Annotated in this window: 53 protein-coding genes and 3 pseudogenes (2 of these 56 running past the window's edge); 26 read left to right on the top strand and 30 right to left on the bottom strand. The window is 56.0% G+C overall.

What is annotated here, in order from left to right; all coding sequences use genetic code 11:
• The 16 genes from HNO52_RS11600 to HNO52_RS11525 form a co-directional block, all read left to right on the top strand.
• Nucleotides 1–1,016, top strand: partial view of a UDP-glucose dehydrogenase family protein gene (locus HNO52_RS11600; RefSeq protein WP_197565471.1) — the 3' portion only. It extends 307 nt beyond the left edge of the window; only the last 1,016 of its 1,323 coding nucleotides appear in the window; its start codon lies off the left edge, out of view; its stop codon occupies nt 1,014–1,016.
• 862 nt (nt 1,017–1,878) lie between these two features.
• Nucleotides 1,879–3,018, top strand: a complete 1,140-nt coding sequence (locus HNO52_RS11595; protein WP_197565470.1) for a lipopolysaccharide biosynthesis protein — start codon at nt 1,879–1,881, stop codon at nt 3,016–3,018.
• 20 nt (nt 3,019–3,038) lie between these two features.
• Entirely contained in the window at nt 3,039–4,037 is a 999-nt protein-coding gene (pseB, locus tag HNO52_RS11590; RefSeq protein ID WP_197565469.1) for a UDP-N-acetylglucosamine 4,6-dehydratase (inverting), read from the top strand.
• Entirely contained in the window at nt 4,037–5,200 is a 1,164-nt protein-coding gene (gene pseC / locus HNO52_RS11585; protein ID WP_197565468.1) for a UDP-4-amino-4,6-dideoxy-N-acetyl-beta-L-altrosamine transaminase, read from the top strand. Before pseB ends, pseC begins: the two co-directional genes overlap by 1 nt.
• Entirely contained in the window at nt 5,197–5,928 is a 732-nt protein-coding gene (gene pseF / locus HNO52_RS11580; protein WP_197565467.1) for a pseudaminic acid cytidylyltransferase, read from the top strand. Before pseC ends, pseF begins: the two co-directional genes overlap by 4 nt.
• Nucleotides 5,925–7,115 (top strand): UDP-2,4-diacetamido-2,4,6-trideoxy-beta-L-altropyranose hydrolase, encoded by a 1,191-nt coding sequence (pseG, locus tag HNO52_RS11575; protein WP_197565466.1) that lies wholly within the window; start codon nt 5,925–5,927, stop codon nt 7,113–7,115. Before pseF ends, pseG begins: the two co-directional genes overlap by 4 nt.
• A gap of 3 nt (nt 7,116–7,118) precedes the next feature.
• Nucleotides 7,119–7,778 carry a formyltransferase family protein gene (locus tag HNO52_RS11570; RefSeq protein WP_197565465.1) on the top strand — a complete coding sequence of 220 codons (660 nt, stop codon included), beginning with the start codon at nt 7,119–7,121 and terminating at the stop codon, nt 7,776–7,778.
• Nucleotides 7,765–8,817: a pseudaminic acid synthase gene (gene pseI / locus HNO52_RS11565; protein WP_197565464.1), complete on the top strand. Its 1,053-nt coding sequence runs from the start codon at nt 7,765–7,767 to the stop codon at nt 8,815–8,817. Before HNO52_RS11570 ends, pseI begins: the two co-directional genes overlap by 14 nt.
• Nucleotides 8,807–9,724: a hypothetical protein gene (locus tag HNO52_RS11560; RefSeq protein WP_197565463.1), complete on the top strand. Its 918-nt coding sequence runs from the start codon at nt 8,807–8,809 to the stop codon at nt 9,722–9,724. Before pseI ends, HNO52_RS11560 begins: the two co-directional genes overlap by 11 nt.
• Nucleotides 9,696–10,250 carry a hypothetical protein gene (locus HNO52_RS11555; RefSeq protein ID WP_197565462.1) on the top strand — a complete coding sequence of 185 codons (555 nt, stop codon included), beginning with the start codon at nt 9,696–9,698 and terminating at the stop codon, nt 10,248–10,250. Before HNO52_RS11560 ends, HNO52_RS11555 begins: the two co-directional genes overlap by 29 nt.
• Before the next feature lie 555 nt (nt 10,251–10,805).
• A complete protein-coding gene (gene gmd / locus HNO52_RS11550; RefSeq protein WP_197565461.1) occupies nt 10,806–11,933 on the top strand; it encodes a GDP-mannose 4,6-dehydratase in 1,128 nt (375 codons plus the stop codon).
• A gap of 2 nt (nt 11,934–11,935) precedes the next feature.
• Entirely contained in the window at nt 11,936–12,910 is a 975-nt protein-coding gene (gene fcl, locus HNO52_RS11545; protein WP_197565460.1) for a GDP-L-fucose synthase, read from the top strand.
• Between the two features lie 5 nt (nt 12,911–12,915).
• Nucleotides 12,916–13,443, top strand: coding sequence for a GDP-mannose mannosyl hydrolase (locus HNO52_RS11540; protein WP_197565459.1), 528 nt, complete (start codon nt 12,916–12,918; stop codon nt 13,441–13,443).
• Nucleotides 13,444–13,456: 13 nt separating this feature from the next.
• Nucleotides 13,457–14,863 carry a mannose-1-phosphate guanylyltransferase/mannose-6-phosphate isomerase gene (locus HNO52_RS11535; RefSeq protein ID WP_197565458.1) on the top strand — a complete coding sequence of 469 codons (1,407 nt, stop codon included), beginning with the start codon at nt 13,457–13,459 and terminating at the stop codon, nt 14,861–14,863.
• On the top strand, nt 14,863–15,630 hold the full coding sequence (locus HNO52_RS11530; RefSeq protein ID WP_197565457.1) for a glycosyltransferase family 2 protein: 768 nt from the start codon (nt 14,863–14,865) through the stop codon (nt 15,628–15,630). The genes HNO52_RS11535 and HNO52_RS11530 overlap by 1 nt, the downstream gene beginning before the upstream one ends.
• A 368-nt stretch (nt 15,631–15,998) precedes the next feature.
• Nucleotides 15,999–16,991, top strand: a complete 993-nt coding sequence (locus tag HNO52_RS11525) for an exopolysaccharide biosynthesis polyprenyl glycosylphosphotransferase (RefSeq protein ID WP_232090237.1) — start codon at nt 15,999–16,001, stop codon at nt 16,989–16,991.
• 92 nt (nt 16,992–17,083) lie between these two features.
• On the opposite strand, the gene HNO52_RS11520 is transcribed toward HNO52_RS11525, so the two are convergent.
• The 13 genes and pseudogenes from HNO52_RS11520 to HNO52_RS11465 form a co-directional block, all read right to left on the bottom strand.
• Entirely contained in the window at nt 17,084–18,094 is a 1,011-nt protein-coding gene (locus tag HNO52_RS11520) for a LacI family DNA-binding transcriptional regulator (protein WP_197565455.1), read from the bottom strand.
• A gap of 37 nt (nt 18,095–18,131) precedes the next feature.
• Entirely contained in the window at nt 18,132–18,665 is a 534-nt protein-coding gene (locus HNO52_RS11515; protein ID WP_197565454.1) for a gamma carbonic anhydrase family protein, read from the bottom strand.
• Between the two features lie 11 nt (nt 18,666–18,676).
• On the bottom strand, nt 18,677–19,609 hold the full coding sequence (gene kce / locus HNO52_RS11510) for a 3,5-dioxohexanoate:acetyl-CoA acetone transferase (RefSeq protein ID WP_197565453.1): 933 nt from the start codon (nt 19,607–19,609) through the stop codon (nt 18,677–18,679).
• 28 nt (nt 19,610–19,637) lie between these two features.
• Nucleotides 19,638–20,573 (bottom strand): 3-hydroxyacyl-CoA dehydrogenase, encoded by a 936-nt coding sequence (locus HNO52_RS11505; RefSeq protein WP_197565452.1) that lies wholly within the window; start codon nt 20,571–20,573, stop codon nt 19,638–19,640.
• Between the two features lie 20 nt (nt 20,574–20,593).
• A complete protein-coding gene (locus HNO52_RS11500; protein WP_197565451.1) occupies nt 20,594–21,367 on the bottom strand; it encodes an SDR family oxidoreductase in 774 nt (257 codons plus the stop codon).
• A gap of 72 nt (nt 21,368–21,439) precedes the next feature.
• On the bottom strand, nt 21,440–22,708 hold the full coding sequence (locus HNO52_RS11495) for a TRAP transporter large permease (protein ID WP_197565450.1): 1,269 nt from the start codon (nt 22,706–22,708) through the stop codon (nt 21,440–21,442).
• Nucleotides 22,709–22,710: 2 nt separating this feature from the next.
• Nucleotides 22,711–23,223 carry a TRAP transporter small permease gene (locus HNO52_RS11490; RefSeq protein ID WP_197565449.1) on the bottom strand — a complete coding sequence of 171 codons (513 nt, stop codon included), beginning with the start codon at nt 23,221–23,223 and terminating at the stop codon, nt 22,711–22,713.
• 62 nt (nt 23,224–23,285) lie between these two features.
• Nucleotides 23,286–24,284 carry a TRAP transporter substrate-binding protein gene (locus HNO52_RS11485; protein ID WP_197565448.1) on the bottom strand — a complete coding sequence of 333 codons (999 nt, stop codon included), beginning with the start codon at nt 24,282–24,284 and terminating at the stop codon, nt 23,286–23,288.
• 554 nt (nt 24,285–24,838) lie between these two features.
• Nucleotides 24,839–27,163: a site-specific integrase gene (locus HNO52_RS11480; protein WP_197565447.1), complete on the bottom strand. Its 2,325-nt coding sequence runs from the start codon at nt 27,161–27,163 to the stop codon at nt 24,839–24,841.
• Complete coding sequence (locus HNO52_RS11475; protein WP_197565446.1) at nt 27,151–29,493, bottom strand: hypothetical protein; 2,343 nt, start codon at nt 29,491–29,493, stop codon at nt 27,151–27,153. Before HNO52_RS11475 ends, HNO52_RS11480 begins: the two co-directional genes overlap by 13 nt.
• A 2-nt stretch (nt 29,494–29,495) precedes the next feature.
• A complete protein-coding gene (locus HNO52_RS11470) occupies nt 29,496–30,293 on the bottom strand; it encodes a hypothetical protein (RefSeq protein ID WP_197565445.1) in 798 nt (265 codons plus the stop codon).
• Between the two features lie 1,002 nt (nt 30,294–31,295).
• Nucleotides 31,296–31,415 (bottom strand): annotated as a pseudogene (locus HNO52_RS21345) (IS30 family transposase); the annotation flags it as partial.
• Nucleotides 31,416–31,542: 127 nt separating this feature from the next.
• On the bottom strand, nt 31,543–32,310 hold the full coding sequence (locus tag HNO52_RS11465) for a GIY-YIG nuclease family protein (protein WP_197565444.1): 768 nt from the start codon (nt 32,308–32,310) through the stop codon (nt 31,543–31,545).
• Nucleotides 32,311–34,021: 1,711 nt separating this feature from the next.
• Between HNO52_RS11465 and HNO52_RS11460 the strand changes: the two genes are divergently transcribed.
• Nucleotides 34,022–34,180, top strand: coding sequence for a hypothetical protein (locus HNO52_RS11460; RefSeq protein WP_197569334.1), 159 nt, complete (start codon nt 34,022–34,024; stop codon nt 34,178–34,180).
• Between the two features lie 191 nt (nt 34,181–34,371).
• Here HNO52_RS11460 and HNO52_RS11455 read toward each other — a convergent pair whose 3' ends face one another.
• The 4 genes from HNO52_RS11455 to HNO52_RS11440 all read right to left on the bottom strand — a co-directional run bounded on the left by HNO52_RS11455 (nt 34,372) and on the right by HNO52_RS11440 (nt 37,893).
• Nucleotides 34,372–35,388 carry a site-specific integrase gene (locus tag HNO52_RS11455; protein WP_232090230.1) on the bottom strand — a complete coding sequence of 339 codons (1,017 nt, stop codon included), beginning with the start codon at nt 35,386–35,388 and terminating at the stop codon, nt 34,372–34,374.
• Nucleotides 35,389–35,522: 134 nt separating this feature from the next.
• Nucleotides 35,523–37,076 carry a DEAD/DEAH box helicase gene (locus HNO52_RS11450; protein ID WP_197565443.1) on the bottom strand — a complete coding sequence of 518 codons (1,554 nt, stop codon included), beginning with the start codon at nt 37,074–37,076 and terminating at the stop codon, nt 35,523–35,525.
• Entirely contained in the window at nt 37,073–37,693 is a 621-nt protein-coding gene (locus HNO52_RS11445; protein WP_197565442.1) for a VspR family transcription factor, read from the bottom strand. Before HNO52_RS11445 ends, HNO52_RS11450 begins: the two co-directional genes overlap by 4 nt.
• On the bottom strand, nt 37,690–37,893 hold the full coding sequence (locus HNO52_RS11440) for a hypothetical protein (RefSeq protein ID WP_197565441.1): 204 nt from the start codon (nt 37,891–37,893) through the stop codon (nt 37,690–37,692). Before HNO52_RS11440 ends, HNO52_RS11445 begins: the two co-directional genes overlap by 4 nt.
• A gap of 987 nt (nt 37,894–38,880) precedes the next feature.
• Here HNO52_RS11440 and HNO52_RS11435 point away from each other — a divergent pair.
• Both HNO52_RS11435 and HNO52_RS11430 read left to right on the top strand, forming a co-directional pair.
• The gene (locus tag HNO52_RS11435; protein ID WP_197565440.1) at nt 38,881–39,018 is read left to right on the top strand and encodes a hypothetical protein; all 138 of its coding nucleotides are present in this window, start codon (nt 38,881–38,883) and stop codon (nt 39,016–39,018) included.
• A gap of 778 nt (nt 39,019–39,796) precedes the next feature.
• Nucleotides 39,797–40,786: pseudogene (locus HNO52_RS11430) on the top strand (IS481 family transposase).
• Between the two features lie 203 nt (nt 40,787–40,989).
• Here the strand turns inward: HNO52_RS11430 and HNO52_RS11425 are convergent.
• The 4 genes from HNO52_RS11425 to HNO52_RS11410 all read right to left on the bottom strand — a co-directional run bounded on the left by HNO52_RS11425 (nt 40,990) and on the right by HNO52_RS11410 (nt 45,142).
• Complete coding sequence (locus HNO52_RS11425; protein WP_197565439.1) at nt 40,990–41,880, bottom strand: urea carboxylase-associated family protein; 891 nt, start codon at nt 41,878–41,880, stop codon at nt 40,990–40,992.
• 50 nt (nt 41,881–41,930) lie between these two features.
• Nucleotides 41,931–42,590 carry a GntR family transcriptional regulator gene (locus HNO52_RS11420; RefSeq protein ID WP_197565438.1) on the bottom strand — a complete coding sequence of 220 codons (660 nt, stop codon included), beginning with the start codon at nt 42,588–42,590 and terminating at the stop codon, nt 41,931–41,933.
• 45 nt (nt 42,591–42,635) lie between these two features.
• Nucleotides 42,636–44,186: an amino acid ABC transporter permease/ATP-binding protein gene (locus tag HNO52_RS21250; RefSeq protein WP_197565437.1), complete on the bottom strand. Its 1,551-nt coding sequence runs from the start codon at nt 44,184–44,186 to the stop codon at nt 42,636–42,638.
• Nucleotides 44,187–44,251: 65 nt separating this feature from the next.
• On the bottom strand, nt 44,252–45,142 hold the full coding sequence (locus tag HNO52_RS11410; protein WP_232090227.1) for an ABC transporter substrate-binding protein: 891 nt from the start codon (nt 45,140–45,142) through the stop codon (nt 44,252–44,254).
• A 129-nt stretch (nt 45,143–45,271) separates the two neighbouring features.
• Between HNO52_RS11410 and HNO52_RS11405 the strand changes: the two genes are divergently transcribed.
• Nucleotides 45,272–46,663 (top strand): amidase, encoded by a 1,392-nt coding sequence (locus HNO52_RS11405; RefSeq protein WP_232090225.1) that lies wholly within the window; start codon nt 45,272–45,274, stop codon nt 46,661–46,663.
• Between the two features lie 61 nt (nt 46,664–46,724).
• Here HNO52_RS11405 and HNO52_RS11400 read toward each other — a convergent pair.
• Nucleotides 46,725–47,799, bottom strand: a pseudogene (locus HNO52_RS11400) (IS3 family transposase).
• A 237-nt stretch (nt 47,800–48,036) separates the two neighbouring features.
• On the opposite strand from HNO52_RS11400, the gene HNO52_RS11395 reads away from it, so the two are divergent.
• Nucleotides 48,037–48,243, top strand: coding sequence for an MbcA/ParS/Xre antitoxin family protein (locus tag HNO52_RS11395; RefSeq protein WP_197565436.1), 207 nt, complete (start codon nt 48,037–48,039; stop codon nt 48,241–48,243).
• A gap of 197 nt (nt 48,244–48,440) precedes the next feature.
• On the opposite strand, the gene HNO52_RS21065 is transcribed toward HNO52_RS11395, so the two are convergent.
• Both HNO52_RS21065 and HNO52_RS11385 read right to left on the bottom strand, forming a co-directional pair.
• The gene (locus HNO52_RS21065) at nt 48,441–48,995 is read right to left on the bottom strand and encodes a hypothetical protein (RefSeq protein WP_232090224.1); all 555 of its coding nucleotides are present in this window, start codon (nt 48,993–48,995) and stop codon (nt 48,441–48,443) included.
• Nucleotides 48,996–49,016: 21 nt separating this feature from the next.
• Nucleotides 49,017–49,229, bottom strand: coding sequence for a hypothetical protein (locus HNO52_RS11385; RefSeq protein ID WP_197565435.1), 213 nt, complete (start codon nt 49,227–49,229; stop codon nt 49,017–49,019).
• A 113-nt stretch (nt 49,230–49,342) separates the two neighbouring features.
• Between HNO52_RS11385 and HNO52_RS11380 the strand changes: the two genes are divergently transcribed.
• On the top strand, nt 49,343–49,942 hold the full coding sequence (locus tag HNO52_RS11380) for a hypothetical protein (RefSeq protein ID WP_197565434.1): 600 nt from the start codon (nt 49,343–49,345) through the stop codon (nt 49,940–49,942).
• Between the two features lie 20 nt (nt 49,943–49,962).
• A complete protein-coding gene (locus HNO52_RS11375; protein WP_197565433.1) occupies nt 49,963–50,619 on the top strand; it encodes an SOS response-associated peptidase in 657 nt (218 codons plus the stop codon).
• 372 nt (nt 50,620–50,991) lie between these two features.
• Here the strand turns inward: HNO52_RS11375 and HNO52_RS21340 are convergent, their stop codons facing one another.
• From HNO52_RS21340 to HNO52_RS11365, 5 genes are all read right to left on the bottom strand, one after another.
• Complete coding sequence (locus tag HNO52_RS21340) at nt 50,992–51,102, bottom strand: DUF4113 domain-containing protein (RefSeq protein WP_332107635.1); 111 nt, start codon at nt 51,100–51,102, stop codon at nt 50,992–50,994.
• Nucleotides 51,099–51,734 (bottom strand): DinB/UmuC family translesion DNA polymerase, encoded by a 636-nt coding sequence (locus HNO52_RS21335; protein ID WP_332107634.1) that lies wholly within the window; start codon nt 51,732–51,734, stop codon nt 51,099–51,101. Before HNO52_RS21335 ends, HNO52_RS21340 begins: the two co-directional genes overlap by 4 nt.
• 101 nt (nt 51,735–51,835) lie before the next feature.
• A complete protein-coding gene (locus tag HNO52_RS21330) occupies nt 51,836–52,267 on the bottom strand; it encodes a Y-family DNA polymerase (protein WP_332107633.1) in 432 nt (143 codons plus the stop codon).
• Nucleotides 52,264–52,398 (bottom strand): hypothetical protein, encoded by a 135-nt coding sequence (locus HNO52_RS21245; protein ID WP_269476058.1) that lies wholly within the window; start codon nt 52,396–52,398, stop codon nt 52,264–52,266. Before HNO52_RS21245 ends, HNO52_RS21330 begins: the two co-directional genes overlap by 4 nt.
• Nucleotides 52,399–52,411: 13 nt before the next feature.
• A complete protein-coding gene (locus HNO52_RS11365; protein WP_232090222.1) occupies nt 52,412–52,699 on the bottom strand; it encodes a S24 family peptidase in 288 nt (95 codons plus the stop codon).
• Between HNO52_RS11365 and HNO52_RS11360 the strand changes: the two genes are divergently transcribed.
• From HNO52_RS11360 to HNO52_RS11350, 3 genes are read left to right on the top strand one after another with little or no spacing between them, the layout of a single operon-like run.
• Entirely contained in the window at nt 52,680–53,192 is a 513-nt protein-coding gene (locus HNO52_RS11360; RefSeq protein WP_197565432.1) for an acyl-CoA dehydrogenase family protein, read from the top strand. The two genes, HNO52_RS11365 and HNO52_RS11360, sit on opposite strands and share 20 nt — an antisense overlap.
• A complete protein-coding gene (locus HNO52_RS11355; RefSeq protein WP_197565431.1) occupies nt 53,189–53,656 on the top strand; it encodes an acyl-CoA dehydrogenase family protein in 468 nt (155 codons plus the stop codon). Before HNO52_RS11360 ends, HNO52_RS11355 begins: the two co-directional genes overlap by 4 nt.
• Nucleotides 53,653–55,434, top strand: a complete 1,782-nt coding sequence (locus HNO52_RS11350) for an acetate--CoA ligase family protein (RefSeq protein ID WP_197565430.1) — start codon at nt 53,653–53,655, stop codon at nt 55,432–55,434. Before HNO52_RS11355 ends, HNO52_RS11350 begins: the two co-directional genes overlap by 4 nt.
• Here the strand turns inward: HNO52_RS11350 and tnpC are convergent, their stop codons facing one another.
• Nucleotides 55,435–56,597, bottom strand: the 3' portion of a protein-coding gene (gene tnpC / locus HNO52_RS11345; RefSeq protein ID WP_197565429.1) for an IS66 family transposase. The gene runs 388 nt beyond the window's last position; 1,163 of the gene's 1,551 nt are visible here — the last part of the coding sequence; its start codon lies off the right edge, out of view; it ends in the stop codon at nt 55,435–55,437.

Raw genomic sequence — 56,597 nt, 5'->3', positions numbered from 1 at the left:
CCGAGACCATCGCCCAGCACATGGAGCGCGACCAGGTCATCATCAACAAATCCACCGTGCCGGTGGGCACCGCCGACAAGGTATTCTCTAAGGTAGACAGCGTACTGGAAGCCCGCGGCCGCAAGGACCTGCGTTTTGATGTGGTCTCCAACCCTGAGTTCTTGAAAGAGGGCAGTGCGGTAGGCGATTGTCAGCGGCCGGACCGCATCATTATCGGTACCTCTAGCCGCGTGGCGGAAGACATGCTGCGTGAACTCTACGCGCCGTTCAGCCGCCAGCAGGACAAGATGATCGTGATGGACGTACGCAGCGCCGAGCTGACCAAGTACGCCGCCAACTGCATGCTGGCCACCAAAATCAGCTTCATGAACGAAATGGCCAACCTGGCCGAACGGCTGGGCGCAGATATCGAGAAGGTACGCCAGGGCATTGGTTCCGACCCGCGCATTGGCTATCACTTCATTTACCCCGGCGTGGGCTATGGCGGCTCCTGCTTTCCCAAAGATGTGCAGGCGCTGATACGCGCCGCCGACGGTATCGACTTCGATGCCAAGGTACTCAAGGCGGTGGAAGCTCGAAACGACGAACAGAAAACCACTCTGTTCCAAAAGATCAGCAAGCACTACCAGGGTAACTTGGCCGGCAAGACCTTTGCCATCTGGGGCCTGGCCTTTAAGCCCAATACTGACGACATGCGCGAAGCCCCCAGCCGCGTGCTGATTGAAGCGCTGTGGGATGCCGGCGCGAAGGTGCAGGCCTACGATCCGGAAGCCATGGAAGAAGCCCAGCGAATCTACGGCAACCGCGACGATTTCTCCCTGTGCGGCACTAAGGAAGCCACCCTGCGGGGCGCCGACGCACTGGTGATCGTTACCGAATGGCAAAGCTTCCGCGCCCCGGACTTCGAACAGATTAAACAGCAGCTTGACGAACCAATAATCTTCGACGGGCGCAATATGTTCGAGCCGAAGCGAATGGCGGTTAAGGGCTTCACATATTACTCGGTAGGGCGTTAGTTTTTGGTATTATGCTGCTGTAAAGCAGCTTTTCATAGGTTTTGAAAGCAAATATGCAGAAAATGTCATTCCGCTAAAGTCGCTGTAAACTTGCAAAGTCTGTATGCAATTTTTCTAAACTTGTGGCTGCTGAAAAATATAGATTTTGAATTTGTGATAACCCCCCCCCTTATCGGAAGAGTGCTTTAATATCAACGGGTTAACTGATGCAGGTTTGTAAAGTTGCAGAACGATTCTGCAATACTGCAGGGCAATCGGCGAAACGACATTTTCTGCAAAAAAGCAGAATGGAGGCCCAGCAAGTGCTCAGGAAGAGGACCAGTAACAGGCATCTATGCAGCCTAGTTCTGCAAAATTGCAACTAATTTTGTGTATGTCATACCTGCATTGTTGCAAGGAGTCCTCACAGTTGGGGCACAGCCGCAGAGGTAATGGTAGGAAAAAAACATGTCCAATCTGAAAATTTGCATTGCTATCGAACAGATCAAGCAACAGCTCGCCGAGCCGTTGATCTTCGACGGACGCAATATGTTCGAACCCAAGCGATGGTGATCAAGGGGATCACCTATCTTTCTGTTGGGCGTTAGCGAGCCGTTCTGACAGCCTCTGCTTATATGCGATTATTTTCATGAGCTGGTTATTTTCACTTCGGTTTATTTATTTCGATAAATTTGTATTCTCCGCTAGTAAATATTAATATAAATTAACTTGGTCTAAAGTATTAATGCTGCTACGTTCTGAATTTTTGACTAGGTTTTTTAATTTAGGGTTACGTGGGGCTACTCTATTATCTAAGTTTTTCTTGATCTTTCTTCTGGCAAGGTATCTCGATCCGTCGGAGGTGGGGCTGTATGGATTGGTCGTGGCTACTGTGGCTTATTCTTTATATGCGTTAGGTATTGATTTCTACAGCTACAGTACCCGCGAGCTTTTGGGGAGTGATAAAAAATTCTGGGCCAAATTATTAAGAGATCAGGGCGTACTCTTTGTCTTGGTGTATTGCTTGGTCATTCCTTTTTTGTGCTTGGTTTTTTTTTACGAGCTCTTGCCATGGTCGGTGGCGCCTTGGTTTTTTATTATTTTGGTATTTGAGCATTTGGCTCAGGAGTTAAATAGGCTGCTTGTTGCGATGTCCAGGCAGTTGCTTGCTAGTATGGTTCTTTTCCTTCGCTCAGGGCTTTGGGCTCTTTTTGTAGTCTTTGTTTTTTGGCTATCGGAAGATGTTCGTACTATTGATGTAGTATTCACTGCTTGGGCATTAGGGGCTGCCTCAGCATGTTTGCTGGGTGCGAGTGCAATGATGCAGCTAGATCGCGACTCATTGAGAAGCCGAATCGACTGGACTTGGATACGACGCGGTATTTCTATAGCTTTACCCTTGCTAATTGCTACGTTAGCAATTAGAGGGGTTTTTACTATTGACCGTTATTGGGTTCAAGCAATTGCAGGTGACGATGTTCTTGCCTCTTATGTACTATACTTTGGTGTGGCAAGTGTAATTATGTCGTTTCTGGATTCTGGCGTGTTTGTTTTTATATATCCTAAGATGATCTCTGCTTTTAAGAGCAGCAATCGTGAAGCCTTTGATAAAGGTATGCGTCAATTAATGGCTCAGACACTGATCGTTGTTATTGTATTGTCGGTACTTGCTGCTTTACTGATTCACCCATTGCTAGCTTGGCTCGATAAGCCGATATATACTGAGAATATTTCATTGCTTTACGTGCTTTTGATGGCTATGAGTGTTTACTCAATTAGCATGATCCCCCATTATGGCATGTATGCAATGTCTTTTGATCGCCATATAATAATTAGCCATGTATTGGCCTTGCCATGTTTTGGTATGTTGGCCTATTTATTCTCAGCTTGGACAATCAATTATGCGATTCCGTTGGCGCTATGCGGTTCTTTTGGATTTATTTTCGCATATAAAACAGTGGCTTATCTAAGCTATAAAAAGAAAATAGATTGGGCCTTGGCAGGCAAGGCTGTTTCTGCTTAACGTAATAAATAGGAAATCTTATGTTTGATGATGCATCCATACTTGTTACTGGTGGTACAGGTTCCTTCGGGCATACCTTCATACCCATGCTGCTGGAGCGCTACAATCCCAAGCGAGTTATTATTTTTTCTCGTGACGAAATGAAGCAATGGGAGATGGCTAAGAAATTCGAGGGTGATCCACGCGTGCGCTTCTTCATTGGCGACGTGCGAGACCGTGAGCGGGTCTACCGGGCTCTGGATGGCGTCGACTATGTGGTGCATGCGGCGGCCACCAAAATTGTACCGACTGCCGAATACAACCCCTTCGAATGCATCAAGACCAACGTCATTGGTGCCATGAATCTGATCGATGCCTGTATCGATAAAGGTGTGAAGAAGGTGGTGGCGCTATCGACCGACAAGGCTAGTAGTCCTATCAACCTGTATGGTGCCACTAAGTTAACATCCGATAAGCTGTTCGTGTCAGGTAACTCGTACGCGGGTGGCCACAATACCCGTTTCGCTGTGGTGCGATACGGCAACGTAATGGGGTCGCGTGGTTCGGTAATACCTTTCTTCATGTCGATTCGTGACAAAGGTGTGTTGCCGATAACCGATGACCGGATGACCCGCTTCATGATTAGCCTGGAGCAGGGCGTAGAGCTGGTATGGCACGCATTCGAGGATATGGAGGGGGGCGAGATATATGTAAAGAAAATTCCTTCCATGAAGGTCACCGACCTGGCTCGCGTAATTGCCCCAGAGGCGAGGCAGGAGGTGGTTGGCATTCGTCCCGGCGAGAAGCTGCATGAGCAGATGATAGGTGCCGAGGATGCCTACTATACCTATGAATATCCGGAACACTTTAAAATTCTGCCGGCCATTAATAGTTGGGACAAGGATGCCAATCGTATCAAGGATGGCAAGAAGGTGACGGAAGGTTTCGTCTATGCCAGCGATAACAATGCGGAGTGGATGACCGAAGCCGAGCTAAAAACGTGGATTGACGCCAACTGGAACAAGATCGGGGCCATCTAATGATTCCTTATGGTCGTCAGGACATTCAGCAAGCTGATATCGATGCCGTACTAGAGGTGTTGCAGTCGGATTTCCTGACTCAAGGCCCGGTGGTGCCTCGCTTCGAGCAGGCAGTGGCGGCCAAGGTTGGCGCCCGTCATGCATTGGCAGTGAATAGCGCCACATCCGGACTGCATATCGCCTGTTTAGCACTGGGGCTAGGAGAGGACGATTGGCTATGGACCTCGCCAATTACGTTTGTAGCCTCGGCTAACTGTGGCCTCTACTGCGGTGCCAAGGTCGACTTCGTCGATATCGACCCCAGAACGTACAATCTATGCCCTAAAGCTCTGGAGGCCAAGCTGAAACAGGCCGAGCGAGAAGGCCGCTTGCCCAAAGTCCTAGTGGCGGTTCACCTCTGCGGTCAGCCATGTGACATGCAGACGATCCATGCCCTTGGCCAGCATTATGGCTTCCGCATCATAGAGGATGCTTCGCACGCAATCGGCGGCAAGTACAAGGGCAAGTACATTGGGAGTTGCCGATACAGCGATATCGCGATCTTCAGCTTTCATCCAGTGAAGATTATCACCACGGCAGAAGGTGGGATGGCGCTGACGAATAATGACCAGTTGGCGCAGAGCATGGACCTGCTGCGTAGCCATGGTGTGACCAGGGACCCCAAGTTGATGACGCATGAAGCGGACGGCCCCTGGTATTACCAACAAGTCGACCTTGGTTTCAACTACCGAATCACCGAGTTGCAGGCCGCGCTGGGTGTCTCGCAACTGGAGCGGCTCGACGACTACGTCGCGCGCCGCAACGATCTCGCCGAGCGCTACGATAATCAGCTGGCTAAGCTGCCCGTAGTCACCCCTTGGCAGCACCCCGACAGTTACTCCGGTCGTCATCTGTATGTTATTCGCCTCAAGCTGAATGAGATCGGCGTCAGTCATCGCCAGGCTTTCGAGTCTTTACGTGCGCAAGGCATAGGTGTAAACCTGCACTATATTCCGGTGCATAATCAGCCCTACTATCAGGCGATGGGATTCCAGCGGAATGACTTTCCTGAGGCCCAGCGTTACTACGCCGAGGCCATCAGCCTACCACTATACCCCACCATGACCAACGCCCAGCAGGACGAAGTCGTAAGTGCTTTGCAGCAGGCATTGGAGGTCGCATGAGCGATGATGCTCGCTCGGGTAGCGTAGCAGTGATCCCCGCACGAGGCGGCAGCAAACGTATCCCACGCAAGAACATCAAGTCTTTTGCCGGCAAGCCGATGATCGCCTGGTCGATCGAGGCGGCCAGGACCAGCGGTTGCTTCGATCGCGTCATCGTTTCAACCGATGACGAAGAGATCGCTGCAGTCGCCAGCGAATGGGGTGCTGATGTGCCGTTCCGTCGGCCGGCCGAGCTATCCGATGACCATACCGGCACCATTCCCGTCATTGCCCATGCTATCGAGTGGCTTCGAGATCATGGCGAAGCTACGGATGCAGTCTGCTGCCTCTACGCCACGGCACCCTTCGTGCAGCCGAAGGACCTCAGGAGCGGTTACCAGAGCCTTCTGAGTGGTGAAGAGATTGAATATGCCTTCTCGGTGACCAGTTACGCCTTCCCCATACAGCGTGCACTGCGGATGACCCCGCAAGGGCGAGTAGCCATGTTCCAGCCGGAGCACTTCCATACCCGCTCCCAGGACCTGGAAGAAGCCTGGCACGATGCCGGCCAGTTTTACTGGGGGCGAGCAGAGGCTTGGCGAGAAGGCTTGCCGATTTTTTCGGAGCGTGCCGTGCCGGTGATCTTACCGCGTCACCGTGTGCAGGATATCGATACTCTTGAGGATTGGCAGCGCGCGGAATGGTTGTTCAGAGCCTGGCGGGCAGAACAAGGGAACGAGAAACAGTGAGCAATCGCCCTGATGCAAGCCGGGGAAAGATCGTTGCCATTCGCGCCGATGCCTCGCTCGAGATCGGTACTGGCCACATCATGCGCTGCCTCACTTTAGCCCGCGCACTACGTGATGCAGGGGCCGAGTGCCACTTCCTTTGCCGTGAGCACCCCGGCAATCTGATCGACATGATTCAGGCCGATGGCTTCGTCGTTCATCGGCTTCCGAGGGGGCAGCGCGAGGATCCGTCCCAGTCATCTCCGGATAGAGAGAACAACTGGGAGGTCGATCATGAGATTCAACCGAGCGGATCGAGAGGCCTATCGGAGCATGCCGATTGGCTCGGGGTACACTGGCAAGCCGATGCAAGAGCATGCAGGACGATCCTCGAGGGCCTAGCCCCGGACTGGCTGATAGTCGACCACTATGCGCTGGACGCCTGCTGGGAAGCAGCTGTGCTTCCGCAGGGTACTCGTCTACTGGTCATCGATGACCTTGCAGATAGGCCGCATATCGCGAATATACTCCTTGACCAGAACCTGGGGCGCCGTGCAGCCGATTATGAAGGCTTGGTTCCCGAGAACTGCCAACTCTTGATTGGGCCGCGTTATGCGCTGCTACGCCCTGAGTTCGCCGCTTGGCGTGAGCCTAGCCTGAAGCGTCGACACACTCCACAGATCCGGCACTTGCTGATCACTTTGGGTGGGGTTGATCAAGACAACATCACCGGCCGAGTGCTTGAGGTGTTAAGCCAGTGTTCCTTGCCTGATAATGTTCAGACCACCGTTGTGATGGGCGCAACCGCGCCTTGGCTCGACAATGTCCGAGCCAAAGCTGGATGGATGCCATGGCCCACTGAAGTCGCGGTCAACATCGATGACATGGCGAGACGTATGGCTGAGGCCGACCTGGCCATTGGCGCTGCCGGCAGCACCTCTTGGGAGCGCTGCTGTCTGGGTCTTCCGACCGTTATGGTGGCTTTAGCCGAGAACCAAGTAGCGATTGCTCACCATCTAGACGAGGCCCGGGCGGCGATCTGTGTCGGAACCACTGCCATGCCGACCTGGGCTCACCAGTTAGGGCAGGTCATGGAAATGATCCTCAAGGATCCGACTCGCCTCGAAGTCATGACGAACCACGCTGCTGGCCTCACAGAAGGGCTAGGCGCGTGCACGCTCGTCCAACATTTGCTGAATGATGACTGACCTATGCAGATCACGCTTCTTTGCACAAATCCTGAGCATCCCGTCAACGCCTGGTTGGCCCGTTGGCAGGCGCAGCATCAGCAGGATCATGATGTTACCTTTTGCCGAGATAAAGGCGAACTCCCCGGCGGGGATGTATTATTCCTCGTCTCTTGCAGCCAGATCATTGATGCCGCCACCCGGGCACGCTATCGGCACACTCTGGTACTGCATGCCAGCGACCTGCCGCATGGCCGTGGCTGGAGCCCACACATCTGGGCCCTGCTCGAGGGGGCCGAGGCCATCACGGTGAGCCTGCTTGATGCCGAAGATGGCGTAGACACGGGGGCCATCTGGGCCAAGCGGACTTTCCCAGTGCCGGCTCACGCACTGCATGACGAGATTCACGGTTTGCTGTTCGACACGGAACTGGAGCTGATGGACGAGGCGTTGACGATGATCTCGGCGGGAGGCGAGCCTGCGCCCCAACCCTTACACATTACACCGACGTATTATCGCAAGCGCACGCCAGCAGATAGCGAGGTCGACCCATCTCGACCTCTACGTGACCTGTTCCCAACGATCCGGGTCATGGACTCGCAGCGATATCCGGCGTTCTTTCGCTTGCACGGCCACACATATACCATCGTACTCAAGAAGGTGACAGAACATGACGACGATTAATATTGACGGCCGAGTGATCGGTTCCGAACAGCCTCCATATATCATTGCCGAGTTATCGGCCAACCATAATGGCAGTATCGATACAGCATTCAAGATAATTGAGGAAGCCAAGCGAGCTGGCGCCGATGCCATCAAGCTGCAGACGTACCGGCCAGATACCATCACCCTGAATAGTGACCTGCCAGACTTCCAGATCACAGAAGGGTTGTGGAAAGGGCGTACGCTTTATGAGCTTTATCAATGGGCACACACACCTTGGGAATGGCACAAACCACTTTTCGAGCATGCCCGCAAGCTCGGCATTACGGTCTTCAGCTCCCCGTTTGATACTACCGCTGTGGATCTGCTGGAAGAGCTTGGCGCCCCAGCCTATAAGATTGCTTCATTCGAGGCGGTCGATCTTCCATTAATTGAGTACGTTGCCCAGACCGGTAAGCCGATGATCATCTCTACTGGTATGGCCGACGCCGAGGAGATACAGGAAGCTATTGACGCTGCCCGAGGAGCCGGCTGTAAGCAGCTAGCCATCTTGCACTGTGTCAGCGGCTACCCGGCACCACCAGAAGACTATAATTTGCGTACCATCCCCGATATGATTGAGCGCTTCGGGTTGGTGACTGGGCTTTCCGACCACACCATCGACAATACAACGGCTATTTCAAGTGTGGCATTAGGCGCTAGTCTGATCGAAAAGCACTTTACACTAAATCGTAATGGTGGCGGACCTGATGATAGTTTCTCTCTAGAGCCGACAGAACTTGCCGCGCTCTGTCGCGATGCAAATACCGCCTGGCAAGCGGTGGGCCAGATTGATTATGGAAGAAAGTCAAGCGAGCAAAGCAATATCCAGTTTCGTCGCTCACTGTATTACGTCAAGAATCTGGATGTGGGGGAAGTAATAACGGCTGATTCTATCCGTAGTGTTAGGCCGGGGTTTGGTATGTCACCAAAGGAGTTTAAAAACATAATAGGTGTAAAGGTGTTGAAGAAAATCAATAAGTACGAGCCTGTTAAAAGAGAAGATTTTGATGCCCATTAAGCTTTCCATTAAAGAACTACTGTTTAAACTTCCTTTTTTTTATCAGCGCTGTTTTATTATTTCTGTGTTGCTTTTTGAATCGCTAATACAATATTTAAGATGTTGCTATCTGCGTTTTTCTGGGATGCATGAATTCAATATTTCTTCGCTTAGAAATGACCGGCTTCCACGCCGATGTCATATTCTAGGGTCGGGCTGGAGTCTCAATCATTCGTTTTGCACTATAAATACTGAAAAGGAGTTCGTTATTGGTTTTAATTTTTCATACTTAAAGTTTAATTCTCCTGACCTGCACTTTGTAGAGAATGCATCATATAAAAATCATGTATTCTCAGATAACACTGCTCTTATTTATTATGGGCTTAGGCGGCACTCGGTTTTCGAAAATTCCATAGTTGTTTTTAAAAACCTATCCGAGATAAAAAACAATGTTAAGCTTATATCAAGTCTTTATTCTAAAAAAAGTCTCTTTATTAAGGATAAGCACTACAGAATTCTAAGTAATGAAAGTTTGGAGTATTGTGTTGATAAAATGATGGAAGATCACGGTTATGTGCCTCAAGCTTATAGTAGTGCTATTGGTCTGATATTTTTTGCATACCATATGGGCTTCGAAGAAATAATTATACATGGTTTAGATTTTGGGGGGGCTCATTTTTATGGAGAGGACTTGGTGAGTGCGATTGCCCTAGGATGTAGTGATAGGACTGAAAACCAACATGGAGAAGAAAAATATAAGCCTCATAAAACAAGCCTACGATTTGGTGAGGTCGGTATACAGGAGATGCTGGCTTTAATAAAGGAAAAATTCGAAAAGAAAAGTGTTAAACTTTATTCTACTCCTTTTTCACCTTCTGCAGAAATATTGGGATACGTGGATGATGCAAAATTTTCCGCAGATTCGTAAAACAGTGGGGGCAAGAAATTTTTTTGACATTATAATATTTGCAAGTCTTGTTGTTTTTGTCTTGCATCCCATTTTATACTACTTTTATCCCGAGTTACATTATTCTGGAGAGGTTTCTTGGTTGGTTGTATTGCGCTCGCTCTTTGCTTGCTTGATTGTCATTGGCTCTATTTTTTCTTTAAGGCAATTTAACTACTTAGCATTAATAATGCTTTCTATTTTGATCATGAATATTGTTCTTTTTTCATTGCCGCGGCTTTTGATGGGTGAATATAAAGTCTTTATGACTGTTTTTCTTCCTTCTTTGTTTTTATTTGTAGGGTATCGGTACGATTGGGTAATTTTTAGGCGATTTTTTTATTTTTTTTCTGTAGTTAATTGCTTTTTTGTTTTTGTTGATTTTTTTGTGCTGGGTGGTCTCTTTTTTCCAAATTTGACTATAATCAATATTATCGTCCCTTTGGGATTTTCGTCAATCCAAACATATCAGGTATTGCTGCTTCTTTGTTTCTCTTGGCTTCGCTGAATGACCGCAAATATTATTATGCGGCCATTGCATTGCTTTGTATTTTTTTAACTGGCTCGAAGACGGCTTATGTTATATCTTCAATAGTTGTCGCTGCTCACTTGGTATTTCAGTTTCGTTTGGACAAAAGATCTGCATTTTATATTATTTTATTTTCTTTCACCCTTGCTTCGTTCATCTGCTATTTGTTTTTGTTTGAACCGTCAGAAGAATGGCTTGGTAAAATCAGAGCGTTTGATCTAGAAAGTTTGTTTATAAGGTTTAATATGTATCATGAATTTTTCCGTGACATTAATGTTTTTAATTACGACACATCCCCATTCTCGATAGATAATGGCTTTTTTTCCAAAATCTTATATGGTGGCTTATTTTTTTCTGTTGTTTGGTATGGTTTGTTTTTTATATGTGTTTTGTCTGCGCGAGGTGAGGCTAGAACATTTTTAAGTGTTTTGCTTTTGGCTTCCCTTACTACAAATATTTACTATACATGGCCTCTGGGATATTTAATGTATTTCCTGATGGGTAATTCTTTGGCAAGGATGAGAGTGATTAGTAATGAAAAAGCATAAGGTAGCTTTAATAACGGGTGTGACAGGCCAAGATGGATCATATTTGGCTGAGTTGTTACTTGCGAAAGGCTATGAAGTCCATGGTATCAAGCGCCGTGCTTCACTGTTCAATACCCAACGGGTTGACCATATCTACCAAGATCCACACGTGGAAAACCAGAATTTCGTACTGCACTATGGCGATCTTTCGGATTCCTCGAACCTGACACGGATCATTCAGCAGGTGCAGCCGGATGAGGTTTACAATCTGGCGGCACAGTCGCACGTCGCGGTGAGCTTCGAATCCCCCGAGTACACCGCTGATGTAGATGCCCTGGGTACTCTGCGAATCCTTGAAGCGATTCGTCTATTAGGTCTGGAGAAGAAGACTCGCTTTTATCAGGCGTCTACTTCAGAGCTGTTCGGCCAAGTGCAGGAAACCCCGCAGCGCGAAACTACACCATTCTATCCTCGTTCACCTTACGCTGCTGCTAAGCTATACGCCTACTGGATCACAGTGAATTATCGTGAATCCTACGGCATGTATGCATGCAATGGCATCTTGTTTAACCATGAGTCTCCGCGCAGGGGTGAAACCTTTGTTACCCGCAAGATCACCCGCGGGTTAGCTAACATTGCGCAAGGTCTCGAAGCATGCCTCTATATGGGTAACATGGATGCGCTGCGCGACTGGGGGCATGCCAAGGACTACGTTCGCATGCAGTGGATGATGCTGCAGCAGGACGAGGCTGAGGACTTCGTGATTGCTACCGGTAAACAGATCGCGGTGCGTGACTTCATTCGCATGAGTGCAGAAGAGTTGGGCATCACACTGCGTTTTGAAGGGCAGGGTGTTGATGAAGTCGCCATTGTAGAGAACATCCAAGGCGAGCAGGTGCCAGCACTTCAAGTGGGTGATGTGATCGTACGGGTCGACCCTCGCTATTTTCGTCCCGCGGAGGTAGAGACGCTGCTCGGCGATCCCAGCAAGGCTAAGGCTAAATTAGGCTGGGTGCCTGAAATCACCGTTGAAGAGATGTGTGCCGAGATGGTGGCCGAAGACCTCAAGGTGGCCAAGCGGCATGCCTTGCTCAAGCAACATGGATACGAGATACCGGTCACCGTGGAGGGCTGAGCATGGAAGATAAGCTGCACCAGAGAATATTCGTTGCCGGCCATCGTGGTATGGTGGGTTCTGCTATTGTGCGCCGCTTGCAGGCGCTGGGCTATTCCAACATCCTAACCGCCTCGCGCGACGAGCTTGATCTGACCGCTCAGCCACAGGTGCAGGCTTTCTTTGCACGTCACGCAATCGATCAGGTCTATCTGGCTGCGGCCAAGGTGGGGGGCATCCATGCCAATAACACCTTTCCTGCCGAGTTTCTTTATCAGAACCTTATGATCGAGGCCAACGTCATCCATGCTGCCCACCAAACGGGCGTGCACCGTCTGCTGTTTCTGGGTTCGTCATGCATCTACCCCAAGCATGCCGAACAACCTATGCGCGAAGATGCTCTGCTGACTGGAATGCTCGAGCCTACCAACGAGCCCTATGCCATAGCCAAGATCGCTGGCATCAAACTCTGCGAGAGCTACAATCGGCAGCACGGCCACGATTACCGTAGTGTCATGCCCACTAACCTCTATGGCCCCAACGACAACTTTCACCCTGAAAACTCCCATGTCATTCCTGCGCTGTTGCGTCGTTTCCATGAAGCGAAGGTCAACGAAGACCCAGAAGTCGTGGTGTGGGGAAGCGGGACGCCGATGCGTGAATTCCTGCATGTGGATGATATGGCCGCGGCCAGCGTGCATGTGATGGAACTGGATGCAGATACCTATGCGGCACATACCGAACCGATGCTTTCACATATCAATGTTGGTACTGGAGTGGATTGCACCATCCGTGAGTTGGCGGAGACCATCAAGCGGGTCACCGGCTATACAGGCGAGCTGCGCTTTGATGCCAGCAAACCCGATGGCACCCCGCGCAAGCTGTTGGATGTCTCGCGGCTAAACGCGTTGGGATGGCAAGCAGGTATTACGCTAGAGGCGGGCCTTCAGGATGCCTACCAGTGGTTCCTTGAAAACCAGAACCGTTTCCGCGGTTAAAACCGATGGATGAAAAGCAGATTTCGCCTCGAGGTTGGTTGAGCGACGATGCCTTTGGCCAGGTTGTGGCCCACACTCCGCTGATCTCTTTGGACTTTGTAGTGACCAATTCTGAAGGTGAGTGGTTGCTTGGCCAACGGCAGAATCGTCCAGCTCAGGGTTATTGGTTCGTGCCGGGCGGGCGAGTGCGCAAGAATGAGCCGCTAGCAGCCGCTGCTTGGCGTCTTACTACCGAGGAACTCGGTTGTCCCAAGGTACTGGTCGACATGCGTTTTCTGGGCATTTATGAGCATTTTTACGCAGATAGCGTGCTTGCCCAAGATCTGTCGACTCACTATGTAGTGCTGGCATACCAGTGTGCGCTATCGCTGGAGCTCGAATCTTTGCCGCGCCAGCAACACGATCGATACCGGTGGTGGACCCCCAGTGATATCGGCCGGGATGCATCCGTACACCCCTACACGCAAGCCTACTTACCAGCTGTCTCGGCTCTGCCGCCACTTAACTCTCACCAGCCCAAACCCTTTGAATAAGGAGATTCCCCCAATGCTGACGCCCGTGATCATGGCCGGGGGAAGCGGTTCGCGCCTGTGGCCTCTTTCACGCCAGCTCCACCCCAAACAGTTCCTGCCGCTAACCGGCAAGCTCACCATGCTGCAGGAAACCTTGCAGCGGCTAGCGGCGCTTGAGCACTCAGCCCCGCTGTTGATCGGCAATGAAGAGCACCGCTTCCTGATCGCCGAGCAATTGCGACAGCAGGGCTTTCACGATGCTCGCATCATGCTTGAACCGGAAGGGCGCAATACAGCTCCTGCGATTGCCTTGGCGGCGCTACAGGCAATGGCTGAAGAGCCCGAAGCTCTCCTACTTGTGCTAGCTGCCGATCATCTGATTCAGGATGTTCACGCTTTTCACTCAAGCGTAATTCAGGCCCAAGCATTGGCGAAGCAGGGTCACTTGGTGACCTTTGGTGTAGTACCCACCCACCCTGAGACTGGCTACGGCTATATTCAGCGCGGGGAAACGCAGGGCGATTATGGTTATCGAGTCCACCGCTTTGTTGAGAAACCTGACCGGGACACGGCCGTGAGCTATCTGGCGACTGGCGACTATTACTGGAACAGTGGCATGTTTCTGTTCCAAGCCAAGTCCTATCTAGAAGAGTTGGAGCGTTTTCAACCGGCTATGGTCGAGGCCTGCCGTGCGGCCTTGGCAGGTGCCAACCAGGATCTCGACTTCATTCGGCTCGATGCCGAAGCCTTCAAGGCCTGCCCGGAGGACTCCATCGACTATGCCGTAATGGAGCGGACGGAGCGTGCCAGTGTGGTGCCGTTGGACGCCGGCTGGAGCGATATTGGGTCATGGTCGGCCCTGTGGGAAGTCAGTAAGCGTGACGAGCAGGGTAACGCTTGTCATGGCGATGTGCTGATGGAAGATAGCAGTGACCTGTTTATCCATGCGGATCATCGCCTGGTCGCCACGATTGGCGTCGAGAATCTCGTGGTAGTTGAAACCAAGGATGCTGTGCTGGTGGCCCATAAGGGTCGTGTGCAGGAGGTCAAGCGCATCGTCGAGCGTCTCAAGTCAGAAGGACGGAGCGAGCATCACAACCATCGCGAGGTCTACCGTCCCTGGGGTGTGTATGACAGCATCGAAAATGGCCACCGCTATCAGGTTAAGCGGATCACTGTAAAGCCTGGTGCCAAGCTCTCCGTGCAGATGCACCACCACCGCGCCGAACATTGGGTGGTGGTTTCTGGTACCGCCAAGGTTACCAATGGCGAGAAGAGCTACCTGGTGAAAGAGGACGAATCGACTTATATCCCGCTTGGACAAGTACATGCGTTGGAAAATCCTGGCAAGATCCCGTTGGAGCTTATTGAGGTACAGTCGGGTTCCTATCTGGGCGAAGATGATATAGTTCGCTTTAACGACCGCTACGGACGCTGCTGATGGATAAGCCTCTTACGTTTTCTGTGATTACCGCCTGCTTCAACAGCCAGGCTACTATTGGAGAGGCCATTGTCACTCTGAAACAGCAGACTTGGTCTGATGTCGAGCATGTTGTGATTGATGGAGCTTCAAAAGATGCGACTGTTGTGATAGCTCGTAGTACCCTTGGGGATAGCGATGTTCTTGTTTCAGAGCCTGACTTCGGAATCTATGATGCCTTGAATAAGGGCATTGCCCAGGCTCGTGGTGAAGTGATTGGCTTTTTGCATTCCGATGATCTTTACGCTCATACCGATGTGCTCAGCCGAGTAGCGGCATGCTTCAACGATCCTGGTGTGGGCGCGGTGTATGGTGACTTACAGTACGTCGAAGCGGCGAATACCGAGCGAGTGATACGACACTGGAGTGCTGGTACTTTTAATCGAGATAAATTGAAATTTGGTTGGATGCCGCCGCACCCAACTTTCTTTATGAGACGTGAGCTCTATCAAGAGATGGGGGGGTTCGATTTGGCCTACCGCATCGCTGGTGACTACGATGCCATGCTTCGTTATCTTAAGAACGAGAAATTCAAAGTCGCATACCTCCCCGAAGTGCTGGTCAAGATGCGGGTGGGTGGAGCCAGCAATGGCAGTGTCCGGCAGATTCTTCGGAAGTCACGAGAAGACATCACCGCGATGCGTAACAATGGAATTAACCCTTTGGTGGCATTGCCCTGCAAAAATATCTCAAAGGTTCCTCAGTTTATAAAGGCTCGTTTGAGCTAGCTTGGGATTAATTCTTGAGCAATAGGCAGAAATCTTCGTTAGACTGCATGCACCGAAACCATCTAGAAAAGTAGATAGGAATGAAAGAGCGTATACGCTACGAGCGCCGACACTCTCGTTGGTATGAAGCGCTGCTATTGGGGTGGCCGTTTCAGCTTATCGTTGGCGCGCTTCTGATAGTCGGCCTGCCTGCGTGGGATCGCTGGGGTTGGGGTTTTTGGGAATATCTTCCACCTTATCGCAGTAACACATTGATAGCATGTGTGCTGGCTTTTATAGGTATCCTGTGGACGCTACGCCGCATGCATCGCTTCCCGGGGGCGCGTGTATCAGCCTTTATTGCCCCTACTATAGCAGTGGCTTACTTATTGGTAGTCGCAATTCTCTTCTTTACTCGCGAGGAGTACACCCGTCAGGTTCTGTTCGTCAGTTTCCTGATGAGCCTCGGCTGGTTCTATTTGGCCTTCTTCCTGGGGCGCCGCTACAGGCGCATGAAGCTCGGGGTGGTACCGGTAGGGCGTGTCGGTGAATTGGAGCCCACGCCAGATATCGAACTGCGCAGCCTGACGCATCCCGATTTGGGGGGCGTCCGCTACGATGGTGTCGTGGCGGATCTCCATGCTGAGGAACTTTCACCCGAGTGGGAGAGATTCCTGGCGCGCTGCACGTTGCACCACATTCCCGTTTACCATGTTAGGCAAATTCAGGAATCGATGTCGGGGCGGGTACGCATCGAGCATCTCACCGAGAACGAATACGGTAGTCTGTTGCCCTCGCTGAGTTATCAAGGAGTGAAACGCTTTATCGACCTGGTCGCGGCGCTGTTGCTGCTACCGTTGCTGGCCCCCATCATGCTGGCTACTGCCATCGCCATTCGCCTGGACAGCCCAGGCCCAGCACTGTTCATTCAGCGCCGAATGGGCTTTCGCGCCGTGCCGTTCAGGGTCTACAAGTTCCGCAGCATGTATATGGACCAGAAAGGCCTGGGCTTCACGGCAGGAGACGATGACCCTCGTATCACTCGGGTGGGGCGCTTCATTCGCAAGTACCGCCTCGACGAGCTGCCGCAGCTGTTCAACGTGATCAAGGGAGAGATGAGCTTCATCGGGCCGCGCCCCGAATCCATGGAACTCTCCGATTGGTATGAGCGCGACGTGCCGTTTTTCAGCTATCGCCATGTGGTACGGCCGGGTATTTCCGGCTGGGCCCAGGTGGAGCAGGGCTATGCCGCCGAGGTGGATGGCATGACCACCAAGCTGCAGTACGACTTCTACTACATCAAGCACTTTTCCCTGTGGCTGGATATTCTCATTGCCTTCAAGACGCTCAAGACGATCGTGACGGGTTATGGGTCCAGATAGCCGTTGGCCAGCTAAGTAAGCCCAAGAAAGCCAGATACCAGAAGCCGCCGCCTCGATGACTCGACGCGGCGGCTTTTGGTTTCTGGGCAAGGTTAACGAACTGGCGGACGAGTACTGCCACGCAGCATGGGAGTAACCGGCAAGATGTGGTGCTCGGGTGGCATATCCTCCTGTGCTACCTGCTTCATCAGCAGCTCGGTAGCTTTTTCGATCATCATGTCGACGGGCTGCCTGACGGTGGTCAGCGCGTGGCTGGGCCAGGCCGCCATGGGCACGTCGTCGAAGCCGATGATCGAGACTTCGCCGGGCACTTTGAGCGCGAACTCGTGCCGCAGGATCTCCATGGCGGCGAGTGCCATCAGGTCGTTGGCCGCGAAGAGGGCGTCCGGGGGCGTGGGCGAGCTGAACAGGCGGCGGGTCGCCTGGCAGGCATCCTCATAGCGATAATTGCCGACCTCGCTTGCCGGGCAGGTCTGATCCTTGGAACGCAGCCCTTCGAGGAAACCGGCCTCACGCTGCTGGTGCGTCGATGACTCCGGCAGGCCGCCCAGGAAGGCAATGCGTTGATGCCCCAGGGAGGCCAGGTAGCGACCGGCCCAGTAGCCGCCTTGGTAATTGTCGCTACCCACCTGGCTGATTCCGGCATAGTCAACAGTGCGGTTGATGATCACCACTGGTATGCCGAAGTCGTCCACCAGACCGGCCTGGCGCTGCGTCATGGTGATGGCGAGCAGCAACACGCCCTCGACCTGGCTGCGAATGATGTCGTCGAGCACCGCATCGAAGTCGCCACTCGGTGGGGCGAAGAACATCAACAGGTGATAGCCCTGCGCCTGGAAGAAGCGTGAGGCCTTCTCCAGCATGAAGCTGTAGAAGGGGTTCTCCAGGCTGTAGGTCACCACGGCGATGGTGCGGCTCGAGCGGGTGATGAGCGAGCGGGCGATCGTGTTGGGGCGATAGCCCAGCTCGCGGGAGGCCTCCATTACCTTCCGGCGCGTGCTCTCCGAGACCTTGGCCTCGGGGGAGAAGCTGCGGCTGACGGCGGATTGCGAAACACCGGCTAGCCGGGCGACATCGCGTGAGGTAACGGATTTACGTTTCATCGAGTCTCTTGTTGTCAGATCCTGGTGAAGGCTGGGGCTACGAGGAAGCAGGATCGACGCGCTCCAGGGAGCGGTAGGTGTCGATTTTTTGCACGTAGGTACGGCTGTTTTCCAATGCCGACTGCACCTCGTCGTCGGTCAGTTCCCTGACCACCTTGGCCGGAGCGCCGACGATCAGCGAGCGGGGCGGGAACTTCTTGCCCGATGTGATCAGCGCACCGGCACCGATGATGCAGTGATCGCCGATTTCCGCATCGTTGAGCAGCGTTGCGTTCATGCCGACCAGCACGCCGTCGCCGATGCGGCAGCCGTGCAGCATGGCCAGGTGCCCGACGGTGACCTGACGGCCGATGACCACGGGATGGCCGGGATCGGTATGCACCACACAGCCATCCTGCAGGTTGCTGCCTTCGCCCACGCTAATCGGCTCATTATCGCCGCGCAGCACGGCTCCCGGCCAAACGGTGACTTCACGCTCCAGGTGGACCTTTCCGATCAGGGTGGCTTCATCCATTACCATGGCGGCAGGATCGATCTCGGGCGCATGGCCTTCGAGTCGGTAAAGCGGCATAGCCAATCTCCTTAGAAGCCGACCTTGTCGGCGCCTTTCAGCTGTAACATTTCACGTGCCTCGTCGGGGGTGGCGACCTCGAAGGAGAGCCCTTCGAGTATTTCGCGCACTTTCCGCACTTGGCTGGCATTGCTTTCGGCCAGCTTGCCTGGGGCGAGCCACAGCGAATCCTCGAGACCCACGCGGACGTGGCCACCCATGGCGGCTGCCTGGGCGGCGATGCGCATCTGGCTGCTGCCGGCGCCCAGCACGGACCATTCGTAATCATCGCCAAATAGCCGGTTGGCGGTGCGGCGCATATGCATCACGTCTTCCGGGTGGGGGCCGATGCCGCCGAGGATGCCGAATACGCTCTGCACGAAGATGCGGCCGCCGACGATGCCGCGATCCATGACATTGCGCAGGCTGTAGAGGTGGCCGATATCGTAGCACTCGCACTCGAAGCGCGTGCCGTTCTTGCCGCCAAGCGTCATCGCCGTTTCGATGTCGGCGAAGGTGTTCTTGAACACCAGGTCGCGACTGTTCTCCAGGTGGGCGCGCTCCCATTCGTGCTCGAAGCTGTCATAGCGGTTGAGCATGGGGAACAGGCCGAAGTTGATCGAGCCCATGTTCATCGAGGCGAGCTCCGGCTTGAACTCCATGGCCGGGCGCATGCGCTCCTCCACGGTCATGTGCGGGCTGCCGCCGGTGGTGAGGTTGATGACCGCGTTGGTGGAGCCTTTGATACGCGGCAGGAAGCGCTCGAACACGGCGGGGTCCTGGGTGGGCTTGCCGTTCTCGGGATCTCGTGCATGGAGGTGAAGGATGGAGGCGCCTGCCTCGGCGGCGGCGATGCCCGCCTCGGCGATCTCCTCCGGCGTGACCGGCAGGTGCGGCGACATGGAGGGGGTATGAATGGCGCCGGTCACGGCGCAGGTAATGATGACTTTGCGTTTGTTCGCCATGGAATCTTGCTCCTTGCACTTATGGGGGTCAGGTAGGGGAAACGCTGCGCTGATGGGCCATCAGCGCCATGAGGCGCCGGTCGCGCCAGGCTTGCCGGTCGGCGAGACCATCGCTCGGCAGCTGTGCGCGACGCTCCTCGTCCAGTGCGCCAAGTGTCGCGGCCTCCCACGGGTCGTCGTTACCGCGCTGGCGATCCACATCGCGGTATAGGGGACCGTAGCGCTGGCCGTAGTCGACCACGCCGGAGGGCGCATTGAGATCGATGGTCTCGAAGGGGCCCATGAACGACCAGCGCAGCCCCAGCCCGTGCTTGACGGTCTTGTCGAGGTCTTCGGCGGAGACATAGCCGTCGCGGAACAGACGCAGCGCTTCGTTGAGCAGGGCGCCCTGTAGACGGTTGAGGATGAAGCCCTGGATCTCCTTGCGCACCAGGATGGGGGCCTGGTTGGCCTGCTCCATGAGGCGCATGGTGCGGCTCACCGCGGCTTCCGAAGTGGCCGGGGCGGGGGCGACTTCGACCAGCGGAATCAGGTAGGGCGGGTTCACCGGATGCGCGACCAGGCAGCGTTCGGGGTGGCGCAGGTGGTCGGTGAACTGGGAAGCGGCGATACCCGAGGTGGAACTGGCCAGGACGGTGTCCTCGGCCACCACTGCCTCCAGGTCGGAGTAGATGCGCCGCTTGGCTTCGACGTTCTCGGGGCCGCACTCCTGGATGTATTCGGCGCTTGCCATGGCGCGCGCCAGGTCGCTCTCCGTCTGAATTAGCGCTAAGGGGGCGTCCACTTCATCGATGAGGCCAGCCTGGCGAAGATCGTCGAGGGATTGGCGAATGGCCTCGCGGGCCTTGTCCAGGGCACCGGCATCCACGTCGTAGAGGCACACGGACATACCTGCCCGGGCGAAGACGATGGCCCAGGCGCGACCGATCAGGCCGGCGCCGACGATACCTATCCGAGCTGTCATGAGCTGACTCCTTTTGCCTGTTACAGCGACTCGACGTTGGCGCAGACACTCAGCGCCTGGCCGGAAATGTTGGTGCCGCCCGGCGCCGAGAGGAACAGCGCCATGGCCGCGATGTCGGTAGGCTCGACCATTCGACGCATGGAGATCTTGGAGAGGTTTTCCTGCTCCATTTCGGCATAGCTGAGCCCGCGCTTAGCGGCACGATCCTGAATGACCTTTTCGATGCGTGGCCCGCGCACGATGCCAGGCAGGATGGCATTGACCCGCACCCCCTCGGGGCCGAGCTCGCAGGCCAGGCTCTTGGTCAAGCCGACGACGGCCCACTTGCTCGCGGCGTAGGGCGTGCGATAGGCAAAGCCCAGACGGCCGGCGACCGAGGCCAGGTTGATCAGCAGCCCTTGGCTCGAGCGCAGCAGGGGCGCGGCACGGTGGGCGATCCGGTACTGGCCGTTGAGGTTGATGTCGATGGTGCGGGTCCAGGCGTCCTGATCGATCTCGTCGATCCCGGCAGTGGGCCCGGCAATGCCGGCGTTGTTGACCACCACGTCGAGCCCGCCCAGGGCGGCAGCATCCTCGAACAGCCGGTCGACGTCCGCTTCCTGGCTGACATCGGCCTGGGTGTGGGTTATGCCCTCGGGCAGTTCGGCCAGGGCCTGGGTGTCGATATCGCAGACATGCACGCGGGCGCCCGCTTCCTGGAAGGCCTTGGCAATGGCCAGGCCGATGCCGTTGGCGCCGGCGGTGATCAGGACTCTCAGGCCGTGGCGTGGCGCCAGGCTTTCAACGACGGTCATGGGGTTTCTCCTAGTAAGGGCTTAACACCTAAAGAACTTGTCACCTGAACAGGGCTCGTCAGCTGAAAACGGTTACAGCGAAGGCAGCCAGGTGGACAGGAAGGGCAGCAGGCTGATGATCATCAGATTGATGAGCACGATGCCGACGAAAGGCAAAACGGCCCGGGTGAGACGGGCGATGCCGATATTGGTGATCTGCGAGGCGACGAACAGGTTGAGCCCGACCGGCGGCGTGAACATGCCCATGGCCAGGTTGACCACCATGATCACGCCGAAATGGACCGGATCGAAGCCGAAGCCGATCGCGATGGGCAGCAGGATCGGCACGAAGATCAGGATCGCTGCTGCCGCCTCGATGAACATGCCGGCCACCAGCAGCAGTAGGTTGGCCAGGATGATGAACAGCAGGGGGCTATCGATGGCCGAGACGACGAAATCGGAGATCATGTCCGGCACACGCAGGCGCTGCAGGATGCGCCCGTAGAGCCCCGCGGCACCGATGATGCTGAGCACCACGGCAGTGGTCACGGCCGACTGCTTGAGAATGTCGACCAGGCTGCTCAACTTGATTTCGCGATAGATGACGGAGCCGATCATGAAGGAGTAGGCCACTGCGATCACTGCGGCTTCGGTTGGCGTGAAGATACCGCCGTAGATGCCCCCGAGAATGATGATCGGCATGAGAATCGCCAGGATGGCCTTGCGTCCGGCGCGCAGGACGTCCTTGAGCGAGCTCTTCTCGTTACCCCCCAGGCCGTTGGCCTTGGCGAAGAAGTAGGCGAAGAGCAGCAGGGTCAGGGTGACCAGGATGCCCGGCAGGATCCCGGCGATGAACATGTCGCCCACGGAGACGTTGGCGGCGATTCCATAGAGGATCAGCGGAATGCTCGGCGGGATGATCACGCCCAGCGCCCCGGAGGCGGCCTGGTTGGCGGCGGCGTAGCTGCCGGGGTAGCCCTTGGACAGCATCGCCGGGATCAGGATGGAGCCGATCGCTGCGGTGGTGGCCGCCCCCGAGCCGGAGATGGCGGCGAAGAACAGCGAGGTGACGATGGCCACCATCGCCAGGCCGCCCGTCATGCTGCCGACCAGGGTGTTGGAGAAGTCGACCAGGCGCTGGGAGATGCCACCGCCTTGCATCAGGTAGCCCGCCAGGATGAAGAACGGGATTGCCATGAGCGGGAAGGAATTGACCGAGGCGATGAGCTGCTGGGCGATGACCAGCAGCGGCATCAGGTCGCCATGCCAAACGGTCACGGCGGAAGCCAGGCCAAGCGAGAAGGCGATGGGTACGCCGATGATGAACAGCGAGATCAGCACCAGGAACAGGAGCAATGCCATGGTCAGTTCACCTCCTGCTGGGGTTTGTGTGCGATGCCGAGCGCCTCATCGAGCAGTAGCCCGAGGCTGTTGATCAGGATGACCACGCCGCCCGCGGGTATGGCCATGTAGGGCCACATCATGGAAATACGGGTGCTGGGAGCGGTCTGGCCGGAGACACGATCCATCAGGTCGTAGCCGTACTTGACCATGATGAAAGCGAAGAGGGCGGAGCACAGGACGATGATGACCCGCAGCAAGCAGCCCAGTGTTTTGCCGGCATACTCCAGCACGATGTCCACCGAGATCAGGGCCCCCTTGCGATAGGCATAACCGGCCCCGAGGAAGGTCAGCCAGAGCATGGCGAAGCGGGCGATCTCATCGGAAAAGAACAGCGGACTGCCCACCACGAATCGGGCGAACACCTGCCAGAAGATGAGCACGGTCATTACCAGCAGGAGCCCGGCCAGCACCAAGCCGATCAGACGGTTGAACTGATCGATGGCCCTGTTGGCCAGCAATAGAGTTGTCTTCATGGCTGCCTCATGCGTCAGGAGAGTGCCCGCAGGAGGCCGTGCGACCTGCGGGCTTCGAGGGCTCAGTACTCGTAGTTGATGGCAGCATCGACCAGGTCTTCACCGACGGTGGGGGCCCATTCGGTGATGACGGGTTTGACCGCCTCGCGGAAGGGGGCGAGGTCAGGGTGAGTCACGGTCATGCCCAGCTCCTCGAGTTGCCCGAGATAACGCTGCTCGAGCTCCTGGCTGGCTTCGCGCTGAACGGGAAGGGCAATCTGAGCCGCTTCCATGATGATCGCCTGGTCTTCTTCACTGAACGAGTTGTATAGGTCCAGGCTCATCATTAGTGGTGCCGGCGAGTAGACGTGCTGGGTCATGTTCAGGTAGTCCTGAACTTCATAGAAATTCACGTCATAGATGGTGGGCAGGGGGTTCTCCTGACTGTCCATCACGCCTTGTTGAAGGGCGGTGTAGACCTCTGTCCAGGCCATCGGTGTGGCGTTAGCGCCCAGCGCTTCCCAGGTGTCGACCTGGACGCGGCTTTCCTGGGTGCGGTGGTTGATACCTTCCAGGTCGCTGGGGTGCTCGATGGGGCGCACCGAGTTGGTGTTATGACGAAAGCCGTTCTCCATCCATGCCAGGAACTTGACGTTCATCTGCTCCTCGGCCAGCTGGGCGAGCTGTTCGCCATGCTCGCTGTCGAGAAAGGCATAAGCATGTTCGTGATTCTCGAAGACGTAGGGCAGGTCGAAGAGCAGGAACTCGTCGACGAAGCCACCCATCGGCCCCGTGGAGGAGATGCCGGCATCGATGAGGCCGAAGCCCATGCCCTCGACCACTTCGCGTTCGGCACCCAGCGCATTGTCGTAGTGGGGCTCGATGGCCAAGCGGCCGTCCGATAGGCGCTCCAGCTCCTCGCCGAACTTGAGTACGCCGACGCCTTGCTGGGATTCCGGGCCCAGGGGAAGGCTGACATTGATGACGCGCTCCGGCGCGGCATGTGCCGTGACGGAGGCGGCCAGGGCGATGGCGCCGGCCAGAGCGGAGAGAGTGAAAGTCTGAGTGGAGGGACGCTTCATGCAGAACTCCTGATGTTGTGCCAGCGCATGGGCTGGTGGTTTTGTCGTTGGAGTGCGTATTGGGCACCGCGACTCGAAGGTCACGCCCCTGTTCTAGGCAATAGTGCATACGTATGCAACCAAGCGGAGGCTTGTCACGCTGTGATTGTTGATTAAGTATCTGAATATAAAACAAATATACTTTGGTATTAGTTATGGTTACGTATGCACTAAGTTGACCTGATGCAGCGATGAAGTTCCTTGCTGTTGTTGCCTATAACATGCAGTGGCTGGATCTCCGGGGAGGGGCTAACAAAGGCGCGGCGCCATTCAGAGACGATAGGCGATGCGCTGGCGCTGGAGGGGAAGTGGATGATGCGCCATGCTGACGGTCGGTAGTCAATGAGACTGCCATCCAGACGTGCTCCTGTCCCAGCAGGCCGTAAGTGAAATCCGACAGGCTCGCCAAGAGTCCATGTCGCGTTCTCGTCTTGTCGATAGGGTGAGGATCGTACGCCTGAACACAGGGCGGCGCGCAGCCGACGCAAGCTGCTTCAGCTGCGCTGCCCGAATCATCAACGACCCTTTGGCGCCAGGATATCGCTATGGATGATGCCCAGTGTATGGGCATAGTTCTCAAGCAAGGTTTTCGAATCTCGGTGGCCAATCCACTTAGCCACTTGCAGCAGCAGGGTACCTCGCGCCAAGGTGTCGTGCCCCTCGGCACCGCAGAAGTGCGTCAAAGTCGCTTCCAACGAAGCATCGCAGAACATCCAGTGATGCCGATGTTGCAGTTGCTGGCGAAAAGCCGGCTGCTGAGCGGCATGCAGGCGTAGTAGCGTCCAGGACACCGCCGCATGGCGTAGCCCATGAAAATCAATATCCCCTCCCAGCACATGGCGCATCCACTCGATGACCGGTTTGATGAGTGAGTGCCTCGCATAGGCATCTGGCGAATGGCGAGGCCCGAACAAGGCTGTTTCGGCAAGTGGCCATGCGGCACATTCGCTGGTTCGTGCTCTGACCCAGCCTTGCATCTGCTCAATGACGGATGGCGGCGCCATCACATGCAGTGCCACGCGGCGCCGGGCCGCAGGGGTCTTACCCCCGGGTATTTCGATCCAGCAGCTACTGTTTCCCTGAGCATTGGCCGGTCCCAGCAATACATTGTTCAAGGTCAACGACATGACTTCCGAGGCGCGTAACCCGCCATAGAACCCTAACGCAACGACCAACCCCATCATCTGGCGAGGGTCGCCATCGGGTAGGCGACCCGTCAGCGATTCCCAAACCGTCTGCATGTGGTCCGGCGAAAGGATCCGGGTGCGCAGGACACTGGGAGAGATTGACTTGGCCCCGCTTCGGGGCAGGCTGACCTCCTCCAACTGCCCGTAGTGCTGACAAAACGCCAGAAACTGACGGAATGTTTTGTAAAACGCCGCTCGGGTATTCTCCGACCAACCGGATCCGGCGGTTGCCGCCTCCTGCAGCTCCAGCACTACCTCATCGTCCCAGTCACTCAGGTCAAGCACGGCTTCGTGCAGCATCATCGTGATCGGCGTCAGTCGAGACAATTTCGTCCCTGCCGTGCTGAGCTTGTTTCCCTCAATACGTAGCTGCTGGTAGAGGTAATGCAGCAGCCATTGGGGGTAGCTGCCGGCATGGCCGAATAGCTGGATGATTCGCTCCTCATACTGCTCCAACAGGTGCTGCATCGGCCGCTCGAATCGTACCCCATTGACCTTGGCTTTCCCCAGTTGGCGAACGTCAGTCAAGAATTGCTGAAGTAGGTTTTTTGCTCGACGTGGCCAGTCATCGGGCAAATGATCGGTGATGACCTGAAAAGAACCGGCGGGCCGGGTTTGTTCACCCAGCTCCGGCATTGATGGAGTCTCACCCCGTCCGGTAGGACGATCAGGTAGCCGACCATACTGCTCACCAGGCGAATATCTGTGAGCCGTCCCGCTGTCTGTCAACAGCGGTACCGGGGTGGACGTCGGCAGCGGATACTGCCGCAGCAGTCGAGCCCAGAGGTGAGGAATGCCGCGAAACACCGGTACAAATTGACAGGCACTTACCATCGTTGACCAACTGTCCAAACTGGGTTTCTTGTCGCTGTCCGGATGGGGCCCCAGCTCCTTCAGGCAATGCTTCGCCGCGCACTTGAGGCGCTTGCGCAGATGCTGAACGCGTTCCCGATGAGCCAACGTTTCTGCTTTCTGCCTGGATGCTAGCAGCCAGGCAGAAGGCTCTTTATCTTTTTCTCTTGTCAGCAGCGCTCGCAGCGGTACCCAGACATCATCCGGCAACCGCACGCGGTAATGGGCACCCGCCGGGAGCCGCTCCCCCGGAGCCGAGGGAATCGACAGCCACTGCTTATCTACGTGCTGATGGGAGAGCATCGCCAACGTCCCGAGCATGACTGTCTCGCCCATGCCCAGACGCGTCATCAGGCGGATGGCAAGCAACAGTAGCCAGGCATCAGCACTCCTGGTGTGGCGGCTCCAATCCAGCAAACGTCGATCCAGCTGTAACATCTGTTCGCTGATGATGAGGGCGCGTCCCGTGGTAGGCAGGGCAGTGGGGCGGTGAACCAACACCAGCTCAGGCATCAACACTGCCTGCATGCCGGGGAGCTGGTTCAGACGCTCCAGCACACGGTTGATGCGCTTGCGCGCTTGCTGATAGGTGATTGCACGCCCATTGGTGTGGCGCCACTCGAACAGCCACGTGATCAATCCATCGACTGCCTCGCGGTCCAACGACACTTCGGCTTTTGGAATTTCGCCCAAGGTGGCATTCAGAATCCACTGGGTGTCGGAGAAGCTAGCGGGTTGTACCAACGGATTATTTTCACCCTGCCACAGCCCGAGCAGACGAGCGGCGTTCAGCTGTTCCATGGCAGGTCCCTCCAGGCCAGCGGGTGATAGCCGCACTGATTCAGCCACTCCTTTAGAAGGCGCCGCAGCGCAGCCTGCTGACCCGTCGCGGCTTCCCCACGGGGAGCCGACAGGCTACGACCATCGCGCGCGTGCCCGAGCAGCGCGTCGACTTCTGCATCCGGAACGCGCTCTCGCAGCCAGCTAGCCAGCGAATGGCGTGCCACGTTGCTGGCCAGGCCGGCGGAATGCTCTAGCGACAAAGATTGAAAATCGCTCCAGGTCATGTCACGCAGGATCAGCCGGCGTCCGCGTGCCGGAGCCACCAACCAGGCGGGAGTGCTGCGTTGTTTGCTGCGCTTATCCACTAGCGTCACGTCCACACTCTGCAGTCGACGACAAAGGACATCGGTCCAGCGCTGCAGGTGCAACAGCGCACTTTGGAGTTCTCCGATCAACGGCACCACGCGCGACTCGATACCACGCGGCGAGGCCTTGTCGCGAATCCACTGTAGCTGTCCACTGATTCGGTTATGGCTGCTGGGTCCCACTGGCCGGGCGCCGGTCGAGAGCTGCCAGGCGAGCAAGTGATAGGCGGCAACATATTGATACAGTCTGGCAAGGCTTTCATGCGGAAACGGTCGGCCGAGCCACCAGCCAGCCATTTCATCGCTGGGGGCCGTCATTTTTTCCTTAATCTCGATGAATATTGGGAGGAAGGCCTCGGGAGGCTGCGCCACGGAGGAGCCCATTATCGCGCGAGTGCCGTCCGGGCCGCCGACCTGTCGATCAGATTTGTCCCGGTGTGTTTCACTGATGATGCCCAGATCCGCCAACGTGGCGTCAAAGATTTGCTGAATTTCGTCACGTGACAGCTGGCGGTAGGCTGCCGGAGCCGCGAGGGATAGGTCGTATTGGCCGGCGAGTGTCTTAGCGGCAACGTCATCTCGGGCGTGAGGGCGGCGCCACAGCCAACTGGTGGCGCTCAACCGGTTTGCCGTAGGGGTCACGCCCGGTTGGCGGCGAAAATGCTTGAGCAGCTGTTTATTCAGACGCGTGCGGACGCCACGAAACGGTTGAAGGCCGGGAGTAGAGTAGTCGGAGGACGATAAAATATCTGCCAGTACGGCGGGCAGCCGCAATTTGACCCAGAGCAGGTCGGGGAAATCGTCGTTCGCGCTCGGGCCATCGAGAAGCCGATAGCAGAGCTCGCCGGTTGTGGGTCGCCAAAACGGACGCTCCGTGCACGGCACCATCTCCGAACCGATGGGCGGCTCAACCGTCAGACTGAGCAACCGTTTGACAGGCATGCCGGTGCTGAGCAGAAGGATCGCAAGGAGGCGTTCTATCGGAGATAGCGCTGCCGACATCACCTCCCGAACCTGCTCAGGGGGTAGTCGTCCCATGTCGCTCACGGCAGCCAGGGAGGCTGTGGCAGAGCTAGCGACCCATTGCTGCACAATCCGGCGGTCATCGTCTGGCGTCAGCATTGAAGGAGTTTGCCGCTGCATGATCACTTGCTCGCCTGGCTCTGCGTTTTCCCCCTTCGTGGCGGAAATAACCGTGCGAAACCCTAGCGCTGTCAATTCTTCTGTATGTTCGCCGGGCAAATCGGCTCCTTGAATCACACGACGTGGCGCAGGAGGGGATGTAGCGAGCTTTACAACGCGCGCTGCATGCCAAGGATCTGTTTTCGTCCGCTGGCTGCCAGCGGCACTGTTCCTTTTACCGGATGACCTGCGAATCAGCTGCCCGGGGAAGAGTGAGCCGTTAATAATTTCAACGAAAACTTCATAAGAATCTAGTATGTCATTTCTTTGCTTAAATAGCGCATCGCTTTCGATGGTCGCAAGAAAGAATTTCTCTGGATTACTCTCTTCGTCGGTGACTTCCCAGTCAGCGTTAATTGCCGCCATCAGCACGTGTCGTACAGCAAGCACATGGCTATAGAAGTTGTTTCGCGAGGTTCTGGTTCCATTTTTCAGTTCTGAAAACCAGTCACTGAGTAGTCGACGACCCAAGGACGCAGCTTGGCACTTATCGCGACCGAGGAATCGCGGATTCGTCATAGCGTAGAAAACCGGATAGAACGTGCCTAAGTTACGTGGTTGGTTTCTGGCAATCTCGTCGCCTGAGGCCAAGTTTGCCACTGCTATAGATACTTCATTATCATCGTGGTCATACTTATAGAATCTGGTTGCAGTTTCCAATGACTCCAGACACAGTGGCGGCAGAGCATAGCGAACAACCTGCATGACGCGCTGCGCGTCATGCAGGTTCAGGTTCGAGAGGTCAATAGCCTGCTGCCATTCCTGAACGATTTCATGCGGGTAGGGACGCTCGTCGTGCATGGTCAGACATCCTCCTGAGCAATATTAAGCGCAAACTGTTCGGCCCCGCGCTGTGCGGCCTCATTGATAGTGCTGAGAGATGCTGCCATATTAAAAACTGCTCTACTTTTGTCAGCTTTATCAGACTCGACAGATTTCATTTCTTTCGTGGTTTTGGCTTTTGTGGGTTTGCAGGGTCGCGCTGATTTTTTTGACGGCGTCTTAGAGGGAGCTTTTGCCGGCAAAGTATCCCCGGTTTTTTTGGAATCTTTTTTATAGGTGACGCGGATTTTTCCTAACGCATGGTTGATCGAGCTCTCGCCAACTTGGGCGGCGCTTAATAAAATCTGGTAGTGTCGAGGAGCTAGCTCCTCGCCATCAAAAAGAAACTTCTCAATTGTTGACTTGAGGTGAGGGTCCTCATGTATGCTTTTAAGGAGTGATTTCCAACTAGGTTTTTTGCCTTCTTTTTTTCGGTAATACATCCTCTGAACGCGACCAAAGATTAGGAACAATAGCAATGTAAAGTCTGGGTCATGTAACGTGGAATCAATAATGTAGACACGCAGGCTTTCCGGAGCTTGGGCGTTCCGGTCCCGCTTACGGTAAGCCAGCTGGGCGGTTAAGGCGTCTTTGTTCAACACCTTCTCACCGCCTCCTTCTTGCATCATGAGAACAGGAGGATGCATCAGCATTACACCCGTCGATGACGTGTTGCTGCTGAGTTGAGGGTCGCATAGCAATTCCTGAGGGGTACGGGTCTCCTCACGTACCTCAACCAATAGGGGATGCCCAGGGAGAGGGTGAATCTGGATAGTCATGCCTGCTCGCTCCTACAAAAGTGGTTTTACTGTCTTCCCTCCCTATAAGGGGTATGAGACTGACGAACTCGAAATATGCCGGTGACGGCAGTCAGTCCTCGCCATGCAGGAGCCGGGTGGTACTAGGAATTGCAGCCTGGGCAAGAGAAAAGCTGAACCGCTGTGCATCTGGCCTACTGCGGCTTCGATGAGCAAACGTAGCGTCGCAGGTCGAGGGGCCGCCCCATCGACTGAGGGATTGGCTCAACCTGAAACCATTGCCCGAGCCCAACCTGCTGATGCCCATTCGGGTTGCGATTTTTTTGGCCGTTGATCGGTTGTAGGGGCATCGGTTCTTGGATCGCTTGCTGGATCAGCGGGGCAGGATCACGCTGCTGAGCCGACCTGAGGTCGATATCAACAAGCACGTCGCCTTGGTCCTCCGGCATGGGTAGCCGATCAATGCGCCGGAAAGGGGTGTTGCCAGGTCATGGTGGGGCGGTAAGGAACAGGGCGTTGGGCGCGTCACTGAAGAGAACCAACTCCCTCTGAAAGTCCGTAATATTAGCGGCTTACAGGTTCCGGGGGACAACAGACCGCTGCTTTATCACCTTTTATCGCTTCTCTGATAATTTATCATTGTGGGAGTAAAAGGCCGTGAAACAGCAGTCGTCGCCACGTCTTCGCCAGGCCGCACCAGTGCATCGTGTAGTACGGGTTTCATCATGACCGGCGTGGCTCAGCGGCCCGAGGCCTGCTGGCAGACCCTTGGAGCTCGCTGCCTATGCGGCATTTGCTCCCTTGAGCGCACCAAGGGTGGGAGCGTGCAGGACTGTCCGTGAACACAGCATCACTGATGTAGTAGGCTGGTGGGTCGCTCCCGTTATCCTTCTGTCCTGACAGAGAGGTTCCCATGCACATTTCAGCCGTCTTGCCAGCATCGCTCCGAGCGGGCAGTACAGAGCACCTCACCATGGACCCAAGATTTTCGTCAATCTAGTATCTTGCATGGCCGTATAAAAAAGAATCAGCAATGGCGCCGATCTCTTCCTGGCTATATACGGAAAGGTCAATGCCCTTCGGCTAAATCTGTCGCAACAGGCCGTTGGAGTCTCGCTGCCTCGGATTATGGGGGCGGCGGAATAGATGAACGCACTGACCGTTGTGTGATCTCGGCATGCTTCATCATCTAACTGCCTGACTCCTTCGCAGCTGGCAGAGAAAGTACAGATAATTGTCTTGTATCATTCGGGACCCTATAACCAAGGACTCAGTCAATGTGGGATGGACTCAAGCAATTCTTGAGGGATTCGATAATTGTATCCAGTGAACTCACGGGAATTCGCGCGCGGCGTGGGCTATCCTCACTACCTGTTGAAGAAATCTCCTGAGAGTAACGGAAGTCTTCCAGAGCCTCCTCACTGGTACGGTTATTTGACCAGATGGTGAGGGTGTAACGTCCCCCAGTTCTCGCGCCAATGTGCAGACGGTAATCCTTGACTGAAAATCGGACCCCTCTTTCCCCCTTGGTTACGTGATATTCGGTTATACCTAATTCTTCCAGCCTAGGAAGTACCTCGCTATAAATGCGTTTTTCACTATTTGCATTTACTGCTTGTGTTGCAGCCTGAACGTCGGCATCTTCCTGTACGGTAATTTCAGTGGCTTCCGGGTGGTATTTCTCGATGAAGCTAGTTACCGCGTCGACTAGGTTCTCGTTGCCGTCCCAGAAATACTCCCCGTCCAAGCGCGTATTATCAAGAATGTTATGAAGCATGCTTTCCACTTCTCGGGCTGCCAGATGGGTCCATGCCTTGACGATTTTGACCTTGACAGGACTCATGGTGCCGAGCAGCTCCTTTTCCCGGCGCTGAGGCATACCAGAGGTAATGCCAATTTTCTTGATAGGCGGAAAAACAGTATCGGACTCGAAACGCTGGAGCTTTTCCGAAAACATCGGCTCAGCCAAGTACAAAGTATTCTGCGGCATATGCTTCCTTAGTTTGAGGTTGGAAAGTGGTGGTGTGGCTCGCTCCATGCCCTAAGTGATCTCGCGCCGCCAAGATTCGCTCTTCGCCAGCCTAGCACTCTGCTGCCTAGGTGTGATCTCTCAGTAGGTATTTCATCCGGAGCCTAACCGGAAAACTGGTGCGAACCAAACCAACTTCCAGTTGGCCCGGATGTACACCTATAAGAATGCCCGTCTCGCTCTGCATGGTCGAGCCCTGTTGGCCCTCGCGTCATAAATGAAGCGCTCCGGCCAAGGAGGTGGCACTGGCCCAGGGACGTCAGTGTGAGGAGAGGCCGCCCCATCTACTGAGGGATTGGCTCAACCTAAAACCATTGCCCGAGCCCAACCTGCTGATGCCCATTCGGGTAGCGATTTTTTCGGTCGCTGATCGATGTAGGGCCATCTTCTTGGATCGCTTGCTGGATCAGCGGGGGCAGGAGCACGCTGCTGTTACGACCAGAGGTCGATATCAACAAGCTCGTCGCCTTGGTCCTCCAGCATGGGTAGCCAATCAATACGCCGGAAAAGGGTGTTGCCAGGTCATGGTGGGGCGGTAAGGAACAGGGCGTTGGGCGCGTCACTTAAGAGACCCTAGTCCCTAAGAACGTACGTAATATCAGTGGTTTGCATTTTACAAGAGACAGCAGATCGCTGCTTTATCACCTTTTATCGCTTCTCTGATAATTTATCATTGTGGGAGTAAAAGGCCGTGAAACAGCAGTCGTCGCCACGTCTTCGCCAGGCCGCACCAGTGCGTCGTGTAGTGCACGCTTCATCACGGCCGGCGTGGCTCAGCGGCCCGAGGCCTGCTCGCAGTCCCCTGGAGCGCCCGCGACATTTGCGGCATTCGCTCCTTCGGGCACACCAAGGGTGGGAGCGTGGCGCAACTTTTCGTGTACCACGCATAGCGCTTGTTCAGGCCAAGAAGGCGGCCTGATTCAAACCAACGGATCTCGGAGAACGCCGGGACGGTTCACTACTGGATCCGCCTGCTGCTGGACTACTATGAGGGAAGCGTACGATGTACGCTGAGGTCAGTGATTCCCCTTGGGGAGGAAGCAATGAAGACGAAGCCTAGCGAACCGAGAGTAACGGGTAAGCGGAAGGGCGAAGAAACCCCGACAGTGCGGCATCATACCGCTCATGGCGCCCTGAAGGTTGATCGCCCAAAGATTACGATTGAGATCTTTACTGCATCGGATACTCGCAAGCGTGATCCCAATGACAGGGATATCATGGTTGCCTATAAGCGACGCCGCAAAGAGGCCCTTGAGGCTATCCGCCGCCATCGGCGAGAGCTGTTAAGCTCCTGAGCCACTTTGAGCTCTGCATGGGCTACCCTGGCAAGTCGTCGGGCAAGGGCAGGCGTTTGGGCTTTTGCTTGGTGGCGGGCGGCGTCGCCGGGGTAGCGAGTGCTTCCAGCTCGGCCTGAGACGCCTGACGCTGCACAAGCACAGACTTCTCCCATGTATGGGAAGTCCGCTTCGCCACCGACCAGGCTGCCCTGGATGCAGTACATGAGGCGATCGATGAAGAAGGCATCGGCGCCTTCCTGGACTGACAGCCGCCAACCTTCCGCACGCCCGCTGTAGCTGGCCGAGGAGGGCGCCAAACTGAGCGTGCTCCTGGCGCGTCTGGAGCGAATCGTGCCGAAGTCATCGCCACATGGCAGTCTATCGGACTTTCCGTCGCCCCGTGAGATACTGACCACCGTTATCGCCGAGCTGAGAAGTTCGCCATGAACCGCTTCATCCCTGTGGACCGCCAGACCAATTACGTGCTGCCTCCTTCAGTAGATAACTGGTTGCCCGATGAGCACCTGGCGCGGTTCGTCGTCGATGTTGTCGAGCAACTGGGCATCAAGGCGCTTCTTGGGGCAGAGGTAGATGAGCCTTAATTTTGACATGATGGGGTCGGCACCTCGTTATCAGACCCCAATTAACCGGCCACATCGTCAACGGTCACGTGAAAGCCAGTTACCGGGTAGTCTTCCCAGTATCCGCGTGTTTTGAAGGAAGGTCTCTCGCCTTCCCTCAGGGTACCGGCACAAGCCCTCCTGCCTCTACCGTGCGGTCCAAAGTGCTGCGGTTATTCTAGGGAAACAGGGTTCAAAGAAAAGAAGTCTCCGGGGTTGTTCTCGAACTCGTCAGCGATACGAATGTACCGCTCGAATGATTTTTGGTCTCGGTGGCCACTAAGGCGCTTGATCTGAGTATCCGTTTTGCCTCTCAGATGGGCCTCGGTGATAAATCCTGCCCGAAAACTATGTGGAGTATACCCCTGCGAGTGCAATCCCGCCGATACCAAGGCTTTACGCATTCTGACGTACAGTGTCTGAGCTGACATTCGTCCCGCCCCGAGCCGTCCCCTTGAGCTGATGCCACGAAAGCATGCCCCCTTGGTAATGCCTGATGCCGCTAGCCATCGCTCCAAGAGCGACACCGAACAGTAAGGGGCACCGGTTGGCGCGCGCATCAGGCTCTTGGTCTCGATACGGCCGGATTTGTTCGTCTTGCTATGACGTAACATGATAACGATGCCCTCTGGACGCCAGTCGACATCCTCCACTCCGATCGCCACGACTTCGCTACGCCGGAACGCACCATAGAACGAGAGAGCGAACATCGCTGCATCTCGCAGCCCATGCAGGGTATCTTGATCCAGGCTATCCAGCAGTAAATGCAACTCCTTCAGTCGCAATGCCGGGGCCGAATCCTGACGCATGTCGCGGGTGCGCTTGATTCCGCGAAGCACGCTGCGTACGGCCATGCTCTGCACCGGGGAGGGGAAGTTCATGTAGCGGTGCCACATGTGCAGAGAGTTGGCATAGCGGTCCAGGGTGGCGGGTTTCTTGCCCAGTGCGTTCTGTTGCGACAGGTAGTTCGCAATTTCCGTATCTGTGGCCGGTAGCCTGCCACCGGCGTTACGGTAAACCCTCAGATCCGCCCGCATGGCGCGTACGGTATTGGGGGAGACACTCTCCGCTAGCAGGCGTCTCGCCTCCCGTGTCATTCCCTCGTGGAGAGTGGGCAGACCATGGCGTTGATCAAAGGGTTCAGCCACCAGTTGGACGTTACGAGGGCCGACAAACATGTTCTTTTTCATTGTTTATACCCTGATAAATATACAGTTAACTCTAGAATTTGCTGCGCGATGTGTCCAGGGGTCATCCCGGTGCTAGCCTGCTTGCTCGCCAACATGGCCGAGACGGCGCTCCATCCAGGCCGAAATCAGGACGTTCAAGAATGAGAAAGCTGGAGTGCAATCAAGCGAGTAATGAACTGGTTGGAGAATTCGACGTCGGGGGCGACCTGTAACCCCAACGTTGGTAGCGCATTCAGGCTAAGATGTGGCGATGGGATCCGAGCGGGATTAAGTCCAGGGTCCTGAGCCGACTGAGCGTCCAGGTCACTGGCCCCTCCATTTCCGGACGCGGGGTCCCCAGCGTTGCCTGGGATATCTGCAGCAGGCTTGGATGAGGAGGGACTCGCTAGTTGTACATGAGCCAGATCATCGGGAAGGTCATCCGTGATGCGGCGGGCAAAATGACGCAACGAGGGTTCATTGAGGGCAAACAGGTAGCATTCTGCGTCCTCAATTCCCTCACGGCGGATAATGCGTCCCAAAACCTGACGAAAGCGCTGTTCCGTGCGGATATGGCTGAGATAACAGCACACTCGCAGGCGAGGGATATCTACTCCCTCGCTGACCATTCCGACCGCAACCAACCAGGGTGTCTTTGTATCGCGAAAGTGACTGAGACGCTCATGAGCGCCGGGTGAGCGGCTGGTGACCAGGCAGACGGTCTCGCCACGATCCTCCAGGTATTCGGCAATCTCTTCGGCATGAGCGATGTCAGATGCCACGACCAGCCCGGCTGCATCGGGGTCCTGCTGACGCAATGCCCTCAGTTGCTGACAGCTGCGCTCAAGCAGATGCGTCATCGGTTCGCTGTGTCGAAGTAGCTGACTGTACTGCATCGTCGGGTGTCGCAGAAGGTGAGGGATGCTGCTGTAATGATGCGTTTCCTGACGCCCGCTGCGAGGATGGTAGGCCGTCAGTTGGATCGCCGGATTGTCGATCAACTGTAGGCGCGGCAAGCGACAGACCTGATCCCGAATGGCTTCTGTCAGCGAGTAGACAAAATCCGGCACGAGCGCGTGGGTCAGGTCTGCCTCGTCGCTTGACTCACCATCCGCTGGGAGAGGGTGCGCCTGTGGCTTTCCCTGGGTACTTTCTACGTAGCGAAGCAGCGGCAGGCAGCTGCCATCGGTACGCCAGGGTGTCCCTGACAGCGCTAGGGTGTACTGGACATGACGTTCCAGTGCCAACAGGGCCAACCCCCAGCGATTACTGGTGTCCTGTTCGTCCTCGCCACGACCCGCGGCGTGGTGACTTTCGTCCCATATCAGCATGACCCGAGCTTGCTGACACAGCGCCTTGAGCTCCTGCAAACGATGATTCAGAGCATGATACGTGTAGGCCCCGCCGGCAGCTCCCAGGCGGCCATGCATGGGCAGACCGGTGACCTCACAGAGTGTCTCGACCGCCCGTGCCACGACGGCTCGCGTAGGACCCAAATAGAGAACGAAGTCGATATCGCCTCTCGACATGAGTTCATCGGCAAGTACGGCAGCCAGCATCATCTTTCCCGCGCCCGGAGTGGCCTGACACAGGAAATGTGGCGTTTGGGGCGTCAGCGATTGCAGGGCTTGCTGAAGACAAGCGGCCTGCCAGGGACGTAGGGGCAGCGGGTGCTGCCTTGAGATAGCTTCGGAGCTCGTTGAGTTCATGCGCGACGCTCCTCATCCAGCAGTGCGTTGCGCAGCCGGATATTGGCATCCAGCATGCCTTTAAGCTCACCACCGCGGGAGAGCGCCTGCGTGATTAGCGGAGCGATACGGTCGCGCTCGTCGGGAAAGCGTTGGAGAAGAGTGTCGTAATGATCTGCTTCGGCCAGTATGACCTGCATGTCGGTACGTAGCCGCTTGCGTTCTTCCTTCAGGTAATCCGCCAGTGAGTTGGATGGAGGTGAGGCTAGATTAGGGTTGGGTGAGGGCTCGGTGACATCAGGTGAAGGAGAGGCCTCAAGATGCAAGCGATACAGTGGCCGGTTTTTGCCATGTACGCCTACACGGTAGGCCAGCCCGTGTCGCTCCAGAGTTCGGAGTCGATCTCTGACACGGTAACGCAGTACGGCCGGATCCAGGCCCTCGAGCTCGGGTAGGTTAATCAGGGCATCCCGGACATCGCTGACCGTGAATTCCTGCTGGGTCTGGGCAAAGATCAACAACTGATGGTCCAGTGCCTCGGCCACCATGCGTTTTATGGGCTCGACCGAGTTGATAGAGATCCGGGCGGATTCCGGCAGCGCATCGTGGGTTGTCTGTGTATCGGCGAGCAGGTTCATGCGTTCCCCTCCCACGGGGCGTCGCTCCCGTCGAGATCGGCGGCGCGAGACAGGGCCTCGGCCTTGCGCATGTGGACGTGATAGCGATGGTAGCGAACACGCTCGCTGCTATTGGAGGCGAAGGCGGCGTAAGCCATCGCCCGGTGGGCGGCAGCACGCGCACGTCGGCTGCGGAGGGGGAGATGTATGCGGGTAGCCATTGGTGACGCTCCTTGGATTTTTGGAGTCACCAACAATTGTTCTCACGCAACTGGAGGTGACTGGCTACGGGGTGAGAAACCGGCATCCAAGGGAACCGGCCAGGCCGAAGCCTGCCCGCAACCAGCCACCATATACACTTGTGAAGGCCACAAAAAAGCGCCTTCACTGTGTAGGCGCTGGTGCGCCTTGGAAATTCGGGTTCTCACGCCCGGCCGAGTAATTTGACTCGACACCCAAAAGCTATCAGCCCTTCTTCTGCTTGTAAAGTGCTTTTCTTTATCTTCAATTCGGTAGCTTATGCGAAGGGGCATAACGGTTTGGCCAAATAGTTGCCCGTACAGGCTTGATAACCCTCGCTCCACATAGCAGGAGCGGGTTCATGACTGCGGCATGCGGTGATAGTTACTGATCGCCAGCGAAACGCGACAGCTCCAGGTGTTTGCAGTGTTTAAAGCTAGGTGCGGGCGTGATATCGATACTTTAGCCTGTTCACCACAAGTCGATTTGGCCTGCGACCAATTCGAGAGACAGTGTCTCTCGAATTGATATGGTTATTTGTCGAAGGCCTATAAGGATAGAAGCAGGCTCGTTCCGCCAGTCCTATTCTGCAAGCAGGGCGACATCTGAAGCCCCTCATTTGGCTGCCGAATCGTCGGCGCGGCTATGCATGTTGCACGTGAACTAGCCCGAATATGGTTCATTAACTGGGCTTCTCAATTCGGAACACGCTGTGTTCCGAATGGGCATAGGGTCAGAATTTCATGCCGTAGGCCGGAAAAGATCAAGCTCAGCATGAAGAATTTTTTGTCGGTAAGTCGCTATGACTACCAAGCTATCATTCAGTATAATCCATGATCGAGATGTTTCGAGGTGAACAACGCGGAGGCGCTCGTGAGGGGGCGGAACCTAATGCCATCCAGCACGAGCTGCCAGCGTAGCGCCTAGTCTGCTCCTGGGAAGATTAATGTTATCGGGAGGTTGTGATTATGGCTAAAAAGGCCACTGAGAAAGCACAAATTCTGCAGATTTTTGATGATTTGGTTGAGCCAGCGTTAAATGATAAGGGGATCTATCCTGATTCAGGAGTCCCATGGGCTGAGGATCGTGAGGCGTTAGAACAGTGACTGAACGCACTGATTGACAGCTATCCACCGGGCCATGTCTTCGCGCACTTTCGCGACACAATTCGTGAGAATGACGGTATTCCTTATCCAGTGATTTTCATCGGGCAAGAGCTTTGCTATCTAGAAGACCCGAAGGCATAGGTCTGAGCCGACAACAATGACTAGCTGCACCCACTCAGAATTTTTTCACGCCAGTCGCCGCCCTATCCAGGGCGGCCTCCATCGAGAACGGCCTTGAGTACCTGAACTTCATCGCCGCAAAGCAGATGCCCAAGCGCGCCCCCTTACCCCCGACCTGCCGTGTTGCCAAGTACAACACCTGGGCAAAATCTCCAGGCTCAATCTTTGCCATACAACTCCTCAACGTTCACCATATGGGTATTTCGCCCTACACGTTTAAGAACGGCCCAGGCGGATTCAGGGGTTGCCATCTTGAAAGGTTGCCCAATGTCCCGTAATAAGTAAACTCTATAGTTCCATAAGGGTGCGATACGTCCCTTTACGGCCTGTGGTCATAACGGTAAGGCGATCGACCGGTATTTGCGAGATGGCCCCATGCTCCGAAAGGGCAGACTCGAGCGAGACATAGCAACGTGTCCAGTTGGTTGTGATCCAACATGCTTGGGGAAAGCCCTTTGTCTACTAGGCGGCCAAGAGAGGGGAATACTCCTCGATCTCTTCCCTATGTGTAGGGTCCCGGATGATCGAATCGCCTATAGAAGTTATCCTCTGCTAGCAGCCAGAGGCCTTCTACAGTAATTCATCCGGGAGCAGGTTCATGGACATCAAGCTGCATAAGCAGGCGACCACGACACCGAAGATCCGTGCCGATATCCAAGCAGAGCATTCCAGCATCACGGATAGCGAGTTGGCCCGCCAGTTTGGCGTATCCACCGCCACCATCCGACGTTGGCGCTACCGTGACGATGTCCATGACCGACCGCACACGCGTCATAACCTGCTGGCCACGCTCACTTCCGAGCAGGAGGAGGTACTCATTGCCGCACGCGAATTCCTTCGACTCGGCTTGGATGATCTGCTCGTCGTGGCGCGCGAGTTCCTGCACCCTCGGTTGTCTCGCTCGGGCCTGCATCGCATGCTCAAACGGCGTGAGGTGCCGACACTGGCAGAACTGGCTCGGCAGGACGTCGGAGATGACGGCAAGCCCCGGCACAAGCCCTTCAAGGACTATGAACCCGGCTATGTACACATTGATATCAAGCACCTGCCCCAGATGCCCGACGAGGAGTAGAAGCACTACCTGTACGTCGCCATCGACCGTGCCACGCGCTGGGTCTATCTGGAGGTCAGGCGCAGCCAGTCTGCCAACGATGCCAGGGTGTTCATGAAGCGGGTGGAGGAGAAGGCACCCTTCAAGATCCAGACGGTGCTCACCGACAACGGCAAGTCGTTCACCGATCGCTTCACACGGGCGGGTGAGCGGACGCCCAGCGGCCGTCACCCCTTCGACCAGGAATGCCAGGCCCATGGCATTGAGCATCGCTTGATCAAGCCTGGACGGCCCCAGACGAAAGGTATGGTCGAACGGTTCAACGGCCGCATCAGCGATGTGCTGGCGACCCGGCACTATACCTCAGGCGAAGATCTGGAACAGACCCTCAAACGCTACGCTTGGCTGTACAATCACCATATCCCGCAGAAGGCGCTTCACCATCAGTCACCGATCGCAGCGATGAAGGAATGGCAGGCCAAGCGGCCTGAGTTATTTACCAAGCGGATGGTCAATCACACGGGACCCGACAATTAAGTATAGCTTAGCTGCGGGGCGTGTCTGCAGTAGAGGAATGATCTTACCCCCCAATAGTTGGACCCCCAATCCAACCTTCGGGGTGCAGTTCATTACCGATGGGTATTCAAATATAGGGCGGCAGTTGGCAGCAGTGCTGTCCTCGCCGCCCCGAAAAAACGCCGCTTTCTAAGAGATACGGTTAGTCATTGAATGACGGGCTGTCACACTCCGTTCGAACCCGCCTCCTTTCGTTTTTGCTTCATGTCTGCCCAATCAATTTTATCAACGCGGCGTCCATGGCGCCCTTGGTATGGAGCAGGGCTCGGAGGCTGCCAGCCGACCAAGCACTCATCCTCCAGCTCATAAACTTCGATGCCTAGCGGATGACAGGTCTCCAGGGGGTCATGCGCCTCAGGTCCCCATAAATCCACCGAGAGGTCTCCCCCAGGGCAACAGGAGAGTGCACACAGCAAATCTATCTCGGCAAAGAATTCAAGATAGTCGCCCTGACGCGCTGGACAGGCTTTCATGAAATATTGGTCGTCATCGTTGAGTCCTGTGCATTGGAAGATATTCAGCACATCGTGCACATCGTACTCAGTCAACCCCCACGGCTCAACCGCTCGGACTAGATTGGAGTGACAGTGGAAGTCGAAGTCCTCACCTGTGAGCAGGCGGTTGACATATGGATCGCAGCGAGTGCCTAGCAGGTCGTGTACCCGCCCACCTTCAGTATCGACTCCATACTCGGCTAGGGTGTCGTCGATAATTGTCGCCATGGGGCGAAGGTAGGGTAGGGTAGACCACAGCCTGTCGTAGGTGCTTACATGAGCCCGTTGTAGTTGGCGAGTACGTGAAGCCCACATTCGCTCCCTCGGATTGTGCAGGCTCCACATATTGAAATCACCAACTTGGGATCCCTCTGTGATCTTGATTCGAAATACATGGCCTGCTGGCACGGGCCACGCCAGGCCGTCTCTTATCGGCACGGTATGCGTCGCCACTAATCGGCGCCGGCCGTTGGATTCCGTCAAGCTGTCGTAAAAAACCTTGTCGATCTCCAGAATCGATCCACGGGTAGCCTGGTAGGCAGCGGGGACTTTGCTGGCCATGGTGAAGCTCCTAGTTTATGACAATAATGCAATATAAAGCGTGTAAAAGGCTATCGCTGGGCATGAGCAAGCACGATATCGCTTACGTAAGCTTCCGATTCGTACAGATAGAGCCTCATTAAATCAGCGGCTTCCGCCTGCTGGCCAGCCTCTAGCCGAATATAGATTTGACGATCTTTCTCCAGCCAGCCCCCTTGAAACTGCTTTTCATTATCGGACATGGAAAAAATCAACCGAAGTTGCGCGAGAATAGTGTTGAAATAGGCATTTAGTCTCTCGCTTTCCAATAATCCGACGATGGCATGATGAAAGAACAAGCTACTGGTTCCTACTGCATTCCAACGGTTGTTGTGTGCAGCTTCTTCCCCTTCACTCAGTATTTTATCGATAGCGAATAAATGTCGTTTCCTCGAAAAAGCGCTGTGCTGGATAGCGGCCAATTCAAGTGTATGCCGGACTCTGTATATGTCGTGGATATCCGGTAGGGTTAGAACCTTTACCTGCGCACCCTTGTTCAGGACATATTGGATAAGACCTTCATAACGAAGTTGCCGAAGAGCCTCACGGATGGTGTTGCGCGAGGCCTGATATTGCTTGCATAGCCTGGATTCGACCAGCGCGGTGCCGGGGGTGATTTCGCCAGTTATTATGGCGTTCCTCAACTTGAGCGCAATCAGATCTGATAGAGAGCTCTCGCCACATGCTTCCATACTGATGCTTCCTTCCTGTACGGTCACCAGATTGGTTAAAAATGATTAAACAGCGTTGAAATCACTAAGGAAGCGGTTAACGCGTGGTTCGTCACTATGTTCAAATATCTCGGGTGGCGTGCCGGCATGCACGATGGCCCCATCCTCCATGAAGACTACTCTGTCAGAAATGCGCTGAGCGAACGCCATCTCATGTGTAACGATGATCATGGTCATACCTTCACGTGCCAATGACTCTATATTCTTGAGAACTTCCCCTACTAGCTCAGGGTCGAGGGCAGAGGTCGGTTCGTCGAACAACATGATTGACGGCTTCATCGCCAGAGCCCGGGCAATGGCGACTCGTTGCTGCTGGCCTCCGGAAAGCTGGTGTGGATACTTGTCGGCGTGCTCGCGCATACCCACTTTCTCCAGTACCGATAAAGCTTCCTGTTCAAGTTCTTGGGCACTGCCAAAGCGGTGGTAGCGTGGCCCCAGGGTAACGTTCTGCAGAACTGAGCGATGGGGGAACAGATTGAACTGCTGAAACACCATACCGATATTCTTGATTTGGTTTCCTTGGGGTAGTTGGGTTTTCAGGTTTGGCTGGCTAGGGTCTTTTCTGAACGACAATTCCCCATTCAGCTTGATGTACCCCTCATCGGGTGTTTCCAAGCCATTTAGGGTGCGAATAAATGTTGTCTTGCCCGAACCCGAAGGGCCGATGATGGAAACAGTTTCGCCTTTTCTAACCTCCAGCGAGACATTCTTCAGGACAGGCATGCCGTCGAAGCTTTTGCTGATGTTTCTGGCGTCGACCACAGTCACGTTATGCTCAGGGCTGGGCTTTGGGATGTGCTGTGATGTTGAGCGAGAATTGCTCTCTGGCAGGCTGGTACAGGGTTCCGTAGCAGTATGATTCGGTTGGCGGTTGTTATTCTTTCGACGTGTGACGTCCAGGTTTCGCTCAGCCAACTTTAGCAGATTGTCGAAGACAGTTACTATCATCACGTAGAACAAGGCAACCATCAACATGGTTTCTAATACCTTGAAGTTCTGCGTATAAAGCCTTTGACCCACCATGAGAATCTCGGCGAGCGATATCACGGACACCAACGAGGTGAGCTTGACGATGGTTATGAATTGATTGGAGAGGGTCGGCAGAGCCACCCGAATAGCCTGAGGAATGACAATGAACCGTTGGATGCCGGAATAGCTGATCCCCAGTGCTTTACCCGCTTCTCTCTGGCCATTTGGAACAGAGAGCAAGCCGCCACGATGGATCTCGGCCATGTAAGCCGTCTCGCTCAACACTAGAGCAAGCAACCCTGCAACGAACGGGCTACCGAGATAGCTGCGCATCCAAGGGAAGACTTGAGGCAGATTGTAGACGAATATCAGCAGCACGAGCAGTGGTAGGCTGCGGAAAAACCAGACATAAGCAGCAACGGGCAGACTCAGGGTTCGATATTGCGATAGCTTGGCAAGCGCTAGGATGAAGCCCAGCGAGGTAGCTATGCCCCAAGAAAGCAGACTCAATGCGATGACGACCAACGTTGCTTGCCATAACGGGCCATAGCCAAGAAGGCTAAATGAGTATTCCCAATCGAAATTCATGCAATTTCTCTTTCTGACGAATCTCTCGCCCTGAAGGTGACCTTCAGGGCGAGAGCAGACATGGGTTAACTATCGGAGAGAGCGGATTCGACTTCGTCTTGATTGGGGGCGGTGAGATTATAGGCCGAGAGGATTTCTTGGTACTCTCCGGTCTCCTTCATTTTTTCGATGGCAGAAGCTATCGCTTCTTTCAGCTCAGTATTCTCTGTATTGATGCCGAGCCCCACAGGTATTGGGTAAATTAACTCTTCAGAAGTAATTTTTAGCGCACCATTTCTTTTCTCTACGGCTAGTTGGGCTACGGCTGCATCGGCAAACTGGGCTTCAACAGCGCCCGACAAGATTGCCTGAGTGGCTTCGGGTGCAGTGGCGAACTCGCGGATATCGATTGTACCTAGGTCGTTTGGGACACAGTGTTCGTCCGACACCTTTTGCAGCTTGGGTATCCAAGAGGCTCCCTGGATAGAGCTTACACGCATTCCGCAGAGTTCTTGAGGCTCGCTGGGAGAATCAGCGAAATCTATAGCCGTAAGTATAGATGAGCCAGTCTGGGTGTGAGGTACATAGTCGATCACTTCTGCTCGCTCGGGGGTTATATAGAGCAAAGAAGCGATAACGTCGAACTGGTTTGAGCGCAAACCGACAATTAACTGGGCAAAGCGTGTATCAACATACTCTGGCTCGAGGCCCATATGCTCTGCTACAGCATTCATGAACTCAACCTCAAATCCGGCTGGCTCCCCATCTTCAATTTGGATGTAGGGCGGATAGGTCATGTCGGAGCCGATCAGTAGTGTGCCTGACTCGATTGTGGGTAAATCGGCAGCATGAACGATAGATTGTTGAACAATAAAGGCGGTAGCTACTGTGCCGAAAACGGTAGAGACTTTTTTAAGCGTCTGTTTATAAAGCATTATCTTCATTCCTTTTGTGGTTTGTTCTAGGCATGATGACATCCTCTCTCGTTAATGGTATAGATTGTTGAACAATCGAAGTCAAGCCACGATGACGCGCTGAACCTTGCCATGATCACGTTATGTCGAGCTCTTGGGCGCTTTCAATCTGCTACCTGAAGGAACCTTGCCATGGATTCGATGCCTGTCGACCCAGTTGCCCATGCCGGTAGTCTGCGCGCCGCGGGAGAGATGCTTCGTTCGGGAGAAATAACTTCCGAACAGATGACGCACGCTTACCTCGCCAGGATCCAGCACATGGATCCCTATTTAGGTTCATACGAGTACGTCGCCGAGGTACAGGCATTGGAAACCGCCAAGGCAATGGATCGGTTGCTTGCCGCCGGTACAGACCTGGGACCGTTGATGGGGCTGCCGATCAGCGTCAAGGATCTGTTCACGGTCAAGGGGATGCCGATGACTGCCGGTTCGAATATTGATGTCTCTGGCATTATGGACCCTTGCGAAGGACCGTTTATCCAGGCCTTGCGCGAGGCAGGTTGTGTGCTGTTGGGCAAGACTCGCATGGTGGAATTTGCGTTCGGCATAACTGGCGTGTCGCAGCCGCGCGGCACACCACGCAACCCCTGTGATCACAAGGAGCATCGTATCCCTGGGGGTTCCAGCTCGGGGGCAGGGGTAGCGATGGCGGCAGGCCTCTGTGCCATGGCGATTGGTACTGATACAGGGGGGTCGGTACGTGTTCCTGCTGCGCTGTGCGGAATTTTCGGCCTGAAAACGACATTTGGGTTGTGGTCGAACCAAGGCGTGTTTCCCTTGTCCCCCGATCTGGATACGATCGGCTTGCTGACCCGCAGCGCGCATGATGCTGCTTTAGCCTATACAGAGATAATGCGTCAGTTGGAGTGTGAGCCGTCTCGCTCCATCACGCCTGCCCCTTTGGGTAATACTTCCCTGGGTTTGCCCTCTTCATATTTCTGGGAGAATCTTACGCCTGATGTGGCAGAACCCATGTCTCAGGCAATGGATATGCTGCGCTCCGCCGGGGTGAATATTCAAGAAATCTCCATACCGGAAGCGAGCGAGCGGGAGCAGTACTTCCCGGTCAGCATGCCCGTGCATTTGCTCAGTACATTGGGAAGAGAGCGCTTCGAGGCCAACCGACATCTAATGGATCCAGTGATCGGACATAGAACCTCATTGGGGCTTGAGATCGAAGCCACGCGGCTTGTCGAAGTCGAAACCCGACGGAAACGCAGCAGTCTTCGGGCTCTGGTATATTTTCAAGGTGTCGATGCATGGATCAGCCCGACCACTGCCAGCACTGCCCCCAGCGTTGCAAGCCTTGAAAATTATGAGCAGGCCTATCTTCAAGCGATCAATATGACGCGAAACACTCAACCTGCCAATTATCTTGGTCTGTGCGCTGCCAGTCTTCCAGTGCCTGTAGCAGCGCAGGGATTGCCAGTGGGTATGCAGTTGATAGGACCCCCACGGAACGAGACTCAACTCCTCGCCATCTGTTTGGCAGTGGAGCAGCTGCTGAGGAGTGCTGAGTACTGAAGTGACTTCCTCTGACCTTCCCCCTGGTTTAGGTCCGTCATCAATGTGAGAAACCGCTGCTTCATGCGCGCTGCTCGGCATATGCTACCGGTGGCAGGTGGCCCAGCGAGGTGTGCGGTCTGACATGGTTGTAGTGAGTTCTCCATTGCGTGATTTCGTGTCGTGCATCTGCCAGGCTCAAGAACCAGTGCTGATCGAGACAGCCGTCTCGGAGCTTGCCGTTGACGCTCTCGATGTATGCATTCTGCGTCGGCTTGCCCGGCTGGATGAACGCCAGCGTCACCTTCACGCGCCCAGAAGAACATTGCCCTGCTGGTCAACTCCGGCCCTTTGTCACAAACAATCGAGGCTGGCAATGAGCGCTGCTGCGCGATCTCATCCAAGAACCGGGCCAGCCGACGTCCTGAAATGGACGTGTCCGTCAGTTGCCCGACACACTATCGGCTGAAGTCGTCCACGATGTTCAGCACGCGAAATCGACGCCCCGAGGCCAACTGGCCGACACGAAGTCCATCGACCAGCGCTGGTTGGGCCTGTCGGGTAGTGGCATCGGTGCCCTTGGCCGGATCAGCCGCTTGCGCCGCCGGTCCGAACTTGAAGGCATGTTCACAATACAGCCGGTAGGTACGCTTGCAATTGATCACCAAGCCCTCCTGACGCAACAGTGCGTGTAGCAGCAAGTAGCTGTAACGGGGATAGCAGGTCGCCAAGGCTTGCAGGCGTGACCGAAGCGGCTCATGGGCACGCGGTATGGCCTGGTATCGAGCCACTGATCTGGCCAGGCCCAGCAACCGGCAGGCGCCTCGCTGGCTGAGCCAGCGAGGCGCCTGTCACCAGGTGCTTCACCACACACCGCTTCGCTTTGGGCTTCACCACTTTCCCGAAACGATCTCCTTGAGCGCGGCATTGTCGGGGCGCTTTCCGCCAACAGCTTCTTCAGTCGGAGTATTCACGGTTTCCAGCTCGCGCAGGCGCTTGGCCTCCGGAACCTCCATGCCGCTGTAATTGGCCTTCCAGCGGTAGATGGTCTGCTCGATCACGCCGTTCTGCCGGGCCAACTCGGCGATCGAGACGCCGCGCTCGTTGGCCTTGAGAATGCTGATAATTTGCTCTTCGGTATGTCGGTTACGCTTCATCGCGAGATCTCCTGCTATCATGATAGACGTAGCGGAAATCTCAAAATGGCGGTGGACCGGTTACTAGGGGGAAGGTCACTATCTCGGCACAATTGCTAATGCGTGAGGCCATGAAGCAGTATTTTGTGCGAGAAGAGCGTCGGGAAGTTTTCAGTCAGCGCATCCTGAGCGTTTGGGAGACTAACAAGCGACCGATCTTCGGACAACCGCTAACGAAGTGGAGTACTGGTAAGTGAGATGAAGGACAGTGAGGAGCTCGATGCCTTGAGTGTGATGCGCTATGCCGTTCACGTATTCGAGGATGAGAAGATAGCCCTTGAATGGTTGAGCTGTGAGATTCCGGCACTATCTGGCGCACGTCCTGCCGATCTGCTTGATACCTTTCGGGGGCGGCAGCTGGTACGCCAAGTGTTGGCAAAGATCGAGTGCGGCGAGTTCTCATAGATCTTTATAGCGCAGGACGTTGGAGCTGCTTAAGCACTTTTTCTCAGATCACAACATCCAAATGGTCGCTTGGCGATACGACCCATCGGTACCTGGAACGCGCTTTGCGAGCGGTGCTCGGGTGCGGGTCCACAACTATGAAGGCAACTTTGCTGCGAGCGGCACCCTGCTACCTGAGAAAGCCTCGGGGCACGTGTTCAACGTGGCGGTGGATGCGCAGCCCAGCAACTGGGAATACACTGCCCTGCGGCCAAGTCGTCACGAGTCGGGCCCTGGCTATCAGTGGCCTCGGCCTTAACCGCCGAACGGTATGCTTCGGCATACTGTGAGATGATCGCTGGCCAGTAACCCAGCTTACAAGTTAACTCTGCCTTCATGATCGCTGGGCGCTCCATGTTCACGCGTAGCCACGTCTCGCGAAGCGTGCCGATGTCACCGCAAGCGATGACTTCCAGGGCTGAGCGGCCATCGAAGCCTTCGTTGTAATTGGGCATCGCCATGAAGCCATACAGGTTGTCAGGATTGTCAAACAGTACTCGTAGCGCCGCATGAATATTCAGCACGTAGCTGATGCGGGCAAGCTGATCCTCATCCAGAGTGACCTGCCATTCCGGTTTTTGCTGCTTTGCCTGGGCATAGGTTTCGGGAGAGACGCGTAAGATCGCTGTGCCCTGCTCAACGGTGGCACCCCACTTTTCCAAGATCGTTACGGCTACCTGTATCCCCGTGGTGGGCTTGTCCTTGATACTCATCGTTCCCCTTACCCTTTATCGTCATCCAAGAAAGCCGGCTTCCAGCGATTGCAGGTAACGGCACAGAATTGCGGTACGGCCGTCAGCCACTAGCTGTTCAGCGGTTCGGTAGTCGAATACATCAATCGGCTCGTGGTGGAACCAGGTGCGGGCCTGGGCTCTAGAGCCGCAGATCTGCGCGGCGGCATCCAGTACAGCCTCTGTATCCTTTTCAATAACGTTGGGGTCTGCCATGGGCCACATCCTGTTTTGAGATGGTCACGGTCACGTGACCAACATGGCACGGCCACCGGTTTGGCGCCATGCTGTATGGTAAACGAAGGTTGCTTTCTCGAGAGGATAGGGCAATGCACCGGTATCAAAACATCTTGGCAGCGCTTGGCGGCATGCCGCTCGATGAAGCCATCGAGAATACACAGTACGCGCTCTCTAAGCAGTTGGATCTGCCTGACTTTGAGATCAGGGGGAAAAACGGCCCCATCGTACTGACGCTGCACGAAAAGTTCACTATCGCAAAATTCGTGAAGGAGATCCTTGCGACAAGGCTGGATGTACTGATATTTGAAAGTGATGATGACGAGTGGGAGGCTAGGTTAGTCGGCGTGGCCGAGGAAACCTCTCTCTGCCGTGGTCACCCTTTAGAGAGGCTGAAGGGCTCTGTTCACCATTACGATGAGTCGCTCGAGCCCGTGGGTGAAGAGGGCTGGGAAGCATCCGAGCATGAGCCTGGCGGTCATGCGCAGGGGGATGACATCCCCATTCACAGCACCCCTGCGGGGACGCGCTACGTCAGGATCCGAGACCTGCCCGATGCGATCCAAGACCCCTTCATGCGCTATCTGCGCGGCGCAGCCATTCCAGTTGTCGATGATGAGCATGGTCCGGTTGCGTTCGAAACAGATTGGCTTGATTGGCGCGACAAGCTCCGGCCAGACCGGATGGCATAGGTTTACGCTGGATACCAAGTATGTGTGGCCGCTTTGCTTCCTATGACGCCTACCCCAAGCTAGCCCGGCGGCTAGGTGTCGTCGTGGCCGAGGAAGGACCACCGGCTCGCTACAATATTCCGCCGGGCACCTGGATCACCGGGTTTCGGCAGGTGGTACACGACGCGCTGCCTGAACAGCTCGATTTCTGGTGGGGATGCCGGCCGAAATGGGCGAAGGGAAAGGCGGCACAGCCGATCAATGCCCGCGTCGAGACGGTAGCCACCAGTGGCTACTTCAAGCACGCTTTCGCGCGGCAGCGCTGCCTGATTCCCGCCGATGGTTGGTTCGAGTGGTTGGCGACCGAGACTGGTAAACAACTGCACTACATTACCCGCATCGATTGCGAGCCGATCGCTTTCGCCGGTATCTACGCAGAGAGGGAAGATGGCTCGCGGGGTTGCGCCATTCTCACCGAGCCCGCCCGAGGCAGTGCTGCCGAGGTTCACGACAGGATGCCGCTGATACTCGACGACGCGAGCCTTGAGCCGTGGCTCGATCCCGACCTGACCGATCGCGAAACGATTCGCAATGCCGTGCGTCACTTGGATGCGTCACTGATCGACCATTGGGTGGTGAACAGGGCCGTGAACCGGCCCGGGAATGATGAGGATGCAGGTTTGATCAACTCCGCCTGAGTGCTTGTAAGCGATTTCCTACAAATGCCGGGAAAAATTCTTACACTGCGCCTTATCCTGTATCAACCCGTTCTTCACTCATAGCGACTATCATTGTATTTAACGGGCTAGGGAGAGCCCTACAGGGAAGGCCGAGCGATGGAACGCTCTGAACCAAGGATGCTTGGGCAGGAAGCCCAAGGTAGGTTGGATAAGGAAGCGTCGATTGCAAGCCCGGCCCCAGTGGCCGGGCTTCTTTCTGCAGGCCGACTCGGCGTAAGGCTCCCCATGGCTGGTTTCCCCCTGCGGGAAACGCTTTGAATTCGCGTTCTCTATGGATTCGCCAAAATATCGCGTCTCATCGCGCCTGCCCTGGTAGCTGCCAGGGCTCTTTTATTTGGCTGGAGCAATCGGAAGCTCGTCCCAACGCGTCGAGTAGCGCTGCGTGATGTTGGCACAGCGCAGATGCCACGCCGCTCCTGGGCTGGGTGTACCGAGCTTCACCGTACTGCGGCCAATCCTGGCGCGTTCAGTTCATCCATCACACCCATCAGCTTGGCACTACGCTGCCGCTCGGCGTCGCTCTGAAGTGTGTCGAGCAGCGAGAGCTGCTGCCGGCTGGCGTCGACCAAATCGAGCAGCATCACGCCACCCTTCTGGTAGAAACCTTTGCGATAGATGCGCTGCAGAGCGTGGCCGGCGGCGTGTAGGATCTCGCGGCTGTCGTCGGTGGGGCGGGGCAGCTCGACCACCAGGCTGGGCGAGTACTGTGGCAGATCCTGGCGGAACGGATTGGTTTTGAGAAATACCGGCACGGCGCGAACCAGGCTGCCATGGCTGCGCAGCTTCTCGGCGCCGCGCTGGTCGTACTGTCGCATGGCTACTCTGATCTCTCCCAAGTTGTCGGTCAGCTTGCCGAACGATCGGCTGGTCATGATGCGCTGCCGTGGTTCGTGAAAGTCCTTCGACTCGATACAGCTGATGCCGCGCAGCTCCAAGGCGGTGCGCTCGAGCGTGACGCTGAACTGCCGGGGGATCCGCTTGGGATCGGCCTGGGCGAGATCCCAGCCGGTACGGATGCCGAGCACGGCAAGGCGTTCCACCTGCCGCCGGCCAACGCCCCAGAGGTCGCCCAATTTGAACTTCAGCAGCAACGCTCGGGTTTAGGCGCTGTCAGCCTTGAGCACACACTCCTCGATAGGCGGGGATCTTTTTGCGGCTCGGTTGGCAAACTTGGCTAAGGTGCGCGTGGGGCAACACCGACGCAAACCGAAATGCCGGGGTACTGGCGCACCCGATCATGCAACTGTCGGGCGTGCTCGAGCATCTGATCAGGCGTGAAACCGCCGAAGCGGTCGACCATCTCGTCGATGCTATAGGGCTCCACGCCAGGCGAGAACTCCTCGAGTACCGACTGCACGCACTGGCTAATGTCACCAAAGAGCTTGTAGTTACTCGAGAGGAGATGGATGCGGCCCTGGCGCACCAGGTGCTGGTTCTCGATTGCCGGCGTGCCCATGGTGATACCGGTTGCCTTGAGCTCGTTGGAGAGCGCGATCACGCAACCATTGTTGTTCGACATCACACCGACGGGGCGCCCCACCAGATCCGGACGGAATACCCGCTCACAGCCAACGTAGAACGAATTACAGTCCACCAGGCCGATCATACCGTGTACTCGGGAATGACCGAGCGCACCACGCCCCATACCTGGCAATCCAGGTCGACAAGCGGAATCGCGCGTAACGGGGATACCGGAACAGAGGCAGGCACGTTGCCGTGCACCTCGTAACGCTTCACCGTTATCTCGCCGTCAACTATAGCGACGATAATGTGTGACCGGGACGGAGATCGAACGATCGACCACTAGGGTATCGCCCTCATTGATGCCCAGCTTGACCATGCCGTCGTCTGTTACCGTGAGGAAGAGCGTGGCGGAGGAGCGCTTTACGAAGCGTTCGTTGAGATCGAGTACGCGTCCCTCGTAGTCCTGCGTCGGGCTCGGGAAGCCGGAGAGACCAGCGCGACCGAGGGCCAGCGGGTAGGGCAGCTCGAGTCTTGGAGATTCAGGATGAGCCGGAATGAGCTTTGCCAGTGTCATGGTGAGTCCCGTATGCGGCCTGTCGTTCTATACAGTTCGCGCCAGGGTTGGCACTAATACCGGCATCGGCTCGGAAGGCATCGTGGCAGACGGTACTGAGGACCAGAAACGCGGCTACCTGCCGCTTCTCGCCAGCGGTGAGCTTACCGGGGCGTTGGCGGTCACGGAGCCGGAGGCTGGCTCCGAAGCCACCAATATCCAGACCAGCGCGCGCCGTGAAGGTGACTATTACTCCCTCAACGGCAAGAAGTGCTTTATGACCAACGCCCCCATCGCCGGTCTGTTAACCGTGCTGGCGCGTACCGATCCGGACAGCAAAGGCATCGAGGCCTGTCCGCTTTCATTGTCGAGCGCAACACCCCGGGTCTGTCGACAGACCCCGCTTACCGCAAGATGGGGCAGGCCGGCTCGCCGGTGGGTGAAGTGTACTTCGCGGATTGCCATGTGCCGGCGGCCAACCTCATCGGTGGAGAAGAGGGGCTGGGTTTCATGACCATCATGAAGACCCTGAACAAGCAGCGCATCCACCTGGCCGCTTTGTCCACGGGGCCCGCCATTCGCATGCTGGACGAGGCCATCGCCTTCACCAGAAAACGCGAGCAATTCGGCCAGCCGGTGGCCAATTTTCAGCTGGTGCAGAGCATGATTGCCGACTGCCGCACCGAGATCTTTGCCGCCCGCTCGATGATTCTGGACACCGCCCGGCGCCGCGACCAAGGCGAGGACATCGCCCTCGAGGCATCCATGTGCAAGTACTACGCAACCGAGATGTGCGGCCGCGTGGCGGACCGCTGCGTGCAGATGTTTGGCGGCTATGAGTATGTCGCCGACTACGCCTCCATCGAGCGTTGGTACCGGGATGTACGGCTGTTCCGCCTCTATGAGGGAACCAGCCAGATCCATCAGCTCAACATCGCCAAGCTCACCTTGAAGGAAGCGGAGGCAAAGGGCCAATGAAGATCGATCAGCTGTTCAATCCACGCTCGATAGCGGTCATCGGCGCTTCGCAGAATCTCGATTCAATCAATGGCCAGCCCATCGCCCACTTGAAGGCCAAAGGCTACGCCGGGCAGTTATACCCGGTGAACCCGCGCTACGACGAGGTGGCGGGCTACCGCTGTTACCCGGATATCGACTCACTGCCCGAGGCGCCGGACGTGGCGGTAATCGCCGTCGCCGCAAAGCGAGTCCCTGAGGCCGTGCGAGCCTTGGGAGAAAAAGGTTCGCCATTCGCCGTCATTCTCTCTTCGGGGTTCGCCGAGGCTGGCGAGGAAGGCCGTGCCGCCCAGCGCGAGGTGAGCGAAACCGCCCGCCGCTATGGCATGCAGATCCTCGGACCCAATTGCCAGGGCTACATGAACATCGCCGATGGAATCCACGTCGGCTTCGGTGCCCCCTATGCCATGAGTTTCCCCAAGGGTGGGGTGAGCCTGACTTCGCAGAGTGGCGCCTTTGGTAATTCCATCCTGATGCTCGCCAGTGAGGAAGGCCTTGGCTTCCGACGTTATCTCTCCACCGGCAACGAATCAGTGACCACCACATTGGATCTTTTCGAGGCCCTGATCGACGATTCGGAAACCAAGGTCATCGCCGGCTACGTGGAAGGCTTTCAGGATGCGCATCGGCTGGTCGACATCGGCACCCGAGCGCTGCGCGCCGGCAAGCCCATCGTCATCTGGAAAGTCGGCACCTCCGAGGCCGGCGCCAAGGCAGCGGCTTCGCATACGGCCAACCTGGGCGGCGCGATGGCTCTCTATCGGGCTGCCTTCAAGCAGGTCGGGATCGTTGAAGCCAACGATGTCGGCGACCTTGCCGACTGCGCCAAGGCGCTGCTACCGGGACGGCTACCCAAGGGCAATCGGCTGGCGGTGGTGACCATCTCAGGTGGCGCTGGTATCGCCATGGCGGATCGTGCCGCGGATGTTGGTCTTGCCCTGCCCGAGCTCACGCCGCAGACAGTCATGGCGCTCAAGGAGGCACTACCCGATTTCGCCGCCGTGGCCAATCCGCTGGATGTTACCGCTGCCTTGCTCTCTGATGCACAGCTGCTCAAGGTGACGCTGCAACGACTGGCAGATGATCCGAACGTCAACATGATCGCCCTGGCGCTCGCCGCCGCCAGCGGGGCTTTGGCCGCTGAGCTGGCGCGCGAAGTGGTGCGTATCTCCGAGCAGTATCAGATCCCCATTTTGGTCGCCTGGAATGCAGATGAGCGTGCCAATGCGGAGGCCTACCAAATCTTGGACGATGCCCGCATTCCCCGCTACGGCTCACCGGTGCGGTGTGCTCGCGGCGCCGGCGCGCTATGGGAGTACGCTAGGGCCAAGCAACGGTTGGACCTGGACGAGGATAAACAACCGCTGCGCATCAACCAACCGGAGGCGCAGGTGCTACTGACCGGACGTCAGCATGACCTGACTGAATTCGAATCCAAGCGGCTGCTGGCACAGTACGGGATTCCGGTTACCCGCGAACGGTTGGCGACTACGCGGGAGGAGGCGCAGGCGCTGGCGGCGGAGATCGGCTTGCCCGTGGCCATGAAAATTCAGTCGTCGCAGATCCCGCACAAGACCGAGGCCGGTGGTGTGCGAATCGGCATTCCCGATACCGAGACGGTGGGCGAGGTCTTCGACGAGATCATGCATAACGCCACCCGATATGCGCCCGAGGCGCTGCTCGATGGCGTGCTGGTGCAGGAAATGCGTAAGCGCCCGGCCATCACCCTTTGCGAGTGATCAGTCGACCGGTTTCCAGTGCTGAGGTAGGAGTTCGTGGATCTGGCTGGCCTTCTGCGTCGGCAGCCGAGCCAGCACGTCTTTCAGGTAGGCATGCGGTTCATGACCGTTCAGCTTGGCAGACTGGATCAGGCTCATAATGTTGGCGGCGCGCTGGCCGCTGCGCAGTGAGCCGGCAAATAGCCAGTTGCTACGCCCGAGTGCCCAGGGGCGAATTAGGTTCTCGACTCGGTTGTTGTCGATCGGCAACCCGCCGTCGTCCAGGTAGCGTGTCAGCGCCGCCCAGCGTTTCAGGCTGTAGTCCAACGCTTTCGCCGTTGCTGAGCCGTTGGGTACCTTCTCGCGGTGAGCCAGCATCCATCGGTGCAGCGTGTCAGCGATAGGCCTCGCTCGGGTGTCACGTAGCTGTTGGCGTTCTTCCGCGCTCAGCGGCTGAGCCTCACGCTCTATCTGGTAGAGCTGGCCGATCAGCTCAATGGCCTGCTCGGCAATCTGGCTCTTGCCGGCCACGTGCAGGTCGACGAACTTGCGCCGGGCGTGGGCCATGCAGCCGATCTCAGTCACGCCGTTGGTAAAGCTCTGCTTGTAACCGCCGTAATCGTCGCAGACTAGCTTGCCCTTCCACTCGCCGAGGAAGTCCCGGGCATGTTGGCCGCTGCGGCCGGGCGCGAAGTCGTAGATTACCGCCTTCAATCCGGCGTAGGGCGTGGTGGCATAGGCCCAGAGGTAGGCCCTGTGCGTCTTTTTCTTGCCCGGAGCCAGCATCGGCACCGGCGTTTCATCGGCATGCAGTATCGGTTCGGTGAGCAGGGTTTCGCGCAGGGCATCGATCAGCGGCTGCAGTCGCACGCCACAGATGCCGATCCATTCCGCCAGGGTGGAGCGTGGGATCTCCACCCCAGCGCGGGCAAAGATCTGTGACTGGCGGTAGAGCGGCTGATGGTCGGCATACTTGGCGATCATCACCTGGGCCAGCAACCCCGAGGTGGGGAGGCCCTTGTCGATCACGTGGGCCGGCATCGGTGCCTGGGTCAGCGTTTCGCACGCGTCGCAGACCCACTTGCCGCGGATATGCCGCTCGACGGTAAACACGCCTGGCGTGTAGTCGAGCTTCTCGCTGATCTCCTCGCCAATGCGCCGCCGCTGGCAGCCGCACGTGCAGT

The sequence above is a fragment of the Halomonas sp. MCCC 1A13316 genome (assembly GCF_014931605.1).
In the GTDB taxonomy this organism is placed as follows: Bacteria; Pseudomonadota; Gammaproteobacteria; order Pseudomonadales; family Halomonadaceae; genus Halomonas.
The sequence above is the reverse complement of the archived record's forward strand: the minus strand, read 5'-3'. Positions and strand labels throughout refer to the sequence as shown.

What these genes read in the sequence shown, in the direction of transcription:
- pseB (WP_197565469.1), top strand. Translation starts at nt 3,039, where the DNA reads ATGTTTGATGATGCATCCATACTTGTTACTGGTGGTACAGGTTCCTTC.
- pseC (WP_197565468.1), top strand. Translation starts at nt 4,037, where the DNA reads ATGATTCCTTATGGTCGTCAGGACATTCAGCAAGCTGATATCGATGCC.
- pseF (WP_197565467.1), top strand. Translation starts at nt 5,197, where the DNA reads ATGAGCGATGATGCTCGCTCGGGTAGCGTAGCAGTGATCCCCGCACGA.
- HNO52_RS11570 (WP_197565465.1), top strand. Translation starts at nt 7,119, where the DNA reads ATGCAGATCACGCTTCTTTGCACAAATCCTGAGCATCCCGTCAACGCC.
- pseI (WP_197565464.1), top strand. Translation starts at nt 7,765, where the DNA reads ATGACGACGATTAATATTGACGGCCGAGTGATCGGTTCCGAACAGCCT.
- HNO52_RS11560 (WP_197565463.1), top strand. Translation starts at nt 8,807, where the DNA reads ATGCCCATTAAGCTTTCCATTAAAGAACTACTGTTTAAACTTCCTTTT.
- HNO52_RS11555 (WP_197565462.1), top strand. Translation starts at nt 9,696, where the DNA reads ATGATGCAAAATTTTCCGCAGATTCGTAAAACAGTGGGGGCAAGAAAT.
- gmd (WP_197565461.1), top strand. Translation starts at nt 10,806, where the DNA reads ATGAAAAAGCATAAGGTAGCTTTAATAACGGGTGTGACAGGCCAAGAT.
- fcl (WP_197565460.1), top strand. Translation starts at nt 11,936, where the DNA reads ATGGAAGATAAGCTGCACCAGAGAATATTCGTTGCCGGCCATCGTGGT.
- HNO52_RS11540 (WP_197565459.1), top strand. Translation starts at nt 12,916, where the DNA reads ATGGATGAAAAGCAGATTTCGCCTCGAGGTTGGTTGAGCGACGATGCC.
- HNO52_RS11535 (WP_197565458.1), top strand. Translation starts at nt 13,457, where the DNA reads ATGCTGACGCCCGTGATCATGGCCGGGGGAAGCGGTTCGCGCCTGTGG.
- HNO52_RS11530 (WP_197565457.1), top strand. Translation starts at nt 14,863, where the DNA reads ATGGATAAGCCTCTTACGTTTTCTGTGATTACCGCCTGCTTCAACAGC.
- HNO52_RS11520 (WP_197565455.1), bottom strand. Translation starts at nt 18,094, where the DNA reads ATGAAACGTAAATCCGTTACCTCACGCGATGTCGCCCGGCTAGCCGGT.
- HNO52_RS11515 (WP_197565454.1), bottom strand. Translation starts at nt 18,665, where the DNA reads ATGCCGCTTTACCGACTCGAAGGCCATGCGCCCGAGATCGATCCTGCC.
- kce (WP_197565453.1), bottom strand. Translation starts at nt 19,609, where the DNA reads ATGGCGAACAAACGCAAAGTCATCATTACCTGCGCCGTGACCGGCGCC.
- HNO52_RS11505 (WP_197565452.1), bottom strand. Translation starts at nt 20,573, where the DNA reads ATGACAGCTCGGATAGGTATCGTCGGCGCCGGCCTGATCGGTCGCGCC.
- HNO52_RS11500 (WP_197565451.1), bottom strand. Translation starts at nt 21,367, where the DNA reads ATGACCGTCGTTGAAAGCCTGGCGCCACGCCACGGCCTGAGAGTCCTG.
- HNO52_RS11495 (WP_197565450.1), bottom strand. Translation starts at nt 22,708, where the DNA reads ATGGCATTGCTCCTGTTCCTGGTGCTGATCTCGCTGTTCATCATCGGC.
- HNO52_RS11490 (WP_197565449.1), bottom strand. Translation starts at nt 23,223, where the DNA reads ATGAAGACAACTCTATTGCTGGCCAACAGGGCCATCGATCAGTTCAAC.
- HNO52_RS11485 (WP_197565448.1), bottom strand. Translation starts at nt 24,284, where the DNA reads ATGAAGCGTCCCTCCACTCAGACTTTCACTCTCTCCGCTCTGGCCGGC.
- HNO52_RS11480 (WP_197565447.1), bottom strand. Translation starts at nt 27,163, where the DNA reads ATGGAACAGCTGAACGCCGCTCGTCTGCTCGGGCTGTGGCAGGGTGAA.
- HNO52_RS11475 (WP_197565446.1), bottom strand. Translation starts at nt 29,493, where the DNA reads ATGCACGACGAGCGTCCCTACCCGCATGAAATCGTTCAGGAATGGCAG.
- HNO52_RS11470 (WP_197565445.1), bottom strand. Translation starts at nt 30,293, where the DNA reads ATGACTATCCAGATTCACCCTCTCCCTGGGCATCCCCTATTGGTTGAG.
- HNO52_RS11465 (WP_197565444.1), bottom strand. Translation starts at nt 32,310, where the DNA reads ATGGAGCGAGCCACACCACCACTTTCCAACCTCAAACTAAGGAAGCAT.
- HNO52_RS11460 (WP_197569334.1), top strand. Translation starts at nt 34,022, where the DNA reads ATGAACCGCTTCATCCCTGTGGACCGCCAGACCAATTACGTGCTGCCT.
- HNO52_RS11455 (WP_232090230.1), bottom strand. Translation starts at nt 35,388, where the DNA reads ATGAAAAAGAACATGTTTGTCGGCCCTCGTAACGTCCAACTGGTGGCT.
- HNO52_RS11450 (WP_197565443.1), bottom strand. Translation starts at nt 37,076, where the DNA reads ATGAACTCAACGAGCTCCGAAGCTATCTCAAGGCAGCACCCGCTGCCC.
- HNO52_RS11445 (WP_197565442.1), bottom strand. Translation starts at nt 37,693, where the DNA reads ATGAACCTGCTCGCCGATACACAGACAACCCACGATGCGCTGCCGGAA.
- HNO52_RS11440 (WP_197565441.1), bottom strand. Translation starts at nt 37,893, where the DNA reads ATGGCTACCCGCATACATCTCCCCCTCCGCAGCCGACGTGCGCGTGCT.
- HNO52_RS11435 (WP_197565440.1), top strand. Translation starts at nt 38,881, where the DNA reads ATGGCTAAAAAGGCCACTGAGAAAGCACAAATTCTGCAGATTTTTGAT.
- HNO52_RS11425 (WP_197565439.1), bottom strand. Translation starts at nt 41,880, where the DNA reads ATGGCCAGCAAAGTCCCCGCTGCCTACCAGGCTACCCGTGGATCGATT.
- HNO52_RS11420 (WP_197565438.1), bottom strand. Translation starts at nt 42,590, where the DNA reads ATGGAAGCATGTGGCGAGAGCTCTCTATCAGATCTGATTGCGCTCAAG.
- HNO52_RS21250 (WP_197565437.1), bottom strand. Translation starts at nt 44,186, where the DNA reads ATGAATTTCGATTGGGAATACTCATTTAGCCTTCTTGGCTATGGCCCG.
- HNO52_RS11410 (WP_232090227.1), bottom strand. Translation starts at nt 45,142, where the DNA reads ATGTCATCATGCCTAGAACAAACCACAAAAGGAATGAAGATAATGCTT.
- HNO52_RS11405 (WP_232090225.1), top strand. Translation starts at nt 45,272, where the DNA reads ATGGATTCGATGCCTGTCGACCCAGTTGCCCATGCCGGTAGTCTGCGC.
- HNO52_RS11395 (WP_197565436.1), top strand. Translation starts at nt 48,037, where the DNA reads ATGAAGGACAGTGAGGAGCTCGATGCCTTGAGTGTGATGCGCTATGCC.
- HNO52_RS21065 (WP_232090224.1), bottom strand. Translation starts at nt 48,995, where the DNA reads ATGAGTATCAAGGACAAGCCCACCACGGGGATACAGGTAGCCGTAACG.
- HNO52_RS11385 (WP_197565435.1), bottom strand. Translation starts at nt 49,229, where the DNA reads ATGGCAGACCCCAACGTTATTGAAAAGGATACAGAGGCTGTACTGGAT.
- HNO52_RS11380 (WP_197565434.1), top strand. Translation starts at nt 49,343, where the DNA reads ATGCACCGGTATCAAAACATCTTGGCAGCGCTTGGCGGCATGCCGCTC.
- HNO52_RS11375 (WP_197565433.1), top strand. Translation starts at nt 49,963, where the DNA reads ATGTGTGGCCGCTTTGCTTCCTATGACGCCTACCCCAAGCTAGCCCGG.
- HNO52_RS21330 (WP_332107633.1), bottom strand. Translation starts at nt 52,267, where the DNA reads ATGATCGGCCTGGTGGACTGTAATTCGTTCTACGTTGGCTGTGAGCGG.
- HNO52_RS11360 (WP_197565432.1), top strand. Translation starts at nt 52,680, where the DNA reads ATGAGCTTTGCCAGTGTCATGGTGAGTCCCGTATGCGGCCTGTCGTTC.
- HNO52_RS11365 (WP_232090222.1), bottom strand. Translation starts at nt 52,699, where the DNA reads ATGACACTGGCAAAGCTCATTCCGGCTCATCCTGAATCTCCAAGACTC.
- HNO52_RS11355 (WP_197565431.1), top strand. Translation starts at nt 53,189, where the DNA reads ATGACCATCATGAAGACCCTGAACAAGCAGCGCATCCACCTGGCCGCT.
- HNO52_RS11350 (WP_197565430.1), top strand. Translation starts at nt 53,653, where the DNA reads ATGAAGATCGATCAGCTGTTCAATCCACGCTCGATAGCGGTCATCGGC.